General features: G+C 64.1%; 49 protein-coding genes and 1 riboswitch (2 of these 50 only partly in view). Of the genes, 19 read left to right on the top strand and 30 right to left on the bottom strand.

The features are described 5' to 3' along the window. The 5 genes in view from AC0L2L_RS09235 to AC0L2L_RS09215 are tightly spaced (at most 60 nt apart) and all read left to right on the top strand, a layout consistent with a single transcriptional unit that may run on beyond the window. A protein-coding gene (locus AC0L2L_RS09235; protein ID WP_473577706.1) for a CobW family GTP-binding protein crosses the window boundary here: on the top strand, positions 1-603 show its 3' portion. The gene continues 483 nt to the left of window position 1, outside the view; only the last 603 of its 1,086 coding nucleotides appear in the window; the start codon falls outside the window, past its left edge; it ends in the stop codon at positions 601-603. Positions 604-637: 34 nt separating this feature from the next. Then, positions 638-1,822: an ABC transporter substrate-binding protein gene (locus tag AC0L2L_RS09230; RefSeq protein ID WP_473577705.1), complete on the top strand. Its 1,185-nt coding sequence runs from the start codon at positions 638-640 to the stop codon at positions 1,820-1,822. 60 nt (positions 1,823-1,882) lie between these two features. Further along, positions 1,883-2,752: a branched-chain amino acid ABC transporter permease gene (locus tag AC0L2L_RS09225; protein WP_473577704.1), complete on the top strand. Its 870-nt coding sequence runs from the start codon at positions 1,883-1,885 to the stop codon at positions 2,750-2,752. Then, on the top strand, positions 2,739-4,457 hold the full coding sequence (locus AC0L2L_RS09220) for a branched-chain amino acid ABC transporter ATP-binding protein/permease (RefSeq protein ID WP_473577703.1): 1,719 nt from the start codon (positions 2,739-2,741) through the stop codon (positions 4,455-4,457). Before AC0L2L_RS09225 ends, AC0L2L_RS09220 begins: the two co-directional genes overlap by 14 nt. Continuing rightward, positions 4,454-5,167, top strand: coding sequence for an ABC transporter ATP-binding protein (locus AC0L2L_RS09215; RefSeq protein WP_473577701.1), 714 nt, complete (start codon positions 4,454-4,456; stop codon positions 5,165-5,167). Before AC0L2L_RS09220 ends, AC0L2L_RS09215 begins: the two co-directional genes overlap by 4 nt. A gap of 5 nt (positions 5,168-5,172) precedes the next feature. Here AC0L2L_RS09215 and AC0L2L_RS09210 read toward each other — a convergent pair whose 3' ends face one another. From AC0L2L_RS09210 to mtnK, 6 genes are all read right to left on the bottom strand, one after another. After that, complete coding sequence (locus tag AC0L2L_RS09210; protein WP_473577700.1) at positions 5,173-5,874, bottom strand: MgtC/SapB family protein; 702 nt, start codon at positions 5,872-5,874, stop codon at positions 5,173-5,175. Between the two features lie 237 nt (positions 5,875-6,111). Then, positions 6,112-6,270, bottom strand: coding sequence for a peptide ABC transporter permease (locus AC0L2L_RS09205; RefSeq protein WP_473577698.1), 159 nt, complete (start codon positions 6,268-6,270; stop codon positions 6,112-6,114). A gap of 135 nt (positions 6,271-6,405) precedes the next feature. Then, a complete protein-coding gene (gene fba / locus AC0L2L_RS09200) occupies positions 6,406-7,470 on the bottom strand; it encodes a class II fructose-bisphosphate aldolase (protein ID WP_473577696.1) in 1,065 nt (354 codons plus the stop codon). Between the two features lie 187 nt (positions 7,471-7,657). Beyond that, positions 7,658-8,125, bottom strand: coding sequence for a 6,7-dimethyl-8-ribityllumazine synthase (locus AC0L2L_RS09195; RefSeq protein WP_473577694.1), 468 nt, complete (start codon positions 8,123-8,125; stop codon positions 7,658-7,660). A 77-nt stretch (positions 8,126-8,202) separates the two neighbouring features. After that, positions 8,203-8,347: riboswitch (FMN riboswitch) on the bottom strand. Positions 8,348-8,426: 79 nt separating this feature from the next. Beyond that, the gene (gene mtnA, locus AC0L2L_RS09190) at positions 8,427-9,521 is read right to left on the bottom strand and encodes an S-methyl-5-thioribose-1-phosphate isomerase (protein ID WP_473577692.1); all 1,095 of its coding nucleotides are present in this window, start codon (positions 9,519-9,521) and stop codon (positions 8,427-8,429) included. Beyond that, positions 9,518-10,786: an S-methyl-5-thioribose kinase gene (mtnK, locus tag AC0L2L_RS09185; RefSeq protein ID WP_473577691.1), complete on the bottom strand. Its 1,269-nt coding sequence runs from the start codon at positions 10,784-10,786 to the stop codon at positions 9,518-9,520. The genes mtnA and mtnK overlap by 4 nt, the downstream gene beginning before the upstream one ends. Positions 10,787-10,922: 136 nt before the next feature. Between mtnK and AC0L2L_RS09180 the strand changes: the two genes are divergently transcribed. The 3 genes from AC0L2L_RS09180 to AC0L2L_RS09170 all read left to right on the top strand — a co-directional run bounded on the left by AC0L2L_RS09180 (position 10,923) and on the right by AC0L2L_RS09170 (position 14,691). After that, positions 10,923-12,434 carry a sugar ABC transporter ATP-binding protein gene (locus tag AC0L2L_RS09180; protein ID WP_473577690.1) on the top strand — a complete coding sequence of 504 codons (1,512 nt, stop codon included), beginning with the start codon at positions 10,923-10,925 and terminating at the stop codon, positions 12,432-12,434. A 172-nt stretch (positions 12,435-12,606) separates the two neighbouring features. After that, complete coding sequence (locus tag AC0L2L_RS09175; protein WP_473577689.1) at positions 12,607-13,599, top strand: ABC transporter permease; 993 nt, start codon at positions 12,607-12,609, stop codon at positions 13,597-13,599. 39 nt (positions 13,600-13,638) lie between these two features. Beyond that, positions 13,639-14,691, top strand: a complete 1,053-nt coding sequence (locus AC0L2L_RS09170; protein WP_027164497.1) for a substrate-binding domain-containing protein — start codon at positions 13,639-13,641, stop codon at positions 14,689-14,691. Between the two features lie 135 nt (positions 14,692-14,826). On the opposite strand, the gene AC0L2L_RS09165 is transcribed toward AC0L2L_RS09170, so the two are convergent. Next, positions 14,827-15,066: a DUF1127 domain-containing protein gene (locus tag AC0L2L_RS09165; protein ID WP_473577687.1), complete on the bottom strand. Its 240-nt coding sequence runs from the start codon at positions 15,064-15,066 to the stop codon at positions 14,827-14,829. Between the two features lie 125 nt (positions 15,067-15,191). Here AC0L2L_RS09165 and AC0L2L_RS09160 point away from each other — a divergent pair, with 125 nt between their 5' ends. Then, positions 15,192-16,706, top strand: a complete 1,515-nt coding sequence (locus tag AC0L2L_RS09160) for a winged helix-turn-helix domain-containing tetratricopeptide repeat protein (RefSeq protein ID WP_473577686.1) — start codon at positions 15,192-15,194, stop codon at positions 16,704-16,706. Between the two features lie 13 nt (positions 16,707-16,719). Here AC0L2L_RS09160 and AC0L2L_RS09155 read toward each other — a convergent pair whose 3' ends face one another. From AC0L2L_RS09155 to AC0L2L_RS09145, 3 genes are all read right to left on the bottom strand, one after another. Beyond that, positions 16,720-17,784 (bottom strand): D-alanine--D-alanine ligase family protein, encoded by a 1,065-nt coding sequence (locus AC0L2L_RS09155; RefSeq protein WP_473577684.1) that lies wholly within the window; start codon positions 17,782-17,784, stop codon positions 16,720-16,722. Positions 17,785-18,005: 221 nt separating this feature from the next. After that, positions 18,006-20,060, bottom strand: a complete 2,055-nt coding sequence (locus tag AC0L2L_RS09150) for a bifunctional aldolase/short-chain dehydrogenase (RefSeq protein ID WP_473577683.1) — start codon at positions 20,058-20,060, stop codon at positions 18,006-18,008. A gap of 85 nt (positions 20,061-20,145) precedes the next feature. Beyond that, a complete protein-coding gene (locus AC0L2L_RS09145) occupies positions 20,146-21,114 on the bottom strand; it encodes a sugar-binding transcriptional regulator (RefSeq protein ID WP_473577682.1) in 969 nt (322 codons plus the stop codon). Between the two features lie 204 nt (positions 21,115-21,318). Here AC0L2L_RS09145 and AC0L2L_RS09140 point away from each other — a divergent pair, with 204 nt between their 5' ends. The 5 genes from AC0L2L_RS09140 to AC0L2L_RS09120 all read left to right on the top strand — a co-directional run bounded on the left by AC0L2L_RS09140 (position 21,319) and on the right by AC0L2L_RS09120 (position 30,241). Further along, entirely contained in the window at positions 21,319-22,959 is a 1,641-nt protein-coding gene (locus AC0L2L_RS09140; RefSeq protein WP_473577680.1) for an acyl-CoA synthetase, read from the top strand. Positions 22,960-23,406: 447 nt separating this feature from the next. Beyond that, on the top strand, positions 23,407-24,012 hold the full coding sequence (locus AC0L2L_RS09135) for a TetR/AcrR family transcriptional regulator (RefSeq protein WP_473577678.1): 606 nt from the start codon (positions 23,407-23,409) through the stop codon (positions 24,010-24,012). Between the two features lie 84 nt (positions 24,013-24,096). Then, positions 24,097-25,233, top strand: a complete 1,137-nt coding sequence (locus tag AC0L2L_RS09130; protein WP_473577978.1) for an efflux RND transporter periplasmic adaptor subunit — start codon at positions 24,097-24,099, stop codon at positions 25,231-25,233. A 311-nt stretch (positions 25,234-25,544) separates the two neighbouring features. After that, positions 25,545-28,697, top strand: a complete 3,153-nt coding sequence (locus AC0L2L_RS09125; protein WP_473577677.1) for an efflux RND transporter permease subunit — start codon at positions 25,545-25,547, stop codon at positions 28,695-28,697. A 194-nt stretch (positions 28,698-28,891) separates the two neighbouring features. Next, positions 28,892-30,241, top strand: coding sequence for an LLM class flavin-dependent oxidoreductase (locus AC0L2L_RS09120; RefSeq protein WP_473577675.1), 1,350 nt, complete (start codon positions 28,892-28,894; stop codon positions 30,239-30,241). A 77-nt stretch (positions 30,242-30,318) separates the two neighbouring features. Here the strand turns inward: AC0L2L_RS09120 and AC0L2L_RS09115 are convergent, their stop codons facing one another. The 16 genes from AC0L2L_RS09115 to AC0L2L_RS09040 form a co-directional block, all read right to left on the bottom strand. Continuing rightward, entirely contained in the window at positions 30,319-32,028 is a 1,710-nt protein-coding gene (locus AC0L2L_RS09115; protein ID WP_473577674.1) for an APC family permease, read from the bottom strand. 249 nt (positions 32,029-32,277) lie between these two features. Next, positions 32,278-34,635: a DUF1989 domain-containing protein gene (locus AC0L2L_RS09110; protein WP_473577672.1), complete on the bottom strand. Its 2,358-nt coding sequence runs from the start codon at positions 34,633-34,635 to the stop codon at positions 32,278-32,280. 138 nt (positions 34,636-34,773) lie between these two features. Beyond that, a complete protein-coding gene (locus AC0L2L_RS09105) occupies positions 34,774-35,397 on the bottom strand; it encodes a sarcosine oxidase subunit gamma (protein ID WP_473577670.1) in 624 nt (207 codons plus the stop codon). Beyond that, a complete protein-coding gene (locus tag AC0L2L_RS09100; protein WP_473577669.1) occupies positions 35,390-38,371 on the bottom strand; it encodes a sarcosine oxidase subunit alpha in 2,982 nt (993 codons plus the stop codon). Before AC0L2L_RS09100 ends, AC0L2L_RS09105 begins: the two co-directional genes overlap by 8 nt. Next, entirely contained in the window at positions 38,371-38,646 is a 276-nt protein-coding gene (locus tag AC0L2L_RS09095; protein ID WP_027164512.1) for a sarcosine oxidase subunit delta, read from the bottom strand. The genes AC0L2L_RS09100 and AC0L2L_RS09095 overlap by 1 nt, the downstream gene beginning before the upstream one ends. A 16-nt stretch (positions 38,647-38,662) precedes the next feature. After that, a complete protein-coding gene (locus tag AC0L2L_RS09090) occupies positions 38,663-39,916 on the bottom strand; it encodes a sarcosine oxidase subunit beta family protein (RefSeq protein WP_473577667.1) in 1,254 nt (417 codons plus the stop codon). A 35-nt stretch (positions 39,917-39,951) separates the two neighbouring features. Next, positions 39,952-41,259 carry a type III glutamate--ammonia ligase gene (glnT, locus tag AC0L2L_RS09085; protein ID WP_473577665.1) on the bottom strand — a complete coding sequence of 436 codons (1,308 nt, stop codon included), beginning with the start codon at positions 41,257-41,259 and terminating at the stop codon, positions 39,952-39,954. Between the two features lie 34 nt (positions 41,260-41,293). Further along, positions 41,294-42,622 carry an FMN-binding glutamate synthase family protein gene (locus AC0L2L_RS09080; RefSeq protein WP_027164515.1) on the bottom strand — a complete coding sequence of 443 codons (1,329 nt, stop codon included), beginning with the start codon at positions 42,620-42,622 and terminating at the stop codon, positions 41,294-41,296. A gap of 6 nt (positions 42,623-42,628) precedes the next feature. Beyond that, entirely contained in the window at positions 42,629-43,360 is a 732-nt protein-coding gene (locus AC0L2L_RS09075; protein ID WP_027164516.1) for a GltB/FmdC/FwdC-like GXGXG domain-containing protein, read from the bottom strand. A 4-nt stretch (positions 43,361-43,364) separates the two neighbouring features. Beyond that, on the bottom strand, positions 43,365-44,261 hold the full coding sequence (locus AC0L2L_RS09070; protein ID WP_473577662.1) for a class II glutamine amidotransferase: 897 nt from the start codon (positions 44,259-44,261) through the stop codon (positions 43,365-43,367). An 85-nt stretch (positions 44,262-44,346) separates the two neighbouring features. Then, positions 44,347-44,676 carry a hypothetical protein gene (locus AC0L2L_RS09065; RefSeq protein WP_473577661.1) on the bottom strand — a complete coding sequence of 110 codons (330 nt, stop codon included), beginning with the start codon at positions 44,674-44,676 and terminating at the stop codon, positions 44,347-44,349. Continuing rightward, complete coding sequence (locus AC0L2L_RS09060; RefSeq protein ID WP_473577660.1) at positions 44,673-45,362, bottom strand: hypothetical protein; 690 nt, start codon at positions 45,360-45,362, stop codon at positions 44,673-44,675. Before AC0L2L_RS09060 ends, AC0L2L_RS09065 begins: the two co-directional genes overlap by 4 nt. Before the next feature lie 46 nt (positions 45,363-45,408). Further along, positions 45,409-46,776: an APC family permease gene (locus tag AC0L2L_RS09055; protein ID WP_473577659.1), complete on the bottom strand. Its 1,368-nt coding sequence runs from the start codon at positions 46,774-46,776 to the stop codon at positions 45,409-45,411. 12 nt (positions 46,777-46,788) lie between these two features. Further along, complete coding sequence (locus tag AC0L2L_RS09050; protein WP_473577657.1) at positions 46,789-46,950, bottom strand: hypothetical protein; 162 nt, start codon at positions 46,948-46,950, stop codon at positions 46,789-46,791. A gap of 25 nt (positions 46,951-46,975) precedes the next feature. Beyond that, a complete protein-coding gene (locus AC0L2L_RS09045; protein WP_027164522.1) occupies positions 46,976-47,353 on the bottom strand; it encodes a hypothetical protein in 378 nt (125 codons plus the stop codon). A gap of 11 nt (positions 47,354-47,364) precedes the next feature. After that, positions 47,365-47,652, bottom strand: coding sequence for a hypothetical protein (locus tag AC0L2L_RS09040; RefSeq protein ID WP_027164523.1), 288 nt, complete (start codon positions 47,650-47,652; stop codon positions 47,365-47,367). A 296-nt stretch (positions 47,653-47,948) separates the two neighbouring features. On the opposite strand from AC0L2L_RS09040, the gene AC0L2L_RS09035 reads away from it, so the two are divergent. The 4 genes from AC0L2L_RS09035 to AC0L2L_RS09020 all read left to right on the top strand — a co-directional run bounded on the left by AC0L2L_RS09035 (position 47,949) and on the right by AC0L2L_RS09020 (position 51,837). After that, positions 47,949-49,082 (top strand): aminomethyl transferase family protein, encoded by a 1,134-nt coding sequence (locus AC0L2L_RS09035; protein WP_473577655.1) that lies wholly within the window; start codon positions 47,949-47,951, stop codon positions 49,080-49,082. Between the two features lie 146 nt (positions 49,083-49,228). Continuing rightward, on the top strand, positions 49,229-49,825 hold the full coding sequence (locus AC0L2L_RS09030; RefSeq protein WP_473577653.1) for a dimethylamine monooxygenase subunit DmmA family protein: 597 nt from the start codon (positions 49,229-49,231) through the stop codon (positions 49,823-49,825). After that, positions 49,822-50,787: a PDR/VanB family oxidoreductase gene (locus AC0L2L_RS09025; protein ID WP_473577652.1), complete on the top strand. Its 966-nt coding sequence runs from the start codon at positions 49,822-49,824 to the stop codon at positions 50,785-50,787. Before AC0L2L_RS09030 ends, AC0L2L_RS09025 begins: the two co-directional genes overlap by 4 nt. Positions 50,788-50,796: 9 nt before the next feature. Next, on the top strand, positions 50,797-51,837 hold the full coding sequence (locus tag AC0L2L_RS09020) for a heme-dependent oxidative N-demethylase family protein (protein WP_140785345.1): 1,041 nt from the start codon (positions 50,797-50,799) through the stop codon (positions 51,835-51,837). Positions 51,838-51,976: 139 nt separating this feature from the next. Here the strand turns inward: AC0L2L_RS09020 and AC0L2L_RS09015 are convergent, their stop codons facing one another. After that, entirely contained in the window at positions 51,977-52,699 is a 723-nt protein-coding gene (locus tag AC0L2L_RS09015; RefSeq protein ID WP_473577650.1) for a helix-turn-helix domain-containing protein, read from the bottom strand. 261 nt (positions 52,700-52,960) lie between these two features. On the opposite strand from AC0L2L_RS09015, the gene AC0L2L_RS09010 reads away from it, so the two are divergent. Continuing rightward, positions 52,961-54,319 carry an NAD(P)-binding domain-containing protein gene (locus tag AC0L2L_RS09010; RefSeq protein WP_473577648.1) on the top strand — a complete coding sequence of 453 codons (1,359 nt, stop codon included), beginning with the start codon at positions 52,961-52,963 and terminating at the stop codon, positions 54,317-54,319. Between the two features lie 83 nt (positions 54,320-54,402). Here the strand turns inward: AC0L2L_RS09010 and AC0L2L_RS09005 are convergent, their stop codons facing one another. The 3 genes from AC0L2L_RS09005 to AC0L2L_RS08995 all read right to left on the bottom strand — a co-directional run. Then, positions 54,403-55,167, bottom strand: a complete 765-nt coding sequence (locus tag AC0L2L_RS09005; RefSeq protein WP_473577646.1) for an SDR family oxidoreductase — start codon at positions 55,165-55,167, stop codon at positions 54,403-54,405. 91 nt (positions 55,168-55,258) lie between these two features. Beyond that, on the bottom strand, positions 55,259-56,098 hold the full coding sequence (locus AC0L2L_RS09000) for a DUF427 domain-containing protein (RefSeq protein WP_051333834.1): 840 nt from the start codon (positions 56,096-56,098) through the stop codon (positions 55,259-55,261). A 164-nt stretch (positions 56,099-56,262) separates the two neighbouring features. After that, a protein-coding gene (locus AC0L2L_RS08995; RefSeq protein WP_473577644.1) for an ABC transporter substrate-binding protein crosses the window boundary here: on the bottom strand, positions 56,263-57,501 show its 3' portion. 420 nt of this gene lie beyond the right edge of the window; the window shows 1,239 of its 1,659 coding nt (coding positions 421-1,659); its start codon lies off the right edge, out of view; the stop codon is at positions 56,263-56,265.

The following is a 57,501-nucleotide window of genomic DNA, read 5'->3' as shown; positions in this document are numbered from 1 at the left end:
GACCGCCTGCTGATCACCAAGACCGACCTGGTGTCAGGCAACGCGTTGAACGAGCTGCGGCACAGGCTTGAGCATCTCGCGCCGGCGGTCGAGCAGACCGTTGCCCGCAACGGCGAACTGGACCTTGAGTTGTTGGCGAACCCGCGCGCCGATGCCGCGTCGGACGTTGTCCATGTAGCCGCCCGGCTCGAAGCGGCCGCTGATCATGGGCATGATTGCGGGCCGGACTGCCATCATCACGATCACGATGCGCATCGCCATCACGGCATCCACTCCTTCAGTTTCGTTATCGACGAGCCCGTCGAGTGGGGAGCCTTCGCCCGCTGGCTCGACTATGTCGCGGCGCTGAAAGGCGAGGACCTGCTGCGCTTCAAGGCCATCGTGCATACAACGGACGATCCCGAGCGCCCGCTCGTCCTGCACGGCGTGCAGCACGTCTTTCATCCGCCGGCGCGGCTCGACCGCTGGCCGTCGGCGGACCGCCGCACCCGGTTGGTGTTCATCGTCCGCAACATCGAGCGCGAGACCATCGCCCGCACGCTGGTGAAGTTCGCCGCAATCGACGCCGCCAGCATCGCTTCGCCGGCGCTCGCCGCTGCCTGAAACCGAAACGCGTGACAAAAATGGGAGAATGAACATGCATTGGAAATCGAGACTGCTCGCGGCGGCATTTGCCGGCGTCGGGCTTGCCGCCATGGCCGGCACGGCTTCCGCCGCCGGCCCGACCTGCAAGGACGGCGCGATCAAAGTCGGCGCCGTGTCGACCATCACCGGCCCGGCCGATTTCTCCGAAGTGCCGAAGGCAACGCAGGCCGCCTTCGATGCGGTGAACGCCGCCGGCGGCATCAACGGCTGCAAGATCGACTACACCATCGCCGACGACAAGGCCGATCCGGCGGTCGCGGCACAAGCCGCGCGCGACCTGATCGACAACAAGGAGGCGGTAGCGCTGGTTGGCTCGGCCAGCCTGCTCGACTGCGCCGTCAACTCGGCCACCTACAGCCGCAAGAAGATCCTGTCCGTCCAGGGTCTCGGCGTCGACGCCGCCTGCTTCTCCTCGCCCAACGTCGCGCCCGTCAATGTCGGCCCCTACACGCTCTCGACGGCCATGGCCTACTACGCCACCAATGAGCTGAAGACGAAGAAGCTCTGCGCCTTCTTCATCATCATCGGCGGCACGCAGGAGGCCTACAAGAAGGCGATCGGGAACTGGGAGAAGATCAGCGGTCAGAAGATCCACTTGATCGACCTGACGCTGCCCTTCCAGGGTGACCTCACGCCCTATGTCATCAAGGCGCGCGACGCCGGCTGCGACGCGGTGCTGACCAACCAGGTCGAGCCCCAGGTGGTGCAGCTGATCAAGACGGTCGATGCGCAGAAGATCACCGGCATAAACTGGCTGTTCCTGGCGCCCGGCTACACCGAGCAGGTCGCCAAGGCGCTGGCCGACACCAAGCAGCCGATCTATGTCGGCACCGAGTGGGAGCCCTACACCGAGAAGAACTCGGTCGCCAACGCGCAGTGGATTGCCGACATGCAGAAGGCGAACCGGCCGCTCACCGCCTTCTCGCAGGGCGGCTACCTCGCCGCGGAGTTGTTCCTCAAGGTGGTCGCCTCGATAGACGGCGAGGTCACGCGCGAAAGCGTGGCCAAGGCGCTGCACGATATGCAGCCCCTCACCAACCCGCTGGCCGGCTCGCCTTACGTGTTCGGCAAGGCCAAGACGCATTCGCCGATGCAGGCCACCAAGGTGATGAAGCTCGAAAACGGCGCCTGGAAGGTCGAGACGCCGGACTGGGTGATGCTGCCGCAGGCGAAGTGACGGTCGCTTAAACCGGGCGGCGCGGCTGCTGCCGCGCTGTCCTCCGGACAGGGATATCTGATGAACGCGTTGCTCACATCCGCAGTGGCGGGATTGACGGCCGGAGGCACCTATGCCCTTCTCGGCGTCTGCGCCGTCTTCACCTATCGGCTCGTCGCGGTGGTGAACTTCACCGGAGCCGCGATTGGCACCGCCGGAACCTTCGTGCTGATCGCGCTGTTCGAGGTTGGCTTTCCCATCTGGCCGTCGGTGCTGGCGGGGATCGCGGCGGGCACGCTGACCGGCGTCGCAGTCGGCTACATCATGACCAGATGGTTCGGCGAGGCGGGCGCCTCGACCAAGGCGGCGGTGACGGTGGCGCTGCTCGTCGGCCTGATGGCCGTCGGACTGCGCCTCACCGGCGGCCAGCATCCGCACAACATGCCGGATCTCTTTCCGGGCTCCGCCTTCCGCCTCGCCGGCGTCGAGGTGACGATCGCCTCGGTGCTCACCATCGGCCTGGCGGTGCTGTTCACCATCCTGTCCGACCTCTTCCTCAATCGCACCAAGGTCGGCCTCAATCTGCGCGCATTGGCCGACAGGCCGATGGCGGCCGAGTTGCTCGGCGTGCGCGTGCAGCTTCTGTCGTTGCTCGTGTGGGGCATGACAGGCGCCTTCACCACCTTCGCGCTGATGATCATCGCGCCGCAGCGCTCGCCGAATTTCATGACGCTCAGCCTGCTGGTGGTGCCGGCGCTCGCGGCAGCGCTGGTCGGTGTCTTCCGCAGCTTCTGGTGGACGCTCGCCGGCGGCATTGCGCTCGGCATCGTCGAGGGTCTGGCGAGCTCCATCGACAGCATCAGCCAGTATCGCAGCGCCATCCCGTTCCTGGTGGTGCTCGCCGTCCTCTTATGGTCGCAGCGGGAGGCCCGTTGGGATGAAGCGCGCTAGCTTGAGAGCCTCGTTGATCGTCATCGTCGTGTCGCTCGTCGCCGGCGGCGTCGCTTATACCGATCTGCTGCCCTCCTATTGGGTGTTCCTGGCGACCTCGGTGCTGATCACCGGCGTTGCCTTGCAGAGCCTAGGCCTCGTCGCCGGCCGCACCGGCATGATCGCGCTGTGCCAGATGTCGTTCGCCGGCGTTGGCGCCTGGACCGTCGGCTATCTCAACCTCGCCGAAGCGCCGGGCGGCCTACCGCTTTGGATCCTGCTCGGCGGCCTGGCGGCGGTGCCGTTCGGCATTGCCATCGGCCTGCCGGCGTTGAGATTGCGCGGCATCAACCTTGCCATCGTCACGCTTTCCTTCGCCACCGCTTTCGACACCATCCTGGCCACGATGACCTATCCCGGCCAGACCGATTTCCTGCAGGTGCCGAGGCCGGAGCTGTTCGACAGCGACGAGGGTTATTTCGTCTTCGTATTGTTGTTCTATGTGGCTATTGCCGTGGCGCTCGAATTCATCAGCCGCTCGCGGCTCGGCGCATCCTGGCTGGCCGTGCGTCACTCCGAGCGCGCCGCCGCCGCGCATGGCGTCAGCATCGCCACCGCCAAGCTCTCGGCCTTCGCGCTCAGCGCCTTCGTCGCCGGCATTTCCGGCGGCTTGCTCGCCGGCTATCTCGGCACGCTGGTCGCCGAGAATTTCAGCATGATGCAGTCGCTCTCGCTCTATGCGGTGTCGGTGATGACCGGCGCGCACTTCGCCGAGGGCGCGATCATCGGCGGCCTGCTCGTCGTCATGTTCCCGGAGATTTTGCGCCGGCTGGATTGGCCGCAGGACATCGGCAACGTGCTCTTCGCCATCGGCGCCACCCAGGCGCTGTCGACCGGCGAGACCATGAGCCAAACCTTTCGCCGCCAGTTCCGCAAGCTGCTGCCGGCGCCCGCGCCGAAAGCGGGTGCGGCGTCTGTCTCTGAATTGCCGGCAGCAATCGAGCGCGCGGCCGGGCCGGCGCTCGCCATAGAGGGTTTGACTGTGCGCTACGGCAGCGTCGTTGCGCTGAACAACGTCAGCCTGAGCGTTGCCGCCGGCACCGTTGCCGGGCTGATCGGTCCGAACGGCGCCGGCAAATCGACCTTCATCGATGCCGTCGCCGGCTTCCTGTCGTCCTATCAGGGCAGTGTCCGGCTGGGTGACACGCCGCTCGAAGGCGTGTCGGCGCATCAGCGCGCCCGCGCGGGCGTGCGCCGCACCTGGCAGACCAACCGCATCGCGCCGGAGCTGACCGTCGGCGGCTATCTGGCGCTCGCGGCTAAGGGCCTGTCGGCAGGCGAGACCAAGGCGGTGCTCGATTGGCTGGACTGTCCGCACCCCGATACGCTGGTGGCTTCGGTCGATGCCGGCACCAGGCGGTTGCTCGATGTCGCGGGTGTCGCCGCCGCCCGACCCGCGGTGGTGCTGCTCGACGAGCCTGCCGCCGGCCAGTCGCATGAGGAGACGCTGCGCCTTGGCCAGCGCATCGCCGAGATCCCGAAACTGTTCGGCTCCGCGGTGCTGCTCGTCGAGCACGACATGGACCTGGTGCGGGCGGTCTGCTCGGAGGTCACCGTGCTCGATTTCGGCCAGGTCATCGCCTCCGGTCCGCCGGCCAGGGTGCTCAGCGAGCGCGCGGTGAAGAAAGCCTATCTCGGCATCGAGGAAGAGAGCGTGGCGGCATGAGCAGGCTCGTCGTTTCCAACCTGTCGATCAATCGTGCCGAACTGCCTGTCGTCACCTCGGTCGATCTCGTCGCCGAGAGCGGCGCAATCAGCGTTGTGCTCGGCGCCAATGGCGCCGGCAAGACGACGCTGCTCGAAGGCCTGTCGGGCATCATCCCGGTCGCCGGCGGCGCCATCGCCATCGACGGCCGCGAGCTGCAGAGGGCTCGGCCGGGCGCCCGCTCGCGCGAAGGCCTCGCCCATGTCGAGCAGGGCCGCACGGTCTTTCGCCAGCTGACGACGGAAGAGAACCTCCGCGTCAGCCTGCATGCCGGCGCCGATATCGCGGAAGCCTATGCGTTGTTTCCCGAGCTGGTGCAGCGCCGCGCCGTGAAGGCGAGCCTGCTGTCCGGCGGCGAGCAGCAGATGCTGGTGATCGCGCGGGCGCTGCTTACCCGGCCGAAGGTGCTGCTGATCGACGAGATGTCGGCCGGTCTCGCCCCGGTCATCGTCACGCGCCTGATGGCGGCCGTGCGCAAGCTCGCGGACGACGGTTTGGCGGTCGTGCTGGTCGAGCAGTTCGCGGCACTTGCGCTGTCGATCGGCAACCGCGCCTATGTCATGCGCCGCGGCCGGCTCGTCTATGACGGCGACTGCGCGAAGCTGCGGCAATCGCCGGACGAGCTGCATCGGCTTTATCTCGGCGGAGCGGAGTTGGCCGGCACGTCTTGATCAGCTCAGGACGGCTTTTCACCGATCACTTCGAACCGCTCGACTTCGCAATGCTCGCCGACCAGCGCCAGCACGTCGGTTGAAGGCGCATTCGCGTCCGGCTGCTTCCATTGGACCATGAAGGAAAACACAAAGCGATCGCGGTCGGTGTCGTGTTCCATGCCGACGAAGCGCGAAATATAGCCGAGTGGGCGCACCATGGCCTGGAGGTCGGGCGGCGAAGCCTTCGGCCATGCGACCGAAAGGATCGCCGTGTGGTCGCGCGGGATCTTGAGGTCGACCCATTTCAGCGCCTGCAGTGTCACCAGGGTCAGCACTGTCGCGATGGCGCCTAGACCGAACTGGCCGCCGCCGAAGGCCAGCCCGATCATCGTCATGATCCACATCGTGGCGGCGGTGGTCACCCCGGTGACAAGATCACCGCGTCGCAGGATCGCGCCGCCGCCGATGAAGCCGACGCCGGTGAGCACGCCGAGCGGAAACCGCATCACATCCATACGCACGAACGAATCCGGTCCCTTGCCAGAGATGTCGAGCAGCATGTTGGCCTGAACCATGGCCACACAGGCCGCCAAACCGACCAGTATGGTCGTCCGCAGCCCGGCCGAATGGCCGCGCGCCTCGCGGTTCAAGCCGATAACGAAACCCGCCAGCAGCGTCAGCAGCAGCCGCGCGACGAAATCCGGCCAGGTCGGATGAAGCGGCATGTCACAGCAGAACGGCTCGAACATCGGTTATTAGCGCGGAACGGAAAGCCGCGCCTCGATTGCGTCTGAGACGTTCAACTGGCCGGGCTAAGGATAGTTCCTTAGCTCCCCAATGCATGTCGCCCAGAAGTGTGCAGCGGTTCTGGGACAACGACATGCATCAAAACAATGACCTAAAGCGCGTCGCCTGAATTCGTTTCGACGCGACGCGCTTTAGCCATCCGCAGCGGATAGTCATCAATGGGCGGCGAGGCTGACCAGCAGCGAAAGCACCACGATGCCCACCAACCCCGCGATGAAGATGATGCGCTGCGCGCGCGTATGCAGGATGATCTCGCCCTGACGGGCATGCTGACCGGAAAAGACCGGCCCTTCGCTGTCGCGATCCTTGCTCATGATTTGCTCCTTCCCTTTGAACGGGCCCGGAAGGTCTCTGAGCAAGAACCAATTTGTCGGCGTGAGGTTCCGCCGCGTTTTGGTGGCACGGGTAGCCCACGACCGGTTTTCGTGCCGGTCGCGGGAGGTATGGCCTCAGCCGAATTTCGGGTCGAGACTGCCCGATTTGTAACGCTTGGCCATATCCGCCAAGGGAATCGGCTTGATCTTCGGCGCGTTGCCCGCGGTGCCGAACTGCTCGAAGCGCTCCTTGCAGAGCTTCCTCATCGCCGCCATGGCCGGCGTCAGATATTTGCGCGGATCGAACTCCGACGGGTTCTCGGTCAGCACCTTGCGGATGGCGCCGGTCAGCGCCATGCGGTTGTCGGTGTCGATGTTTATCTTGCGCACGCCATGCTTGATGCCGCGCTGGATCTCCTCCACCGGCACGCCCCAGGTCGGCTTCATCTGGCCGCCATATTTGTTGATGATCTCCTGCAACTCCTCCGGCACCGAGGACGAGCCGTGCATGACCAGATGCATGTTGGGCAGGCGGCGGTGGATCTCCTCGATCACGTTCATCGCCAGCACCGCGCCGTCGGGTTTGCGCGAGAATTTGTAGGCGCCATGGCTGGTGCCCATGGCGACCGCCAGCGCATCGACATGGGTGTCCTTGACGAACTCGACCGCCTGCACCGGATCGGTCAGCAACTGGTCGTGGCTGATCGCGCCTTCGACGCCGTGGCCGTCTTCCTGCTCGCCGCCGCCGCTTTCCAGCGAGCCGAGCACGCCGATCTCGCCTTCCACCGAAACGCCGCCCCAATGCGCCATGTCGACGACGCGGCGCGTGATGCCGGAATTATAGGCATAGTCGGCCGGCGACTTGCCGTCCTCCTTCAGCGAGCCGTCCATCATCACCGAGGTGAAGCCGTATTGGATCGCGGTGACGCAGGTCGCTTCATTGTTGCCGTGGTCGAGATGCATGCAGACCGGGATGTCGGGATGGATCTCGACCAGCGCGTCGATCAGCTTGGCCAGCACCACGTCATTGGCGTAAGCACGCGCCCCGCGGCTGGCCTGCAGGATGACCGGCGACTTGGTCTCCTCGGCCGCCTCCATGATGGCGAGGCCCTGTTCCATGTTGTTCATGTTGAAGGCAGGTACGCCATAGCCGTGTTCGGCGGCATGGTCGAGCAATTGTCTCAGTGTGATGCGAGCCAACGAATAGTCTCCCGTATCTGGTTCGAACCCGTGTTTGAAAAGGCCGCCCGGGCGTCGGGCGGCCCCGTTGCTTCTGGCCGGAATTCCGCCCGACCGCAACCACTTGCGGCCCCGGCTATTGCAATTCTCGTTGCAGCCCTGAAATCCAAATCGGTTTAGTTACGGCATGCCACCTTGCGGAGGGGTTTCAGGCCGCGATCTGTTCGCGCGCGGCCAGGATCTGCACGCAGGCCGTCGCCGCTTCCTTGCCCTTCACCTGGAAGTGCTCGTGGAAGAAGCGGTGATGCTCGGCGCTCTCGTGGTAGTTGTGCGGTGTCAGCACCGCCGACAGTACCGGCACGCCGGTCGCAAGCTGCACATTCATCATCCCGTCGATGACGGCGCTTGCCACGAAGTCATGCCGGTAGATGCCGCCATTGACGACGAAAGCGGCGCCGAGGATCGCCGAATAGCGCCCGGTCTCGGCGAGTGTCTTGGCGTGCAGCGGGATTTCATAGGCTCCTGGCACGTCGAAGACCTCGACGGCAAAGCCGCCAATCGCGGCAAGCTCCGCCTCGAACGCCGCCACGCACTGGTCGACGATGTCGGCATGCCAGCGCGCGCGAATGACGGCGACACGGTGAGTTTCATAGTCTTTTGGGGAATGCTGATTCATGGGTCCTTCCTTCCGTTTCGAACCAGAATCAGGACGCACGGCGCAAAACCCGGTCCGCATGCGCGGACCGTCCTTGCGTACGTTCTCTTCCATCCGGACTGTAACCGTCGGCCCCGGAATTGCACCGGATCTGCTGGCCCTCCCGTTGCCAGGAGGCGCTCGCGGGCTTGGGCCGAAACCCTTACCGCCGGTGGGGACTTTCACCCCGCCCTGAGAACATTAACGGTGGTTTTATGGAAGGGCGAAGCGGCGCTGTCAATTGACGACTATCCAGTCTCCCCACAAGGGGGAGATCAGCCAATTACCCACGCTCCGGGAACATCGCCTTCAGCCCCTCGCGCGAGGCCTTGGCCACGCCGCGCTCGGTGATCAGCCCCGTGACCAGCCGCGCCGGCGTTACGTCAAACGCCGGGTTGGCCGCCGGTGTCGCGTCGGGCGACACGCGCACCTGGGTGATCTTGCCGTCTGCCGTCTTGCCCCACACCAGCGAGACCTCGTCGCTCGAGCGCTGCTCGATCGGGATTTCGGCGAGCCCGTCGCAGACCGTCCAGTCGATGGTGGGCGAGGGGAGCGCGACATAGAAGGGCACGTCATTGTCGGCGGCGGCTAAAGCCTTGAGATAGGTGCCGATCTTGTTGCAGACGTCGCCATTGGCAGTGGTGCGGTCGGTGCCGACGATCACCATGTCGATGTCGCCACGCTGCATTAGATGGCCGCCGGCATTGTCGACGATCAGCGTGTGCGGCACGCCGTGCCCGGCCATTTCCCAGGCGGTCAGCTGGGCGCCCTGGTTGCGCGGCCGCGTCTCGTCGACATAGACGTGGACGGGAATGCCGGCCTCGGTGGCGAGATAGATCGGCGCGGTGGCGGTGCCGTAGTCGACCGTCGCCAACCAGCCGGCATTGCAATGGGTGAGGATGTTAACGGTCTCGCCCGGCTGCTTGCGCGCAGCGATCTCCTTGATGATGGCAAGCCCGTTCTCGCCGATGGCGCGGTTCAACCCGACATCCTCGTCGGCGATTTCGGCGGCGCGCCGGTAAGCGGCTTCCGCGCGCTCGCCCGGCGCAAGCGGCTTGAGAAAACGCCGCATCTCGTCCAGCGCCCAGCGCAGATTGATCGCCGTCGGCCGTGTCTTGTGCAGCGTCTCCCACACCGCGTCGAGCGCTTCGTCCGACGCGTCCTCCCTCATCTGGATGGCGACGCCGTAGGCGGCGGTGACGCCGATCAGCGGCGCGCCGCGCACCCACATGTCGCGGATCGCGGTGGCGATGCCGGCGACGGTTCCGATTGTCTCGACGCGAAATTCATGCGGCAGCCAGCGCTGGTCGATGATCTCGACCGACCGCTTGTCGTCGCTGAGCCAGATGGTGCGGTAATGGCGTTCGCCGACGTTCAAAGGCTCTTCTCCTGTTCGATCAGCGCGGCGAGGGTGTTGACCTCGTCGATGCTGTGGATCTGGCGCCGGTTGACGGCGATGTGGCGGCCGAAGCGCAAAGCCTTGGCCTCACATCTGGCGCGCAGGTCTTGATCGGCAATGGTCTCGAAATCGGCATTGTGGGCGAGGCCGAGGATGCGCCGGTGCACCTCGATGCCCGCGAAGCCGAGCAGGTCGGTCCAGATACCGGAAAGCATGTGGTCGAGCGCCTGTTCGGCACCGAGCAGGTCGCCCTGATCCTCGAACAAGCTCCTCTGGTAAAGCATGCCGCTGCGCTCGGCGCGCCACAGGTGCGAGAACTCGGCACGGAACACGGCCCAGGTCTCGACCGTGACACCGAGCAGATAGGCGCGCATCGAGTCGCGGCTGCGTTTCTCCTCATGGCCGCCCTGCGAGAAGAAGGCCATCCAGAAATTGGCGAGCAGCATGCCGACATCGAAGGCGATCGGGCCGTAGAAGGCGAACTCCGGATCGATCATCCGGGTCTCTGTGTCGGTGACCATGATCGAACCGGAATGCAGGTCGCCATGCAGCAGCGTCTCGGCATTGGCGGCGAAGAGATGTTTCAGCCGCTGCGCCTCGACCTTGAGGTCGCGGTCGGCGCGCAGTTCGGCCACCAGGGCGTCGAGCTGCGGGCTGGTGTGCCGGTTCATTTTCGCGTCGAAATAGGGATCGGAGAACACCAGGTTCTCGGTGATGTCGCAGAGCTCGACATTGTCGGCGAACAGCGCGAGATCGGCCTTGCGCTCTTTCGTCACCATCGACAGGTCCGAGCCGCGGAACAGCGTACGCGCCATGAACAGGCCGATGTCGCGCGCGATGTTCGGCAGTTCGCGGCCGTCGATCAGCGCGCGCCGCAGGATGATGTGCGGCGGCGCCAGATACTCCATCACGATCAGCGCCTGCGTCTCGTCGAAGTGGTAGATTTCCGGCACCGAACCCGGCGCGCGCGCCTGTTGCCTGGTCAGCGCGTGATACTCGAAGAAAGAGCGCTTCAGCGGCAGCGGCCAGCTGTCGCCGACCAGCCGCACATAGGGCAGCGCCTGTTTCACCACCGCCCCTCCCTTGTCGCCCTCGACGATGAAGACGAGGTTGAGATTGCCGTCGCCGACCTCGCGTACCTTCCAGCGGCCGGCGTCCTTGCCGATGCGCTCGGTCAGCGCCGTGGTCTCGCCAAGGCGCTTCGCCAGCGTCTCCACCGACAATGCTTCGAACTTCCCGGTCATTCTCTCCCTCCTGCGCGTGGTTTCCGACGATAGCGGAGCCGCGGCGGTGGGGCCAAGCTAGGAAGCGCTCTGGCAAATGTCAATCGTGTTGACAATTGCCGAGTGAGCCCATAGCGTCACGGTCAGGGAGGAACGAATGGGCGCAGATGCCGTGTTCCGTGTGGAGGGCCTGAGGAAATCCTTTGGCCAGAACGAGGTGCTTGGCGGCATCTCGCTAGACCTCTTTGCCGGCGAGGTCACCGTGCTGATGGGCGCCAACGGCGCCGGCAAGTCCACCCTGGTCAAGATCGTCAGCGGCGTCTATTCGCACGGCGGCGGCACGATGCAACTCGCCGGCAAGGCCTTCGACCCGCAGACCCCCGCCGAAGCCATCCGCGCCGGCGTCGTCACGGTGCATCAGAACATCAATGACGGCGTGGTGGCCGATCTCGATGTCGCCACCAATTTGACGCTCGACCGGTTGAGCGGCAAGGGCGCGTCGTTGCTGTTCAAGCCGCGCAACGTCCGCGCTGAGGCCAAAGCCGTCGCCGACCGCATGGGCCTTGCCATCGACCTCAAGGCGCGCGTCGCCGATCTCGCGCTGGCCGACCGCCAGATGGTGGCGATTGCCCGCGCCTTGGCACACCAACCCAAGGTCTTGATACTCGATGAGCCGACCTCCTCGCTGTCGAGCGCAGAGGCCGACCGGCTGTTCGCGCTGATCGATAGGCTGCGCGTGCAGGGGGTCGCCGTCCTCTATATCTCGCATCGCATGTCCGACATCAGGCGGCTCGCAGACCGCATCGTCTCGATGCGCGACGGCGTCGTCTCCGGCGTCTTCGACCGCAAGCCGCTCGACTATGAAGGCGCCGTCAACGCCATGCTCGGCCGCAAGATCCACCTTGACCGGGTGGTCGCCAGAGGCTCGGCCCGAGACGTCTTCACCGCAGACGGCCTGCGGATCGCGCCAGGCGTGAAGCCGATCTCGATGACGCTGGGCACCGGCGAGGTGGTGGCGATCACCGGCCTGGTCGGCGTCGGCAAGACGGCTTTGGCAGAAACGCTGTTCGGCGTGCGCCGGCCGCTTGCCGGCACCATGCATATGGACGGCAAGCCCTATGCGCCGCGATCGGCGCGCGAGGCCATTGCCGCCGGCGTCTTCCTCGTCGCCAAGGATCGCGCCGCCAGCGGCATTGTCGGCGGCTTCAACATCGAACGCAACATCAGCCTGCCGTTCCTGAAACGCATGTCGGGCCTCGGCGTGATGAAGAAGCGCGCCGAGCGCGCTGTCGCACGTCGCCAGATCGATGAACTCGGCATCGTCTGCCGCTCGGAGAAGGACGAGCTGTCGGCGCTTTCCGGCGGCAACCAGCAGAAGGTAATGGTGGCGCGCTGGATGTCGCAGGCCTCGCGGCTCTTCATCCTCGATGAGCCGTTCCAGGGCGTCGACATATCCGCGCGGCGCGACATCGCAGCCAAGCTGAGAGCCAGCGCCGACGGCCGCGCGACGCTGATCTTCGTCACCGAGATCGACGAGGCGCTGGAGACCGCCGACCGCATCCTGGTGATGTCTGAACACACGATCGTCGGCGAGCATAGGAACGCCGATATCGACCTCGACCGGCTACTCGCCGAAGTGGCCGGCGGACCGCTTCACAGCGCGGCATGAGGTCTAATGCATGTCACCCAAAAGTGCACAGCGGTTTTGGGAAAACGACATGCATCAATACAGGGACTTAAAGCGCGTCGCGCGAATCCGTTTCGGCGCGACGCGCTTTAAGATTTGCATGGAGTGGAGTTGGAATGAGCTTTTGTCGGACAGCCGAGCGGCGGGGCGCTGAATGATGCGCGACTATGCCATCCGCTACGGCTTCATCGTCCTGCTGGTCGGGCTGATCGCCTATTTCGCGATCGCCGCGGACGGGTTCGTTTCGCCGCAAAGTGCCGTCTTCATCTTCCAGTCGGTGGCCATCACTGGCGTGCTGGCGCTGGGCGTCACCGCGACTCTGGTCGTCGGCGGTTTCGACCTCTCGATCGGCTCGGTCGCCACCAGCGCCATGATGGCGGCCTCCTATGCCATGGTGGTGCTGGAGCAGAATGCGATCGTCGCCGTCATCGCCTGCCTCGTCATCGGCGTCATCGTCGGCCTGATCAATGGCTGGCTGATCGTCTATATGCGCGTGCCCGACCTGCTCGCCACGCTCGGCATGATGTTCCTGCTGCTTGGGTTGCAACGCATTCCGACTGAAGGGCGCTCGATCGCGACCGGCATGACCATGCCCGACGGTTCGGTCGCCAACGGCAAGTTCTCGGAGGCGTTCCTGGCGCTCGGCCGTCACCGTATCGACTTCTTCATCCCGAACCTGATCCCGGTCTCGGTCGTCGTGCTCATCGTGCTCGCGGTGCTGATCTGGTTCTTCCTCGAATACACCCGCTTCGGCCGCATGATGTATGCCGTCGGCTCCAACGAGAGGGCCGCCGAACTCGCCGGAGCGCCTGTCAAGGCATACAAAATCTGGGCCTATGTCATTTCGGGAGTTTTTGCCTCGATCGGCGGGATTTTGCTCGCTGCCCGGCTTGGACGCGGCGACATCGCCTCGGGTAATAATCTGCTGCTCGACGCTGTCGCCGCGGCGCTTATCGGCTACGCGGTGCTCGGCGCCGCCAAGCCCAACGCCTTCGGCACGGCCGTCGGCGCGGTGTTCGTCGGCGTCCTGCTGCAAGGCCTGACGATGATGAACGCCCCTTACTACACGCAGGATTTCGTCAAGGGCGCGGTGCTTGTCGTCGCCCTTGTCTTCACCTTCGCCCTTTCCGGCAGGGGCAAGAGTTAGTTTCGACCGGGGCATTGAGACAAAACGGAGGAAAACAAAGTGAGCATCACAAGAAGACTTTTGGGGAAGGCAGCATTCGGCCTCGCCGGCGCGGCGCTGCTGATGCAGGGGACGGCATTGGCGGCGGACCGTCCGGCGCCATTCGACAAGCCGGGCGTCAAGATCGCGCTGGTGCGCTATCTGTCGACCGGTGACTTCTTCCAGGCCTACCTCTCCGGCGTCGAGGCGCAGGCCAAGGCGCTCGGCGTCGACCTGCGCGTGCTCGACAGCCGCCAGGACGCGGCGCTCCAGGCCGACATGGTCGACCAGGCGATCGCGCTTGGCGTGCAGGGCATCATCATCCAGCACGGCCTGACCGAATCGATGAAGGATGCCGCCCAGCGCGCGGTCGACGCCGGCATCAAGGTCGTCGCCTTCGACGTCAATGTCGAGAACCCGAAGATCCCGCAGGTCGAGCAGTCCGACCGGGACCTGGCAAAGCTCGCGCTGGAGCAGGCGGTGAAGGACAATGGCGAGAGCTGGAAGGCCGGCTATGTCTATGTCGCCGGCATCGCCCCACTCGACCGCCGCAACGAGACCTGGGTGGATGTGAAGAAGAAATATTCGGGCATCAGCGAGGTCGCCATGTTCGGTACGCTCGACAACCCGATCGCCAACTCGGTCGCCAACCAGGCGCGCTCGGTGCTGCAGGCGCATCCCGACATCAAGGTGATGTTCGCGCCCTATGACGAGTTCGCCAAGGGCGTGAAGATCGCCGTCGACGAGGCGGGGCTCAACAAGGGCATCAAGATCTACTCGGCCGACATCTCGACCTCGGACATCGCCGCGATGCGCGAGCCGGACAGCGCCTGGGCGGCGACGGCTGCCACCAACCCGGCCGTGGTCGGCCAGGTCTCGGTGCGCGCGCTGGCGCAACTGCTTGCCGGCGAGGATCCCGGCCACAACGTCATCGTGCCGCCGACGCTGATCACCCAGAAGGAGCTTGTCGACAAGGACATCAAGAACATGGAAGACCTGTCGGCCAAGTTGCCGCAGTTCGCCCATGCCGATGTCGCGATGCCGGCCTGGATGCCGAACCCGAACGCCAAGTAGGGTTCAGCAGAGCAATTCCAGGAAAAGTGTGAAACGGTTTTCCGTCCGGAATTGCGTCAAGTTAAAGAGCAATCGCAAAAGAAAGAGCGGCTCGAGGGCCGCTCTTTTCGTCTTGGACTCTTCCATTTCTGCGACTTAGCGCTGCCAGAAGGGCAGTTTCGCGATCTCTGACTCCACTTGGCTTCTGGTCAGCCCGATATCCTCGATCAGATGCGGATTGTCCGTCGCCATGCGCTTGAGCTCGAAACGAAAGTAGGCCCGCTCGCGGCGCGCCGCAATGAAGCTGCGCAAGGCCGCCAGGCTGTAGCGCCGATGCCTTGGATGCATCGCCGGTGCCGCTGCCAGACACGTAGAGGGCGCAAAGGTATCGTTCATGGCAACCTCCATCGAATGAGGGTTCCTGAACCCTCGGCCTGATTGAGATTGCAGTCTGCCGCAGGCGGCCGGCGGCGTAATTAAGCCCTGCCAAATAGTTCTCAAAACTTCCAAATCGGCTATAGATGCGCCGCATGCAGGGATCGCGCTTTGCCTTTGGACCGTTCGTGCTTGATCCAGGCGCGGGAACGCTGCTTCGGGGCGATGTCCCCGTCGCCGCCGGTCATCGTGGGCTGAAACTGCTTGAGGCCCTCGTCGCGCGTCCAGGCGAAATCCTGGCCAAGGCAGAGTTGATGGACGCCGCCTGGCCGGGCACTGCCGTCGAGGAAGGCAATCTCACGGTCCAGATCGCGCAGCTCAGGAAGCTGCTCGGGCCGGCGACCGGTGGCGGCGAGTGGATCGCCACCGTGCCGCGCGTCGGCTACCGCTTCACCGGTACCGTCGAAGAGGCCGGCGCCACTCGGAAACCCTTGCCGCTGCCTGACAAGCCGTCGATCGCCGTCCTGCCTTTCGTCAATCTGAGCAACGATCCCGAGCAGGACTCCTTCGTCGATGGCCTGACCGAAGACCTGATTACCGATCTCTCGCGGATACCGGGCCTCTTCGTCATCGCGCGCAACTCGGTGTTTGCATACAAGGGCAAGGCCATGGACGTGCGCGCCATCGCAGGCGAACTCGGCGTCCGCTACCTCTTGGAGGGCAGCGCAAGACGGGCCGCGGGACGCGTGCGCATCAACGCCCAGCTGATCGACGCGCTGAGCGGCGAGCATCTGTGGGCCGAGCGTTTCGATCGCGGCCTGGAAGACATTTTCGCCGTTCAGGACGAGGCGACGGCCAAGATCGTCGAGGCATTGCTCGGCCGGCTGCGCGCGCCGCCGGCGCGCAATCGGCCGAAGAACCTCGAGGCCTACGATCTGTGCGTGCGGGCGCGAAAACTGTTCGACGAGTCCCCGCAGATGGCGCGCGAAGCGCATCTCATGCTCACGCGCGCGATCTCGCTCGATCCGGACTACGCCGAGGCCTATCGCTGGCTTGCGATGAATCACTGGATGGGCTGGGTGCATTGGGGCGAGCCGTTCGAGCCTGCCCGCAGCACGTCACTGGAACTGGCGCGCAAGGCTGTGGCGATCGATCCCCACGATGCCGGTTGCCGCTGGGTTCTGGCGAACCTTCTTGCCTATGAACGCGATTTCGAGCAGTCCGATGCGGAATTCGCCAAGGCGATCGAGCTCGATCCGAACGAGGCCGATATCTGGGCGACATTGTCCGACATCGAGGTGCTAGCGGGAAAGATCGAGCAAGGCCTGGAACACATCCGCAAGGGGTTCCGGCTGAACCCGTTTCCGCCGAGCTGGTATTACCTGACGCTCGGCCAGGCGCAGTACGCCGCCGGTGACTACGAGGCGGCCGTCGAGACGCTGGGCCGCGACGAGACCTATCGCACCAGCTCGCGCCGCTTCCTGGCGGCAAGCCTGGCGCAGCTCGGCCGCCTCGACGAGGCGCGCACCGAAGTCGCCCTGTTCCTCGTCGGCAATCCGCATTTCTCCACGCAGCGCTGGGTCGAGACGGAACCGTTCCGCGACGATGCGACTCTTCTGCATTTCGTCGACGGCTTCCGCAAAGCGGGCCTGCCGGAGTGAAGTCGGCGTAGCCTCACCGGCCGGAGCGTGCCAACCCATGCGCCACCAGGCGGTCGATGACCTCCGGGTAGCTGACGCCGCTAGCCGCCATCGCCTTGGCGTACATGCTGATATTGGTGAAGCCGGGGATGGTGTTGAGCTCGTTGATCAAGAACGTCATGTCCGGCATCAGGAAGAAATCGACGCGGGCCATGGCGTCGCAACCGAGCGCTCTGAACGCCCTTGCCGCCGTGTCGCGCATGGCAGCCTCGACCTCCGGCGGCAGGTCCGCCGGCACGACCAGGGTTGCGCCGTCCGCGTCGATGTATTTGGCGTTGTAGTTGTAGAAACCGTGGCTTTCCGCCGGCACGATCTCGCCGGGCCGCGAGACGAAAAGTTCGCCCGCGGGGCTCTCCAGCACGCTGTATTCGATCTCGCGGCCGCGAACGAATTCTTCCGCGAGGAGCTTGCGGTCATGCTGGAAGGCCTCCGCCAAGGCCCGATCGAATTCCTGGCTGGCATTGACCTTCGCAACGCCGACCGACGAGCCCTGCCGCGCCGGCTTGATGAACAGTGGCAGGCCGAGTTGCTCTTCCAGTTCGGCAAGCGAAGGCGCCGCATCTTCATCGATGGTCACCGAGCATGCGACGGGCAGTCCGGCCGCCTTCAGCAGCCGCTTGGCGATGTCCTTGTCAAGGGCCGTGACCGAGCCGAGGATGCCGCAGCCGGCAAGCGGCACGCGCGCCACTTCGGCCAATCCCTGCACCGCGCCGTCCTCGCCGTGCAGGCCGTGCAGCACCGGAAATAGGATATCGATGGCGGGGAGGTCGTGGGGCGCGCCGCTGGCAGGGATCGCGAGCATTCGTCCGAGCCCGCCGGGCACCAGGCAGAGCTCTGTGCCGGTTGACGGTGTCGTCAGCGCACCGTTCTCGAAGCGGCTCAGCAGCCATTGCCCTTCGCGGGTGACGAAGATCGGCACGGCGTCGTATTTCGCCGGATCCAGCGCCTGCATGACATTGGCCGCTGAAAGCAGCGACACCTCATGCTCGGCGGAACGCCCGCCGAAGAGTACGCCGATACGAAGTCTTTTTACGGGCATCGACAACTCCACCAATGATCGGGGTCGGAGCTCGCATTCGAAACACCAGGCATCTCCCTCAACCGTCGGAGTAGTAAGCGAAGGATTGGAGTGGACTTTGACCGGTTGCAGCAGTTTTTCAGCAGAAGCGCGAAACGCGCGCCGTTCTGAGAGGCGTCAACGCGAGGAGATCGAGCGGTTCGTCGTTTTCGTAAAACGATGAACCGCTCCAACAGTACTCGTCAGCGCAGCGCCGCCGCGATGTTGCCGCCGTCAACCGTCGTCACGTCGGCGGTGGTGCGTTCGGCCAGCGCCTGGTGCAGGAAGGCCTGCGCGACGTCGTCGGCCGTCACTTCCTGCCCGAGCAAATTGCCGGACATATATTCTTTTTCCGACACGCCGCGCGCCCCGGAACGGCTGGCGATCATGGCGTCGGTCAGAAGCCCGGAGCGGATGCGGTCGGCGTTCACCGCATTGGAGCGGATGCCAAAGGCGCCGTAGTCCAGCGCATACTGCCGCGACAGGAACAGCGTCGCCGCCTTGGGAATGCCGTAGGCGCCGAATTTCGGGCCGGGATTGATCGCCTGCTTTGAGGTATTGAAGAGCAGCACGCCGCCGGTGCCCTGTTCCAGCATGATGCGCACCGCATTCTGCGCCGCCGACTGGTGGGCGAAGAAGTTGAGCTCAAAACTCTTGCGCAGCGTGGTGTCGTCGAGTTCGCCGATGCGGCCTTCCCAGGCGGCGCCAGCATTGGAGACCAGGATATCGACGCCGCCATAGACGGCGACCGCCCTGTCGAAGGCGGCCCGCATCTCGGCCGGATTGGTGATGTCGGCGCCGATGCCGATCGAGTTGTTGCCGGCCGTCTTCGCCGCTTCGGCGGCCTTGGCGGGGTCGAGGTCGACGATGACGGCATGCGCGCCGTTGGCGGCAAACAGCTTGGCCGTCGCGGCCCCGATGGCGCCGGCGCCGCCAGTAACCAGCATCACCTGGCCCGTCAGTGGCTTCGGCTTGTTGGAGGCGAGCTTTGCCTGCTCGAGAGACCAGTATTCGAGTGGGAAGAGATCGGCCTTGGAGAGCGGATGGAAATTGCCGATCGCTTCCGCGCCGCGCACCGCCTCGATCCACATCTCGCCGACATCGGAGGCGATTTTCGCGTCCTTCAGCGTGCGGCCATGGCCGAACATGCCGAGACCCGGCACCAGCGTCAGGCGCGGCATCGGATCGAGCATGGTGCGCTTGACGTCGTCGAGCGCGTCATTGGTCTCGAAATAGGCCGTGTAGTCCTTGACGAAAGCCTCGACATGGCTGCGGACGACGGCCTTGTAGTCGCCGAGCTTGTCGGCGTCGGGCGCCGGCACGGCCATCGGTCCGGTCTTGATGCGGATCGACAGATCCGGGGTCGACACGCCGCGGCCGGCATAGTCGGCGATCTTCGCCGAATTGATGAAATCGAGGATCGCATCCGAGGTGCGGAAGTCGCTGATCATGCGGTCGAAGCGGCCTTCGCCGCGCGCCACGGCCACGGCGCCGCGCAGCGTCGGCGCGATTTCGCCCGGCTTGGCAAGCCTTGCGGGTAGCGCAGCCTTGGCCGCCTGCGGCTTGCCGTTCTTGGCGATATAGTCCTCGGCGACATTCACGTAGCGGATCATGCGGTCATAGGCCTGCCTGGCATCCTCGCCGAAGGTGAAGATGCCGTGCTTGTCGAGGATCAGGCCCTCGACGCTCGGGTCGGCGTCGAAAACTTCCGCCGCGACCTTGGCGAGGTCGAAGCCCGGCTTGATGTAGGGCACGTAGCCCATTTTGTCGCCGAACACGGTCTTGATCAGCGGTTTGCTGTCTTCCTGATCGACGATGGCAAGGATCGCCGTCGAATGCGTGTGGTCGACGAAACGGTGCGGCAGGAAGGCATGCAGCAGCGTCTCGACCGACGGATTGGGGGAGGCGGGATCGATCAGGTTGGAGCGCTGCAGCGCCACCATGTCCTCGTCGGAGAGCTTGTCCAGTCCGCGCGCCTTGATGAGCGCGCCCATCTTCACTGCCGGCAGGCCTTGCGGCTCGATAACGGCCATGTCCCAGCCGCTGCCCTTGACGCAGAGCACGTCCCATTCGTCGCCGACGAGGTCGGTGGCCTTGGTCTTGCAGGAAGTGTTGCCGCCGCCATGCAGCACCAGCCGCGGCTCGCCGCCGAGCAGACGAGTCGTGTAGACGCGCAGCGCAAGGTCGCGGCCGACACCCTTCTTGGCGTAGTCGGCAACCATCTTTTCCGCGTCGGCGTCGTTCCAAAGGTTCTTCATGTCGTTGCGTCCAATTCCGTCTTTTTGCTGCTCATGAACAGAAAGCCGCGACGTCTTGATGACAGAGGCGGCGAGGGGTGGGTTTCTAGGATGCTTTTTTGCCGGTCACCGCTGCCGCGTGCTGGAGGAGGCGCTCGGCCATATGCGCGCCGATCACCAGATGCGTGCAGAGCCCGCCGGCGATTGCCGAAAGCAGCGGCCCGAACTTCGTATCTTCCTGCACCACCATCAGCCGCTTCTCGATCGCGCGCAGCGAGGCGAGCTCGGCGGAGATGACGCGCCGGTTGTAGCTGCAGTCGAGCACCTCGCCGCTGGCGTCGATGATCTGCCCGGCGATCACGCCGGCAGCGCCTTGGCTACGCAGCGCTTCCATCTCGGCAGCCGTCAGTGCGCCGCATTTCACCAGATGGCTGTCGGCATCGACCGCGCCGACGGAATAGAGCGCGAAATCGCAGTCGCCGACCCCGGCCAGCTGGTCGCGGATCACCGGCTCGGCGCGCAGGCCTTGCGCCAGCGCTTCGGTCGACAGCACCAGCGGCGCATAGAAATTGAGGCCCTTGGCGTTCAGCCGCCGCGCGATTTCCATCGTGCACTGGTCGGGCCGGTAGGAATAGGGCGCGCCGAGATTGCCGCAGAGCTGCACCACGGTGACGTCCTGCAGGTCGGCATAGGACATGATGTCGGCGATGGTGTAGACGGTGCGGCCCCAGGCGACGCCGATGCGGTCGCCTTTTTTGACAAGCTCGAGAAAGACGCTTGCCGCCAGCACCGCAATGTCGGTCGAAGGGTCCGCGAGATAGGCGTTCTCCGGCGCGATCCAGACGGCGTCGAGCTTGAAGGCGTCTTCCACCCTGCGCGCCATGATGTCGTCGGTGAAAAGCTGTGTCGAGGTCGAGATGTTGACGATGCCGGTCTCGCGCGCCTTGCGCAGATACATGGCGACCGATGCCCGCGAAATGTTGAGCCGGCTCGCCACTTCGTCCTGGCGAAGGCCATGGGCATAATAAAGCCAGGCGGCCTTGTGGATGAGCTGTTCTGCCGGTCTGATCGCCATGCCGCCTCCTCGGCTGACATTAGTCACGGCTCTCGACAAAAGTCAAATTTGGATATGTGGCCTTCGATCGTCTCGCAACACGGCTCAATCCGGATCGCCATTCCACCAAGCCGGCGCAGCATAGCATTTTCAGCCATGCGAGGGGGATAGCGTGACGGCATGCTCAGGGTTAGAAGGTTCGAAAAGGACTTTGGGGAGAGCGGGATGGCCAATCCCTACGAACAGGACCTCGACAGGAACGCCGCCAATCACCAGCCGCTGACGCCGCTGACTTATCTCGAGCGCGCGGCCAAGACCTATCCCGATCATGTCGCCATCATCCATGGCAGCCAGCGCATCACCTACCGTGATTTCTGGCGCCGCTCGCTGAGGCTCGCTTCGGCTCTTTCGAAGCGCGGCATCGGCAAGGGCGATACGGTGACGGTCATGCTGTCCAACACGCCGCCGATGCTGGAAGCCCATTTCGGCGTGCCGATGACCAAGGCGGTGCTGCATTCGCTGAACACCCGCCTCGACGCCGCCGTCATCGCTTTCCAGCTCGACCATGCCGACACCAAGGTGCTGATTGTCGACCGCGAGTTCTCGGGTGTCGTCAAGGAAGCGCTGGCATTGGCCAAGGCCAAGCCTTTGGTGATCGACTATGACGATCCGGACTACGCCGCCGATGCCCCCTATCCGAAGGGCGATCGCATAGGCACGCTCGACTATGAGGATTTTCTCGCCGGCGGTGACGAGGCTTTCGCCTGGTCGATGCCCGATGACGAATGGGACGCCATCTCGCTCAACTACACCTCGGGCACGACAGGCAATCCTAAGGGCGTCGTCTACCATCATCGCGGCGCGGCGCTGATGGCCTACACCAATACCATCCATGCCGGCATGGCCAAGCACGCGGTCTATTTGTGGTCGTTACCCATGTTCCACTGCAACGGCTGGTGCTTCCCCTGGACTTTAGCCGTGCAGGCCGGCACCCATGTCTGCCTGCGCTGGGTGCGGGCGAAGCCGATGTATGACGCGATTGCCGACCACGGCGTCACCCATCTCTGCGGCGCGCCGGTCGTCATGTCGGTGCTGATCAACGCCAGGGACGAGGACAAGCGCGAGTTCCCGCAGACCGTAACCTTCAACACCGCCGCCGCGCCGCCGCCGGAGTCCGTGTTGTCCGGCATGGCCGACGCCGGCTTTGCCGTCACGCATCTCTACGGCCTGACCGAAACCTACGGCCCGGCCGTCGTCAACGAATGGCACAATGAGTGGGACGCGTTGGACAAAGGGCCAAGGACGGCGAGGAAGGCGCGCCAGGGCGTGCGCTATGCCTCGCTTGAGGGGCTGACGGTGATGAACCCGCAAACGATGGCGGAGACACCGGCCGATGGCGAGACCATCGGCGAGGTCATGTTCCGCGGCAACATCGTCATGAAGGGCTATCTGAAGAACAGGAAAGCGACCGACGAAGCCTTCGCCGGCGGCTGGTTCCATTCCGGCGATCTTGGCGTCATGCATCCCGACGGCTACATCCAACTCAAGGACCGTTCCAAGGACATCATCATCTCGGGCGGCGAGAACATCTCGTCCATCGAGGTTGAGGAAGCGCTCTACAAGCATCCGTCGGTCGCCTCCTGCGGTGTCGTGGCGCGCGCGGACGAGAAGTGGGGCGAGGTGCCTGTTGCCTATGTCGAGCTGAAGCCGGGCAAGACGGCGACTGAGGCCGAGATCATCGAGCATTGTCGGGGGCTGCTGGCACGCTTCAAGGTGCCGAAGGCGGTGGTGTTTGCGGAAATCCCGAAGACCTCGACAGGCAAGATCCAGAAGTTCAGGTTGAGGGAGATGGCGAAGGGGCCGTAGTCGCTCCCTTCGAACATGGCCATGACGTCGACAGTTTGCGCCAGCATCCGCGAGGTCGTCATCCTAGGGTGGAGCAGTCGCGAAGCGACGTCGCGAAAACCCTGGGATCCATGCCATTACCTTGCGGCCGCGCTCCAGCGGTTGCGAATAGCTTGCGGCGGATGTCTGCTGTAATATCGGCGTAACTTCTTGATCCGCCTTCGTTTTTCGGCGAGCGTCACGGAATGGATCCTCGGGTCTGCGCGCGTCGCTTCGCCCCTTGCTTCGCCCCAGGATGACGACTGCGCAGGCGCCAATGGCTAGTCGCTAACGTCTGTTGCGACCCTTGCGACTGTCACCATCTGTCACCATTTTGTACGCGTACGTCGATTTCGCGTTGACTCCTCCCTCCTTTCGCTTTACGAGTGACGAAAATCGAAATTCGTCATTTGTAAAAACGAAAGCGCCATGTCAGAAGCCGCCCACATCGTGGCAGACCCCGCCAGACAGGAGAATGTGACCCGCATTCTCGACTGCGCCGAGCGCCTGTTCCGCCATTACGGTTACGGCAAGACCAACGTTGCCGACATCGCCCGCGAGCTCGGCATGTCGCCGGCCAACATCTACCGGTTCTTTGCCTCCAAGGTCGAAATCCACCAGGCCGTCTGCGGACGCATGCTCGGCGCCAGCTACAAGATGGCCTATGAGATCATGCACCTGCCGGTCAGCGCCGAGGAACGGCTGCGCCGCTACATCCATGCCCAGTACAAGATGACGCTGGAGGTCATGCTCGACCAGGAGAAGGTGCATGAGATGGTCATCGTCGCGCTGGAGCGCGACTGGGGCGTCATCGACAAGCATGTCAACAGCATCCACGACCTCTTCGCCGAGGTGATCCGAGAGGGCATCGAGGCCGGCGAGTTCAGGCAGCAGGATCCGGAGACGGCCTCGCGCTGCTTCGGTGCCGCCACCGTCATTCTCTGCCATCCGCAAATGGTGGCGCAGTGCCTCGCCAAGACCAATCGGGCGATGCCCGACGAGCTTATCGACTACGCTATCAGAGCCTTGAAATAGAAGCTGTCCGCCGGGTGCCGGCCGACAAATCATCTCCAGTTCGGGAGTGCTAAGGTGTCTTTGTCCAGTTCCATCCTCCGCAAGCTGCCGGCCGCCGGCCTCCCGGTCGTCGGCATTGTCGTCGCGACGCTCGGCCTCGCCGGCTGCAGCCAGGAGAAAGCCGAGGTCGTCCAGGAAGTCGCCCGGCCGGTGAAGGTGGTCGAGATCGGTGAGGCGCAGACGTCTCGCCAGCTCGATTATTCCGGCTCGGTGCGCGCCCGCACTGAGATGAACCTTGGCTTCCGCATCGCCGGCAAGGTCACCGAGCGTCTGGTCGACATCGGCCAGCATGTGAATGCAGGCGACGTGCTCGCCCGTGTCGATCCTATCGACTACGAACTGTCGGTGAAGAGCGCGCAGGCGAGCCTTGACGCCGCCGAACGCCAGGTCGAAACCGTCGATCTCGCCAAGAAGCGCGCCGAGCAGCTCTATGCCAAGAACTTCGCGCCGAAGTCCCAGCTCGATCAGGCGACGCTGACCTACGACCAGGCGGTCGCGACCCGCGATGCGGCCCGTTCGACGCTGGCCCAGGCGCAGAACCAGGTCCAATATACCGACCTCAAGGCCAGTCAGGCCGGCATCGTCACCACCGTTTCCGCCGATGTCGGACAGGTGGTCGGCGCCGGCACACCCGTCATGACCGTCGCCGTCGACGGCGAAAAGGAAGTGTCGATCGCGGTGCCGGAGATGGACGTCGCCGGCTTCCGCCCGGGCAAGGAAGTCAAGGCGAGCTTCTGGTCGGACGACGGGCTGACGCTTGACGGCAAGGTCCGCGAAGTCGCCGGCAGCGCCGACCCGCAGTCGCGCACCTTCGCGGTCCGGGTGTCGCTGCCCAACGACCCCCGCGTTCTGCTCGGCATGACCGCCAATGTCGAGGCGACCGTCGACAACAAGGCGCAACTTGTGTCGATCCCGCTGACCGCGATGGCGCAGAAGGACGGCAAGCAGATCGTCTGGACCGTCGATCGCGCCTCCGACACGGTGCATCCGCGCCCGATCAAGGTCGCCAACTTCACCGCCGACGGCGTAACCGTGGCCGACGGCCTGAAACAGGGCGATATCGTGATCGCGGCCGGCACCCAGTTCATGACCGAAAACCTGAAGGTCAAGCTTTCCGGCGACGCCGCTCAGCAATCCGCCTCGGCGGAGGATAACGCCGCCACCACGAGCAGCCTGCACTGATGCCTGCCGCCCAAAAATGCGAAGCGGTTTTGGGAAAACGACATGTATCGAACCAAGCCTGAAGTCAGGCGCGACAGACGCCTTTCCCGCTCTCGCTGCATGCGCCGCGAGCCGGGGAGGGCCTGAGTTTCCGGGCGGCGGACGCCCGATCGTGAGATGCCGGCATGTTGGCTCCCCCCGCAGCAGTGCCGCGTCCCCCGCGATTTGCGAGTCTCTCTCCGCTTGAGGGGTCTCGCCGCCCGGAAGCCCACCGAACTTAAAAGCAGCATGCCAGGCGTGCTTTGCCCGATCAATTGGACTGGACTTGTGCCATGACCACCACCGACATCAGCACTGAAAAGCGGCCCTTCAATCTTTCGCGCTGGGCGATCGGACATCCGAGCATCGCGCGGTTCCTGTTCGGCCTGATCATCCTGGCCGGCGCGCTAGGCCTGATGCGCATGGGCCAGAAGGAAGACCCCGATTTCACCTTCCGCGTCATGGTGGTGCAGGCGACCTGGCCTGGCGCCTCGATCCAGGACATGGAAGACCAGGTCGTCAACAAGATCGAGCGCAAGCTGCAGGAAACGCCGCATCTCGATTTCGTCCGCTCCTACACTCGCGCCGGCAGCGCCATCATCACCTTGCAGGTCAAGGGCGACACCAATACCGAGGAGGTGAAGGACGCCTTCTACCAGGTGCGCAAGAAGGTCGGCGACATCGCCAATGAATTGCCGCAAGGCCTGCTCGGTCCGTATTTCAACGACGAGTTCGGCGACACCTTCATCACGCTACATTCGATCAGCGGCGACGGCTTCACCTATCCGGAGCTGAAGAAGTTCGCCATCCAGGCGCGCGACATGCTGTTGACGACGCCGGGCGTCGAGAAGGCCGTCATCATCGGCGACCAGCCGGAGAAGATCTATATCGACGTCTCGTCCAAGGCGCTCGCCGAACGCGGCCTGACCATTGTCGACCTGCAGAACGCCGTGAAAGGGCAGAACGCCGTCGATCCGGCGGGCTCGGTCGATACCGGCCTGCGCTCGGTGCGCATCTCGGTCGAGGGCGACGTCACCAAGGCCGCCGACATCCGTGAACTGAGGCTGCGCTCCGGCAATCAGGTGACGCGCCTCGGCGACATCGCCACCGTCTCTTCCGGCCTCGAGGATCCCTACGAGCGCAAATATCGCTTCAACGGCCACGAGAGCGTCCAGGTCGGCGTCGTCATGGCCAAGGGCTTCAACGTCAGGGACGTCGGCAAGGATGTCCAGGCGACCTACCAGCGCTTCGAGGCAGGGCTGCCCTATGGCGTCGCTGTCGACCAGGTTTCCGACCAGCCGCAGGTCGTCAAGGACGCGGTGAGCGAGTTCATGGAGGCGCTCGGCGAAGCGCTGCTGATCGTGCTTGCCGTCTCGCTCCTGTCGATCGGCTGGCGCTCAGGCCTGGTGATCGCCATCGCCATCCCGCTGGTTTTAGCCGCCACCTTCGCCATCATGTACGAGATCGGCATCGATCTGCAGCGCATCTCGCTCGGCGCGTTGATCATCGCGCTTGGCCTGTTGGTCGACGACGCCATGATCGTCGTCGAGATGATGGAGCGAAAGCTCGAGGAAGGGCTGGTCAAGATCGAGGCGGCGAGCTTCGCCTATAGCTCGACCGCCTTCCCGATGCTCACCGGCACGCTGATCACCACCGCGGGTTTCATCCCGGTCGGCTTCGCCGCCTCGACCGCGGGCGAGTATGTGCGCACGCTGTTCTACGTCGTCGGCATCGCGCTGATCGTCTCGTGGTTCGTCGCGGTCTATTTCACGCCGTGGCTCGGCCACATGATCCTGAAGCAGCGCAAGCACGCCGGCACCCACCACGATGTCTTCGACACCGGCTTCTATCGCCGTCTGCGCGCGACGGTCACTTGGGCCGTGCGCCACCGCATCATCGTGCTCGTGGCGACGCTCATGACCTTCGCCACCAGCCTCTGGGCATTCCAGTTCATCCCGCAGAACTTCTTCCCGCAATCCTCGCGTCCGGAAATCCTGGTCGATCTCTGGCTGCCGGAAGGCACCTCGATCAAGGAGGTCGAAAGCCAGGCCAAGGCGCTGGAAGCCAAGATGATGGACGATCCCGACAAGCGCTTCATCGCCACCTATATCGGCGAAGGCGCGCCGCGCTTCTTCCTGCCGCTCGACCAGCAGCTCCGCAACCCGAACTTCGCCCAGCTCCTGGTGATGGCCAAGGACGAGCCGGCGCGCGAGCGGCTGATCGTCAAGATGCGCAAGATCCTGGCGCAGGATTTCCCCTCGATCCGCGGCAAGGTCGACCGCCTGTTCCTCGGCCCGCCCACAGGCTGGCCGGTGCAGATGCGCGTCATGGGTCCTGACCGCCAGGAGGTGCGCCGCATCGCCGACGAGGTGAAGGCGAAGTTCCAGGCCAACCCGCTGCTCGGCGCCATCCATGACGACTGGCTGGAACCTGTGCCGGCGATGAAGCTGGTGATCGATCAGGATCGTGCCCGGGCGCTCGGCGTCACCTCGCAGCGCATCCGCCAGATGCTGCAGGCCACCATGTCCGGCGCGCCGCTCGACGACTTCCGCGACGGCGAGGAGACGGTCTCGATCGTCGCCCGCGAGCCGGAGGCGACCCGTCATCTGCTCTCCTCGGTGGACTCCGTCTACATCCCGACCGACTTCGGCGGCTCGGTGCCGCTGTCGCAGGTGGCCAAGGTGGTGCCTGTGATGGAGCAGGGCGTCGAATGGCGGCGCGACCGCCTGCCGACGATCAGCGTGCGCGCCACGCTGCCGGACGGCGTGCAGTCGAACGACGTCGTCACCAAGATGTACAACGACATGAAGAGCCTGCGTGACGGTCTCGCCCCCGGCTACCAGATCGAGATCCAGGGTGGCGCGGAGGACTCGGCGGAAAGCCAGGCCTCGATCGCCGCCAAGGCGCCGATCATGCTCGCCATCATCGTCGTGCTTCTGATGGTTCAGCTGCAGCATTTCGGCAAGTCGATGCTGGTGCTGGCCACCGGTCCGCTCGGCATCATCGGTGCCGCGGCCGCACTGTTGATCAGCGGCGCGCCGTTCGGCTTCGTCGCCATCCTCGGCGTCATCGCGCTGCTCGGTATCATCATGCGCAACTCGATCATCCTGGTCGACCAGATCGATCAGGATATCGCCAGGGGCATGGACCGATCGGAGGCGATCATCGGCGCTGCCGTGCGCCGCTTCCGGCCGATCATGCTGACGGCGATGACGGCGGTTCTGGCGCTGATCCCGATCTCGCGCGCCGTCTTCTGGGGGCCGCTGGCCTACGCCATGATGGGCGGCATCCTGGTCGCCACCGTGCTCACCATCCTGGTGCTGCCGGCCGGCTACGCGCTGTTCTTCGGCCACGAACCCAAGAAGGCGAAGACCGACGAGCAGGCGCCCGAGCCGGAGAAGGTCGAAGGCATCGAACGGCCGCAACTGGCGTTGGCCGCGGAATAAGAGGTGGCAACCTCGGATCATCCGCCATCGGTGAAGGCCGGTGGCGGATGATCCACATCACAGGCGACCGCGTCGGGCGAAAATGCTCCGCGGCAAGGCTTCCGCAAAACAGAATTCCTTTCCAGCAGCGCAATGCGGGCCGATCCTGCGCCGATATCGGAGCGGCAACGCTCGTCATCGCTGGATCATTGCCCATGTCAGAACAAAAGCAACTGCGCCTCGGCGCCTTCATGCGCCCCGTCAGTCTTCACACCGGCGCCTGGCGCTATCCGGGCGCTTATCCCGACGCCAACTTCAACTTCGCGCATCTGAAGCGTTTCGCGCAGACGCTGGAGGCGGCGAAGTTCGACGCCTTCTTCATGGCCGACCATCTGGCCGTGCTCAACATGCCGATCGAGGCGCTGCGGCGCAGCCACACGGTGACGTCCTTCGAGCCGTTCACGCTGCTGTCGGCGCTTGCCGCCGTCACCGATCATATCGGCCTGGTCGCCACCGCATCGACCACCTTCGACGCGCCCTATCACATCGCCCGCCGTTTCGCTTCGCTGGACCATATCAGCGGCGGCCGCGCCGGCTGGAACATCGTCACGACCTCCAATCCCGACGCCGCGCAGAATTTCGGCCTCGACGAGCATGTCGAGCATGACGAGCGCTACCACAGGGCGCGCGAATTCTACGATGTCGTCACCGGGCTGTGGGACAGCTTCGCCGACGACGCCTTCATTCGTGACGCGGAAAGCGGGCTCTACTTCGACCCTGCCAAACTGCATGTGCTCAACCATAAGAGCGAGCACCTATCGGTGCGCGGGCCTCTTAACATCGCCCGGCCCATCCAGGGCTGGCCGGTCATCGTCCAGGCCGGCGCCTCGGAAGCGGGGCGGCAATTGGCGGCTGAGACTGCCGAGGTGATTTTCGCCGCTCATGGCGATCTCGCGGCCGGCCAGCGCTTCTTTGCCGACGTCAAAGGCCGGGCGCAAAAACTTGGCCGCGCGCGCGACGACATCAAGATCCTGCCCGGCGCCTTCGTCATCGTCGGCGACAGTGTCGAGGAAGCGCGGGCCAAGCGGGCGAAGCTCGACAGCCTGGTCTATTACGAGAGCGGCATCGCCTCGTTATCGATCGCGCTCGGCCACGACGCGTCGAGTTTCGATCCGGACGGTCCGTTGCCGGACATTCCGGAAACCAACGCCAGCAAAAGCAGCCGCGAGCGAGTCATTGAACTGGCGCGGACGGAGAGCCTCACCGTCCGCCAGCTCGCCCAGCGGCTCGGCGGCTACTCGGGCCTCGCTTTCGTCGGCACGGCCAAGACCATCGCGGACGAGATGGAGGAATGGCTCCTTGCCGAAGGCTCCGATGGCTTCAACATCATGTTTCCCTACCTTCCGGCTGGCCTCGACGATTTCGTCGAGAAGGTTGTACCGGAGCTGCAGCGCCGAGGCATCTTCAGGCGGCAATATGAAGGATCGACGCTGCGCGAGAATCTCGGCCTGAAACGGCCGCCCAACCGGTTCTTCGAACAAGCGGCGGTCCGCAAGGCAGGTTGATGCCGGGATCAGGAAGATCGGCAAAAAAAGAGAGACGGGTGCGCCGAGGCGCGCCCGTCTTCTTTCAGGCCGTCGTGTCAGATGACGAACACCCAATTGGCGATCAGCATCACCACCACGCCGGCGATCAGCGTCAGGTAGGGCAGCATGCCTGCCTTCTTGACCGAAAGGTCGGCTCCCGCCATGCCAAGGTCCGCCAACATGTGTTCGGGGAATTTGCCGCCGTCCTGGATGTAATGACGGAACCAGAACACCGGGATGATCAGCGCCGCGGTGATCAGGCCGGCCCATAGCGCCATCGGGTTCCACACCTTGGCGCCGGCACCCATGAAGATCGCATTGACATAGGCGAAGATCGCCCCAACCCCCAGGAGCCACGAGGGCGCCTTCCAGGGTCGGACGATTTGGCCGTTGTCGATGCGGTGGATCCACCCGGCGTTGAGGTTGAGGAAGTTGAAGATGATGTAGCCGCAGTTCGACACGGCAAGGATGAAGAAGAAGCTCGTCGCGTCGGCCGAGGCAATGGCCAGCACGATCAGGTTGAAGACGAGGTCTGTCCACATGGCGCGGGTCGGCGCCCCGTGTTCGTTGACATGGCTGAGATAGCGCGGCAGCCAGCCGTCGACCGAACCCTGGTAGAGCGTGCGCGAGGAGCCGGCCATCGCCGTCATGATGCAGAGCACCAGCGCCAGGATCATCAGCATCACCAGCAGGCTGTGGATCATACTGCCGCCGCCGACCATGCCGGCCAGCGCGTCGGCGACGCCCGAGCCGTCGACGATCGGCGTCGCCAGCATGCCGTTCAGGCCAAGCACGCCCTGGAAGGTGAAGGGCACCAGGATGAAGAGCAGCATGCAGAGCAGGCCAGAGTAGAAGATGGCCTTGAAGGTGTCGGTGCCGGGGTTCTTGAACTCGGACGTATAGCAGACCGCGGTCTCGAAGCCGTAGGTCGACCAGGCCGCGATGAACATGCCGCCGAGCGCCAGTGTCCAGCCGGCGATGTTCCAGGAGCCAGGGTCGGGTGCGTAGGCGGCGGCCAGCGGCACCAGCGGCGAGAAATTCGCCCAGTCGATCTGGCCGGTGAAGATCGGCACGACGCCGACGATCAGCATCGGGATGATGACCAAAAGGCCGATATATTTCTGCACATTGGCCGTGCCGAGGATGCCGCGATGCTGGATCGAGAAGATGATCAGCATCAGCACCGCGCCGATGAAGAAGGTGGCGTTGAAGGTGAAGGACACCGGGCCCAGCGTATGGCCCCACAGCGACCAGGTGCGTATGGCGGGCGTCGCGGCCGCGGTCACCGCGGCGATGGCATCGGCCGGAGCAGTTCCGACATGCGCCGCGATGTAGGCGACCACTTCCGGCGAAGTCTCGCCGAAGATCGGCACCGGCGCCAACGCATTGAGGATATAGGCGGCTGCGATCGAACAGCCGAGTGACAGCACCGGCGACCAGGCGAACCAGTTGCACCACACCGACAGCGGCGCGATGAACTTCGAGTAGCGCAGCCAGGCCGTGGCACCGTAGATCGAGGCGCCGCCGGACTTGTTCGGGAACAGTCCAGCGATCTCGGCATAGGTGAAGGACTGCAGGAAACCCATGATCATGGACACAGTCCAGATCAGGAAGGCGAGTTTCCCGGTCGTGCCGGCAATGCCGCCGATCGAGAACAGGACCAGTGCTGGAACGCCGCTTGCCACCCAGAAGGCGCCACGCCAGTCGATATGCCTGAGCAGCTTGCTTTCGGCAGGCTGCTCCAGGGCAGTGCTTATCGTGCTCATATCTTGTGTCTTCCCCTTTTTCTATTCCCCGCCGGCGACGCTTCGGCTCTCGCGAAGCTTGCTCCCCGGCAAATCACCATCCGGCTGTCGTGTTTCCACTCAGTCGTATTTTTTTCTTAAGAGTGAAGATTGATCCGACGCGCTTTCGCGTCAAGCGTTTTGTGGATGTCGTGCACATCAGGTTTGCGAAACATCGATTCACCCGCCGCCGGCGGGCGGCGGCGGGGGCAGATCTGCGCTGGGAGGCGATCAGGAACGCGGCTTGGTCTTCTGCGGATCGTAATGGGCGAAGGCCACGACGCGCGCCGGCAGCCGCTTGGCATGGCCGTCGAGTTTGCCGATCTCGACCTCCGTTCCGATCTCGGCATGGGTGATGTCGAGCCTGGCCAGCGCGATGGTCTTGCCGAGCAGCGGCGAGCGCATGCCGGAGGTGACGACGCCGATCTGGGCGCGGCCGACATGGACGCAGTCGCCATGGCCGACGGCGACATTGGCATCGATGTCGAGCCCGACAAGCTTGTGCTGCGGATGCTCCTTGCGCCGGATCAGCGCCGCGCGGCCGATGAAGTCGTCGGCCTTGGTCTTGAGCGGCACGGTAAAGCCGATGCCGGCCTCGAACGGATCGGTCTGGTCGGAGAACTCGTAACCGGCGAAGATCAGCCCCGCCTCGATGCGCACCATGTCGAGCCCCTGCAGGCCCATCGGCTTCAGCCCATGCGGTTGGCCGGCTTCCCAGATCGCGTCGAACACCTTTTCGGCGTCGCGCGGATGGCACCAGACCTCATAACCGAGTTCGCCGGTATAGCCGGTGCGCGAGACGACGACCGGAACGCCGATGCGGGCGACGGCGAAGCGGAACCATTCGAGTTCGCCGATCGAGGGTTGCACTGGCGAGGTCCAGACGACCTCCTTGAGGATGTCGCGGCTCTTCGGCCCTTGCACGGCGATGTTGTGCATCTGGTCGGTGGAGGAGCGCACCAGCACGTTGAGGCCAAGCTTCGTGGCGGTCTCGCGCAGCCATTCGCCGGAAGGATCGTCGCCGCCGACCCAGCGGAAATTGTCCTTGCCGAGCCGCAGAAGCGTGCCGTCGTCGATCATGCCGCCATGCTCGTAGCACATCGCCGAATAGACGACCTGGCCGACGCCGAGCTTCTTGACGTCGCGCGTCAGCGTGTATTGCAACAGCGCTTCGGCATCCGGTCCGGTGACTTCGAACTTGCGCAGCGGCGAAAGGTCCATGATCACCGCCGCCTGCCGGCAGGCCCAGTATTCGGCGATCGGCCCTTCCTTGGCGAAGGAATTGGCGAGCCAGTAGCCCCGGTATTCGACGAAGTCGCGCGTGTGCTTGGCAAAGCTCGAATGAAAGGCTGTCTCGCGGGTCATTTTCGGTTCCGAGTCGGGCTTCGTGCGTCTGGCGATCGCTCGCGAGAATTTGTGCTGGCCGGAATAGCTGCGCACATGGATGTCTGTCAGGTTCCAGCCATTGGCGGGCGTGGTGTCGTCCGGGCAGGCCGAGGACACGCAGACGATGTCGGTCAGGGCCCTCAAGAGCACATAGTCGCCCGGACGCGACCAGGGCTCGTCCGACACCATCAGGCCATGCGCGTCGATTGCCGTGTTGAAGAAGAAGTTGATCGCCATCCAGCCGGCGCGGGGCGTGACACCCTTGTCGGCGAGCGCCTTGTTGAAATTCTCCGAGCAGTTGACGTGGCCGGGATAGCCGATGTCGTCGTAATATTTGGCGGCGCAGGCGAGCGCGAACGCATCGTGCCGGCCGCATGTGTCCTGCACCACCTCGACCAGCGGCTCCATGTCCTGGTCGTAGTATTTCGAGTGCAGGCCGGGCATCGGATAGCTCGATCCCATCAGCGTGCGGGTCGTCGTCACATCGAGCGGCAGATCGCGTCCCTTGTCCAGCTTGCGCGCCGAAAAGCACTGGAAGTCCGTGCATTGCCGGCCATCGACGTCGATGATCTGCAGATAGTCGCCAGCCTTGACGAAATAGGATTCCGCCGTCGCCGAATGCACCCTGAGATCGAGCACCGGATCGGCGAGCGGATCGGCAAGCTGCGATCTCGTCTTCAGCCGGATCGTGGCGCGGCGCACCATCACGGTGAGCGGTGTCGCGGTGTTGTGGCCGTCGACCAGCATCGGCCCGCCCGGGGCAGCGATCAGCAGCGCGCCGTCGCGCTGTACCGAAAAGCTCTGCTCGGTCCCGGCCGGCGTGGCACCGCCGAAGACGCGTACGGCCATCGGCTGGTCGAGCTGTACCTGGCGGCGTTGCAGGCTGAGGCGCAGCGCGGAGAGGCTGTCGTCGCCTTCGGCCAGCAGCGCCTTGATGCCGGCCGCGTTGCTGTTGGACCGTTCGCCGAAAATGCCGGGATCGGTGGCGCCGGATTTGTCCCAGGCCAGCAGCTCGCATGGCTGACCGCCCTCGACATTGGTCACGCTGACGCTGTCGCCGGCCTCGACGTCGATCAGCACCGCGCCATTGCCATGCACGGTACAGCGTTCCACGCCCGGCGGCAGGCTGATCTGGCCGGGTCTCAGGATCAGGCTCGGACGCGGCGGTCCGGACAGGACGGCAGGGTAGGGCGACTGGCTCATCTCAAACCCTCCTCCGAGCGAGAAACAAGTTTGCCTGTGTGTGAAAATATTTTAGCAGCAAGAATAGCAGCGCGATGGCGTTTGGCAAGCACTGGCTCCCCCTTCTCCCCCTGTGGGAGAAGGGAAGGGCGCGTACCGCTACGCCAGGTCCTCGGAATGGCTGATTGTCACGCCATGCTCCGCGGCTGAGTCGAGAATCGTGTGCCACAGGCTCTCGGCGAAGGTCGCGAACACCAGGAGATTGAACACTGCCTGTCCGCTGCGATCATTACCCCGCCACAGCGTGACACTCGTGTGGTCCATCGACGTGGCCGCAGCAGCGCCTACACCGAACACATCGGGATGAAGATCGATCGAGGAGACCTTGGCGAGCATCGCGCGCGCCTTCTCTCCGGAGACGCTGATCAGCACCCGCGCATGCGACTGATCGGAAAGCGAAGCCGATCCGGCAAAGACAGGCGCCAGCGCGTCAATCCTGTGCTTGCCACCTTTCGGCAGGACAAAAAACTGGTCCGGTCCGGACCAGATCAGCGTGGCGTCGGACGTGCCGACCGCCTTGGGCGTTTCCGGTGCGGCGGCGCCGAAGCGTGCCTTCGCGGCCTTCGCCATCTCACCGGCCTTGCCGCGCCGCGCCATCACCTGGACGAGGTCGAAATTGCGGATCTCGGCCAGCGACACGCCGGCATCGCCTCGCGCGCCGTAAGCGCCGGCGACCAGCGCGCGGTCCAGCGGGCTGCGGACGTCCCAGGAAAAATCAGCCACGCTGGCGTCCTCCATCCGGATCGTAGAAGACGGAATTGCAGAGCTCGACATCGTAGTCCTCGCCGCGCAGCGGGTCATGAGCGTGCACGATCTCGCCGATGCGCTCGCGACCGCGCTCGACGAGGCCGAGCCCGATCCACTGGTCGAGCACCGGCGAGAAGCACACCGAGGTGACATAGCCCTGGTCGTTGTCGGGGCCGGGCGTCTCGCCCTTCGGAACGATGTGCGCGCCGGAGCGCAGGCGCCGCGCCTTGTCGGTCGGCTTGATGCCGACGACCACCTGCCGGTTCGGCGCCACCAGCGCCTCGCGGCCGGCCATGACGCGGCCGATGAAATCCTTCTTGGTCGACATCATCTTGCCGAGGCCGAGATCGGCCGCGGTGGTCGTGCCGTTGAGCTCCGGCCCGGCGACATGGCCCTTTTCGATGCGCATCACGCCGAGCGCCTCGGTGCCGTAGGGCGTCACGCCGAATGGGGCGCCAGCGATCATCAGATTGCGCGCCATCGCCTCGCCGTAGCGCGCTGGCACCGAAATCTCGAACGCCATCTCGCCGGAAAACGAGATGCGGAACAGCCTGGCCTTCAGGCCGCCGCGCAGCTTGACCTCGCGCGCGCCCATGAACGGGAAACCTTCGTTCGACAGGTCCTCGGACTCATCAACGATCTGTTTGAGCAGTTCCCGCGCACTCGGCCCGGCGATGGAGAATTGCGCCCACTGGTCGGAGACCGAGGTCAGCTGCACATCGAGTTCGGGGAACAGCACCTGCCGGCAGAATTCGAGATGCTGCATCACCAGTCCGGCTTTCGCCGTGGTGGTGGTGAGGAAGTAGTGGTCCTCGGCCAGACGCGAGGTCGTGCCGTCGTCATAGACGATGCCGTCCTCGCGCAGCATCAGCCCGTAGCGCGCCTTGCCGACGGCGAGGCTGGAGAAGGCATTGATGTAGACGCGGTCGAGGAAGGCGCCGGCGTCGGGGCCGTGCACGTCGATTTTGCCGAGCGTCGAGACATCGCAGAAGCCGACGCCGCCGCGCACTGCCTTGACCTCGCGGGTGACTGATTCCAGCCAGTCCTTCTCGCCAGCGCGCGGGTACCACTGGGCGCGCTTCCACAAGCCGGTGTCGACGAAGATCGCGCCCTGTTCGGCCGCCCAGTGATGCGATGGCGTCAATCGCGTCGCGTGGAAATTCTCGTCGCGGTGGTGGCCGGCGAAGGCGCCGATGGCGACAGGCACATAAGGTGGCCGGTAGATGGTCGTGCCCGTCTCGGGAATGGACTTGCCGCTCACCGCAGCCATGATGGCGAGGCCGGCGACATTGGATGTCTTGCCTTGGTCGGTCGCCATGCCGAGCGTCGTGTAGCGCTTCAGGTGCTCGACCGATTGAAAGCCCTCGCGCTGCGCCAGTTCGACGTCGGATGCGGTGACGTCATGCTGCTGGTCGACGAAGGCCTTGCCCTTGCCCGTGACATGCCAGAGCGGCGTCAGCGAAAAGGCCTCGTCGTCGGCGACCGGCATCGAGCCTGTGCCGCCGCTGCGCCCGGCATCCAGTGCGGCCGCGGCCCCGGCCTCAAACCCTTCGCGCAGGCAGGCACCGAGACCGAAGGCGCCATTGGCCGCGCCCGCGGCGACCATGCCGGGCGGCGCGCCGTCCGGCACGAAGGCGGCGATGTCGTCGCGCCATTTCGGCCGGCCGCGATGGTAGGAGGTGAGGCCGACCGCCGGGTTCCAGCCGCCCGAGACCGCAAGCCCATCGGCCTCGACCTCGGCGCGCGCGCCGCCGGTCAGCGAGACGGAAATCTTGCGCACGCCGTTCTTGCCGCCGTCGACGCCGTTGACGGAGCCATGCAGCACCGGGAAGCCGCCTTTGCTGGCAAGCGAGCGATGGGCTGGCGAAACGTCCGGCCGTGCATCGATCACCGCTGCAACCTGCAATCCAGCGGCGATCGCCGTTTCGGCTGTCCGCCAGCCGTCCTCATTGTTGGTGAAGAGCGCGATGCGCCTGGACGGCGTGGCGGCGTAGCGGTTGATGTAGCTGCGCATGGCCGACGCCATCATCACGCCCGGCGTGTCGTTGCCGGCAAAGACGATGGGGCGTTCGATCGAACCGGCCGCGACGACGCAGCGCTTGGCGACGATGCGCCACAGCCGCTGGCGCACCTGATGCTCCGGCGGCACCGGCAGATGGTCGTTGACGCGTTCGATCGCGCCATAGGTACCGCCGTCATAGACGCCGAACAGCGTCGTGCGGGTCATGATGCGCACATCCGGCATCGCCGTCAGTTCGGCAACCGCGCGCGCGACCCATTCGGCGGCCGGCAATCCGTCGATCGTGCCGCCATCGGCAAGCAAGCGTCCGCCGAGGACAAAATCCTCTTCGCAGAGGATGACGCGGGCGCCGCTGCGGCCGGCCGCAAGGGCAGCGGCCAGGCCAGCCGGACCCGAGCCCGCGATCACCACGTCGCAATGCGCCCAGGCCTTGTCATAATGATCGGGATCGGGAAGGCCAGCCGCGCGGCCGAGGCCTGCGGCGCGCCGGATCGCCGGCTCGTAGATCGCTTCCCAGAACTTCGCCGGCCACATGAAGGTTTTGTAGTAGAAGCCGGCGACGAAGATCGGCGCGAACAGCTGGTTGACCGCCATCACGTCGAAATTGAGCGACGGCCAGCGGTTCTGGCTGGCGGCTTCCAGGCCCTCATAGAGCTCGACCGTCGTAGCCTTGGTGTTCGGCTCGCGCCTGGCGCCGCTGCGCAGCTCGACCAGGGCGTTCGGCTCTTCCGAGCCGGCCGTCAGGATGCCGCGCGGACGGTGATACTTGAACGAGCGGCCGACGAGCTTGACGCCGTTGGCGACCAGCGCGGAAGCCAGCGTGTCGCCCTTGAGGCCGAAGAAGGTCTTGCCGTCGAAGCGGAAGCTGATCTCTTCCGACCGGTCGACGAGACCGCCATTGTTCAGCCGGTTTGCCTGATTGCCGCGCATCACGCACCAACCTTGGCGGCGCCGGCACCCGCCGCCGGCTCGACAGCCGAAATCTCATGCGTCAGCGTGTTGCGTGTGACCTTCAGCCAGGCCCGGCAGCCGCCGCCATGGTACCAGTGCTCGCTCATCACGCCGGCGATATTGTCGCGAAGATAGACGTAATCGTAGACGGCGTCCTCGCCGGCATCGGCCGCGGGGCGTTGCGGCTTGGCATCGCCGAGATAGGTGAACTCGCCGAGTTCGCGTTCGCCGCAAAAGGGACAGACTATGCGCATCTTGTTGCGGCCGCTTTCAATGCAGGTTCGGTTGGGCGCCCTGGCCCTTCTCGTCGATCATGGCGCCGCGCTGGAAGCGGTCGAGGCGGAACAGCGCCGCCTCCTTGTGCGACTCGTCGCGGGCCAGCAGATGGGCGAAGACCAAGCCCGAGCCCGGCGTCGCCTTGAAGCCGCCATAGCACCAGCCGGCGTTGATATAGAGGCCGTCGACCGGGCTCTTGTCGATAATCGGCGTGCCGTCCATCGACATGTCCATGATGCCGCCCCACTGGCGCAGGAGCCGCACGCGGCCGATCATCGGGATCAGCGCCATGCCGCCTTCGCAGACATCCTCCACGACCGGCAAATTGCCGCGCTGGGCATAGGAATTGTAGCCGTCGATGTCGCCGCCGAAGACCAACCCGCCCTTGTCGGACTGGCTGACATAGAAGTGTCCGGCGCCGAAGGTCATGACATTGGGCAACAGCGGCTTGATTGCCTCCGAGACGAAGGCCTGCAGCACATGGCTTTCGATCGGCAGACGCAAGCCCGCCATCGCGGCGACGCGTGACGAGGAGCCCGCCACCGCCATGCCGACCTTGCCGGCGCCGATCCTGCCGCGCGAGGTCTCGACGCCGGTCACCTTGCCGTTGGCGTCGCGGGTAAAGCCGGTGACCTCGCAGTTCTGGATGACGTCGACGCCGAGTTCGCTCGCCGCATGCGCATAGCCCCAGACGACCGCATCGTGTCGGGCCGTGCCGCCGCGCCGCTGCAGGAGTCCGCCCTGCACCGGGAAACGCGCATGGTCGAAGTTCAGGAACGGCATCATCTTCTTCAGCGCCGCCTGGTCGAGCAGCTCGGCATCGATGCCGTTGATGCGCATGGTGTTGCCGCGCCGCGCATAGGCATCGCGCTGCGCGTCGGAATGATAGAGATTGATGACGCCGCGCTGGCTGACCATCGCGTTGTAATTCAAGTCCTGTTCCATCCGCTCCCAAAGCTTCATCGACAATTCGTAGAAGCCGGTGTTGCCGGGCAGGCCGTAATTGGAGCGGATGATGGTTGTGTTTCGGCCGGCATTGCCGGAGCCGATCCAGCCTTTTTCCAGCACCGCGACATTGCGGATGCCGAATTCACTGGCCAGGAACCAGGCCGTCGCCAGCCCGTGGCCGCCGCCGCCGATGATCACCACATCGTAGCGGTCCTTGGGCGCGGCGTCGCGCCAGGTCGGCTTCCAATTCTTGTGGCCGGAAAGGGCGGCGCGGGCGAGCGAGAATATCGAATATTTCATCAGTTCATTCCGAGGTCGCTCGCACCGCCGAGGGTCTAGATATCCAGCGTGTGGTCGCGCTCCCATTGCGTGAAGTGCGAAGCATAGGAATTCCATTCCTGTTGCTTCAGCTTTAGATATGCCGACGAAAATTCCTCACCCAGCGCCGCCTTGAGCGATTTGTCCTGGTCGAACTCGCGCAGCGCGTCGAGCAGGTTGAGCGGCAGTTTCGGTGCGTCGGTGACGGTATGGCCGAACTGGTACATGTCGATGTCGTAGCGCTTGCCGGGATCGGCCTTCGAGCGGATGCCGTCGAGGCCGGCGGCGATGATGACGGCCTGCAGCAGATACGGGTTGGCGGCGCCGTCGGGAAGGCGCAGTTCGAAGCGGCCGGGTCCCGGTACGCGCACCATGTGTGTGCGGTTGTTGCCGGTCCAGGTCACCGTGTTCGGCGCCCAGGTGGCGCCCGAAATGGTGCGCGGGGCGTTGATGCGCTTGTAGGAATTCACCGTCGGATTGGTGATCGCGGCAAGCGCCGAGGCATGTTTCATGATGCCGCCGAGGAAGTTCTTGCCCTTGGCCGAGAGGCCGAGCTCCATCGCGTTGTCGGCAAAGACATTGGTCTTGCCGGTCTCATCCCACACCGAGATGTGGGCATGGCAGCCATTGCCGGTCAGGCCCTGGAACGGCTTCGGCATGAAAGTCGCGCGGAGACCATGCTTTTCCGCGATCGACTTGACCATGAACTTGAAGAACGAGTGCTTGTCGGCGGTCGCCAGCGCGTGGTCGAAGGACCAGTTCATCTCGAACTGGCCGTTGGCGTCCTCATGGTCGTTCTGGTACGGGCCCCAGCCCAGAGCCAGCATATGGTCGCAGATCTCGGCGATGACATCGTATCGGCGCATCACCGCCTGCTGGTCGTAGCAGGGCTTCGAGGCGGTGTCGTATTGGTCGGAGATCGCGCTGCCGTCCGGCGAGATCAGGAAGAACTCGGCCTCGACGCCGGTCTTGACATGCATGCCGTCGCGGGCGGCCTCGGTGATCAGCCGCTTCAGCGTGTTGCGCGGCGCCTGGTCGACTTCCTTGTCGTCCATGATGCAGTTGGCGGCGACCCAGGCGACGTCCTTCTTCCACGGCAACTGGATCACCGATGCCGGATCCGGTACCGCCAGCATGTCCGGATGCGCCGGCGTCAGGTCGAGCCATGTCGCGAAACCGGCAAAGCCCGCGCCGTCCTTTTGCATATCGGCGATCGCCTGCGCCGGTACCAGCTTGGCGCGTTGGCCGCTGAACAGGTCGGTGTAGGAGATCATGAAATATTTGACGCCGTTCTCCTTGGCGAATGCGGCGAGATCGTTCCCCATTATAATTCCTCGCAGTGGTGTTTTTGCTGATGTCCTAGAAGCCGTTCTTCCCGGGTATCCAGTTGGTGCCGGCTAAAGGCACGCCTGCCATGGCGGCGGCCTCGATCGAGAGCGCGACGAGATCCTCAGGCTCGAGATTGTGCAGGCTGTTCTTGCCGCACGCGCGGGCAATCGTCTGCGCTTCTAGAGTCATCACCTTGAGGTAGTTGGCGAGCCGCCGTCCGGCCGCGACCGGGTCGACCCGCTTCATCAACTCAGGGTCCTGCGTGGTGATGCCGGCCGGGTCGCGGCCCTCGTGCCAGTCGTCATAGGCGCCGGCGGTGGTGCCGAGCGCGTTGTAGTCCGCCTCCCAGCGCGGGTCGTTGTCGCCGAGCGCGACGAGCGCTGCCGTGCCGATCGAGACAGCGTCGACGCCGAGCGCCAGCGCCTTGGCGACATCGGCGCCGTTGCGGATGCCGCCGGAGACGATGAGCTGCACCTTGCGGTGCATGCCGAGGTCCTGCAGCGCCTGCACCGCCGGCCTGATGCAGGCAAGCGTCGGCTGGCCGACATTCTCGATGAACACTTCCTGGGTCGCCGCCGTGCCGCCCTGCATGCCGTCGACCACGACGACGTCGGCGCCGGCCTTCACCGCGAGCGCCGTGTCGTAATAGGGCCGTGCCCCACCGACCTTGACGTAGATCGGCTTTTCCCAGTCGGTGATCTCGCGCAGTTCGAGGATCTTGATCTCGAGATCGTCCGGCCCGGTCCAGTCGGGATGGCGCGAGGCCGAGCGCTGGTCGATGCCTTTGGGCAGCGTGCGCATCTCGGCGACGCGGTCGGAAATCTTCTGGCCAAGCAGCATGCCGCCGCCACCAGGCTTGGCGCCCTGGCCGACGACAACTTCGATGGCGTCGGCGCGGCGCAGGTCGCGCGGGTTCATGCCGTAGCGCGATGGCAGGTACTGATAGACCAGCGTCTTGGAATGGCCGCGCTCTTCCTCGGTCATGCCGCCGTCGCCGGTCGTCGTCGAGGTGCCGGAAAGCGTGGCGCCGCGCCCCAAGGCTTCCTTGGCCGGGCCGGAGAGCGAGCCAAAGCTCATGCCGGCAATCGTAATCGGGATCTTCAGCTCGATCGGCTTCTTGGCATGGCGCGAGCCCAGTACCACCGAGGTGTCGCAGCGCTCGCGATAGCCTTCGAGCGGATAGCGCGAGATCGAGGCGCCGAGGAACAAAAGATCGTCGAAATGCGGCAGCTTGCGCTTGGCGCCGGCGCCACGGATATCATAGATGCCGGTCGCCGCCGCGCGGCGGATTTCGGAAAGCGTGTAGTCGTCGAAGGTCGCGGACTTGCGCGGCGTCGTCGGCGGGTTGCGGTAGGTCATCTTGCCTCAATACGCGTCGGCGTTGTCGATATTGAAATTGTAGAGTTTTCGAGCCGAGCCGTAGCGCTTGAACTCCGATGCCTTGACGCCGGTGACGCCGGCCTTGTCGAGCAGGCCCTGCAGCAACTCGATATGCTCGGGCCGCATCTCCTTGGCGATGCAGTCGGCGCCGAGGCTTTCCACCTTGCCGCGCACGAACAGCCGCGCCTCATAAATGGAATCGCCCAGCGCGTCGCCGGCGTCGCCCAGCACCACGAGATTGCCGGACTGCGCCATAAAGGCCGACATGTGGCCGATATTGCCGTGCACGACGATGTCGATGCCTTTCATCGAGATGCCGCAGCGCGACGAGGCGTTGCCCTCGATGACCAGCAGCCCGCCACGGCCGGTGGCGCCGGCATACTGGCTGGCGTCGCCCTTGATGACGATCGAGCCCGACATCATGTTCTCGCCGACGCCGGGGCCGGCCGAGCCGTGCACGGTAATCGCGGCGCCGTCATTCATGCCGGCGCAGTAATAGCCGACGCTGCCGCGCACATCGATGGTGACCGGCTGGTCGACGCCGACGGCGACGGAATGGCTGCCCCTTGGGTGAAGCACTTCCCAGGCCGTCTCGTTCGAGCCGGGCGTGAGCTTGTGCAGCGCCTGGTTCAATTCGCGCAGTGAGTGTTCGGAGAGGTCGAAGACCCTCGCGTGGCCTTGCTCGCGCTCGGCCTTCGACATTGTGGTTGCCGGCATCAGCTCAATGCTCCCAGAAATAGACGGTTGCGGGCTCCGGTTCCCAGACCCGCGCGTTGTCGATGCCGGGCAGCTTGGTGAGCGCGCGATATTCCGAGCCGAAGGCGACATACTGGTCGGTCTCGGCCATCACGGCGGGCTTGCAGGCAATCGGATCGCGAACCACGCCGAAGCCGTTCTTGGTGCCGACGACGAAGGTGAAGAAGCCGTCGAGATCGGAGAGCGTGCCTTCCAGCGCCTCGCCGAGATTCTTGCCGTGCGCCATCCGGTTGGAAAGATAGGCGGCCGCCACCTCGGTGTCGTTCTCGGTCTCGAAGGTCATGCCGTCGCGGATCAGTTCGCGCCGAACATTGTTGTGGTTGGACAGCGAGCCATTGTGCACGAGGCACTGGTCGGCACCGGTCGAGAAGGGATGCGCGCCCATCGTGGTCACCGCCGATTCCGTCGCCATGCGGGTGTGGCCGATGCCGTGCGTGCCCGTCATCGCGCGCACCTCGAAGCGATCGACGACGGCTTCCGGCAGGCCGACTTCCTTGTAGATTTCCACAGCCTCGCCCGCGCCCATGATGCGGACGTCCGGCCGCAATGTCTGCAGCGCCTCGCGCGCGGCATCGACCTTGTCAGGCGCGGTCCGGATCACGGCATGGGTGGACTTCGCGGCAAGACTGACCGGCGCGCCGATCACCTTGGCGAGTTCGGCGTCGAGGCCGCCGAAATCGCGCTCCGGCCTGGCCGACTGAATGGTGATCTTGGCTTCATTCTTGGAAGGGGCGCCATAGATGGCGATGCCGGCGCTGTCAGGTCCGCGGTCGCTGAGCGACACCAGCATCTCCGACAGCATCGCGCCGAGCTTCGGCTCCAGCGCCTTGTCCTTCAAGAAAAGTCCGACGATTCCGCACATACCCGCCTCCAACGTTTTTTGGCTCTCAGATGATGTACCCAATGAGTTTGCCGAATTCAATGGTATGAAAGAAATTTTCCTGTCGTTATATATTCGAAGGCGCATCGCGTTGGCCACTATCGCCGTCGGGGCGCCCCTTGTGAACCCAGACCGCATGACGGACGCGCGCGATCTTGTAGGCGTCGAGGATCGAGAAGGCATAGATCAGGAAAGCGCCGGCATGGCGGCCGATGAAGCTGGCGTCGGCCGGCGCCAGCTTGGTCGTTATCCAACCAAGGATCACCATGAAGAACAGGAACTGCAGCCCGCGTACCGGCATGCCGAGCATGACATGGCCGCTTGCCGGCAAAACGATCGCCGCGCCGAGCACGAGATACGGATTTGCGGGAGCAGGCATGTCGGTCCTGTCGGTCATGCGGCCTGCCGTTCGCGCTGGTTGATCGCATCGCGGAGCCCGCACGTCACCGCGAGCAGCCTTTCGATCAAGGCGGCGTCGATGCCGGCATCGCCGAACGCGGCCTGGCGGAACACGCCGTAGCGTGCGCGCTCGGCCTCGGCCAGCAGCCAGACGATACGCACGCCCTTCGGCGTGATCAGCAATTCCTTGGCGCGGCCTTCGGCAAAAATGTCGGTATGCGCGGCGATCAGGTCCTGCGGAAAGGCGACGCCCTTGCGGTCGGTCTTGAGCACCGCATCAGCGGGAAAGCCGAGCACCTTAGGCAGCGTGTGCGCAAGGTGGTCGAAGTTGGAAAATGTCGTCGCCGAATTCGGCCGCATCATCATGTCGAAAATACCCGGCACCGCGACCGGCTCGGTGATCGAAACGGCGAGCCAGCGCGTCGGCAGCTTCCGCGTCGCCAGCGTGTCGACGATGGTGCGCAGCTGAACGCGCTGACCGTTCCAGGAGCCGGCCCAGGTGACGACACCGGCCGTGCCGTCGGAAATGTCGGTGGCATCTGGAATGACGCTGCGAACGCTCGCCGTGTCGGCGGCCAAAGCTGCCTTTGCCCTGTTGCGGCCGGCGCGCGCGAGCCAAGCGACATGGGCGACGACGCTCAATGCGATCGCCCCGGTAAGCAACACTGACGTCAGCTCGGACATTTCGGTACGCCATGGCCCGCCACGAATAGGCGGGCCGTTACTCTACTCAATAACCCTGCGGCTTCGGCCACGGCATGGAGAACTGGTCGCCGCGCCGCACGAACTTGTAGCGGTAGAAGTGGAACCATAGAGAAATCAGGAAATAGAAGACGGTCATCGCGATCAGCTGCGAGCCGAAGCCGAGGAAGATGGCAAAGAAAGTCACCATGCACAGGCAGAACAGGACGATCGCCGGCAGCGGATGGAAGGGGTGCGTGTAACCGCGGCGGATCGTGCCCAACGGCCACTTCCTGCGGAACATCATGATGTTGATGCTCATGAAGGTGTATTGCAGCACGCCCGACAGGATCGAGAAGGTAATCGCCTGGTTGAGGTCCGCGATGAAGGCGAAGGCCAGCGCGATCGGCAGCAGGAACAGGATCGAGCGATAAGGCGTGCGGTACTTCGGGTGCACCGCCGAGAACCAGCTCGGCAGATAGCGGTCGCGGCCGAGCGAGAACCAGGCGCGCGCCGCATCGTTGATGCAGCCATTGGCTGAGGCAAGCGCTGCCAGCAGCGTCGCGATGAACAACAGGTTTTCCAAGAGCGGGCTGCCGGTCAATTTGCCGGCGTCCCACAGCGGATAATAGGTGATGCCAAGATATTCCCAGGGCATCAGCGAGGCGCAGACATACCAGGTCATCGCCGCGGCGATCAGCAGCGTGATCATGCCGGCCATGGTGCCGTAGGGCAGGGAGCGTGCCGGCGAGCGCACTTCCTCGGCCGCCTGGGTCGTGCCCTCGATGCCGAGATAATACCAGATGCCGAACTGGAAGGCGGCGATCACACCGATCCAGCCATAGGGCAGCGCATTGCCGGGGGTCACCAGCTCGTTGAGCTTCAGCACCGCGCCTTGCGTCCACGGGCTGACGGAAAAGAACAGGATCACGATCGAGACATAGGCGATCGCGGTGATGTTGAGCCAGGCGAGCACGACGATGGTGGCGGCGATGAAGGAATTGTGCGTCAGTCCCTCGACGCCGGCCTTGGCGACGATCGTGTCGCCCAACAGGATCGCGTCCGAGACTTCGAGCATGGTGTAGGCAAACACCAGGAACAGCGCGACGTTGAAGGCCATCAGCGGCCCGACGATATGCTTGGCCTGCGCGTACTGGCCGCCGGCGGCGGCGACGGTGGACGTCACCTCCGAATCGATCATGGCGACCGAGGTGTAGAGCAGCCCGACGATCCAGCAGACGATCAGCGCTGCCAGCGCGCCGCCTTTGTCGGCCGAGAAATTCCAGCCGGTGAACTCGCCGACCAGCACGATGCCGACGCCGAGCGCCCAGACATGGGCGGGGCCGAGCACCCGAAGCAGCGAAACCCTGTCGCCGTGGATCGTCGTCGTTTGTCCCGTATCAACCGCAGCCGTCATGTCAGTCCCCACTCAGATCCGGTGCTTTTCGGAAACGGCTTCAAGCTCGCCTTCGCGAGACGAGGTCAGCACGTCCTCGGAATAGGTCGTGTCGACCTTGAACCAGTCGTAGAGCATCCACAGCGCCAGTACGACCGAGATGCCCCAGCAAACGTAAGACAGTCCCACCCACATGGTTTTTTCCCCTGTCGTCGAAGGTCTATTTGTCGTCAAACTTCTCGTTGATGACCTCGCGATATTCGCGATCGGAGGCACGAAACAGGAAGACGAAATAAGCGATCAGCACGACCGCCATGATGATCAGCGTCGGCCAGTCGATGATGTAATGGAAGCGGTTCTGGATGATGTCGTGCGCGGTCTCAGGCGTGTAGCCGAGCTTCTCCCAGATCGAGGCCATGGTCGCGTTCTGGCCGAGCGCGTCCCAGGTCTTGGCGTCGAGCGGGTCGATTGACTTCGCCGCCCCGGCGAAGCCGAGCTTCAGCGGCAGCCAAAGCGCCACGAAAATAGCGACCACCACGACCGCGATGTCGAAGACCTGTCCGGCCTTGCTCTGCTCCGGCGGGATATAGCGGGCCATGGTTTCTCCCTTCAGGATTGACGGTTGCGGGCGGCGTCGGCGTTCTTGATGTCGAGCCCGTAGATGAAATCCTTGTCTTCCTTGTAGTGGTTGATCATGGCCAGGATCGCCGCGGTGTTGAAGATCAGCACGGCTGCGGCTGCGACCGCCACCACGATCTTGATCCCGCTGTCGGGAATGTATGGCCATGTCATCAGGAGGACGAAGAGGATCGTCGCCCACAGGCAGACGATCAGGAGCACGGATCCGCGCACGTCGGAACGGTACAGCGCTTCGATGCGCTGCTGCAGGTCGGACATCGGTTTTCCCCTTCTGGCGACGTCCGGCCTCGAAAGCGGCCGGGCGTCCCACTCTTTCAACAGAGTGAAATTTTTTTCATAAATTCCGTCCGATCTCCGGAATTGTCAAGTCGGATTTACGCACCGTGAACCGTTTGTTTCAGGTCAAGAAATTTGCCTGACAATGAAATTATTTGCTTCAAGGGGATTGCGGGGCCTCGCCGTTTGCGGTCAATATTCGACCAAGCTCCTCCGCCAAGCAGGAGCAGGGAACAGCAACGACCTAAAGCGACTTAAATCGCACGGAGGACGATCGGATGACGGCATCCTGGAGATTCTCGACCCTGGCGGATCGCCATCGCGCGCTCGGCTCGAAACTCGAGGACTGGAGCGGTATGGGCACCGCCTGGACCTACGACAAGGACGCCGACGAGGAATATATCGCGATCCGCACCAAGGCCGGCCTGATGGACGTGTCCGGCCTGAAGAAGGTCCACATCACCGGGCCGCACGCCTCGCATCTCATCGACCTCGCCACCACGCGCGATGTGGAAAAAATCTATCCCGGCAAATCGGCCTATGCCTGCATGCTGAACGAGGCCGGAAAGTTTACCGACGACTGCATCCTCTACCGCACCGGTCCGAACTCGTGGATGGTCGTGCACGGCTCCGGCACCGGCCACGAGGAGCTGCAGCGTGCTTCGGTTGGGCGTGACGTGTCGCTGCGCTTCGACGACAATCTGCACGACCTTTCGCTGCAGGGTCCGACGGCGGTCGACTATCTGGCCAAGCACGTGCCGGGCATCCGCGACCTCAACTACTTCCATCACATGCAGACGCAGCTCTTCGGCTTCCCGGTGATGATCTCGCGCACCGGCTACACCGGCGAGCGCGGCTACGAGATCTTCTGCCGCGGCCAGGATGCCGGCACGATCTGGGACCGGATCCTCGACGAGGGCAAGAGCGCCGGCATCATCCCGTGCCGCTTCACCACGCTCGACATGCTGCGCGTCGAGAGCTACCTGCTCTTCTACCCCTACGACAATTCGCAGAAATATCCGTTCGAGAACGAAGGCCCCGGCGATACGCTGTGGGAGCTCGGCCTCGATTTCACCGTCAGCCCGGGCAAGACCGGTTTTCGCGGCGCCGAGGAGCATTACCGGCTGAAGGGCAAGGAACGCTTCAAGATCTATGGCGTGCTGCTCGACGGCAAGGAGCCGGCGGACGAAGGCGCGCCGGTCTATCGCGACGGCAGACAAGTCGGCGTGGTGACCTGCGCCATGTATTCGCCGCTGGTCGAGAAATCGATGGGCATCGCCCGGCTCGACGTCGATTGCGCCGTCAAGGACACCAAGCTCGATATCCGCAACAAGAGCGGTTCCATCAAGGCGACGGCGCAGCCCTTGCCGTTCGACGATCCGAAGAAAACCAAGCGCACCGCTAAGGGTTGAGGCATCATCAACAACCGGGAGGAGTTTCGAGGGCACTAGAGCATGATCCCGAAAAGTGGGAACCGGTTTTCGGAAAAGATCATGCTCCAACAAGGAGTTAGATCACCATGGCGTTTCAACGAAACGCCATGGTGATCTAAGGAAGAATGGCAGCCAAGACGATCATCAGCCGGCCTATCTACGGGACCCTGTCTCCGCGGCCCGGCAAGCATCATCTCTTCATCGCCGATGCCGAAGGCGCGCTCGCGATAACGGACATGGCCGGCAAGGCTCCGTCCGGCTTTTTCGATGGCGCGGAAATCGTCTTCATTCCAGGCCCCGAGGGCAAGCACATCGCGGCCCTCGAAGCGCTGAAGCCGAGGCAGCTCCATGTCGCGCCGTCCTTCGCCAGCCTGCTGCCGCGGCTGAAGCAGACGTTGACCAACGCCCATATGGGCCTGCGCGTCTATCTTGCCGGCACCGAGGGCCTGATCGGCCGGGCCATGCAGGTAGCGCTCGAAGCCGGCATCGATCACACCTCCATCGAGACCGACCATCGCGGCTCGCTGGCGCGGCGCATGCACTGCGTGCACTGCAAGGGCATCACCGAGAACGTGACGACGCAGCCCGCCACTTGTTCGCATTGCGGCCTGCTGCTCCTGGTGCGCGATCACTATTCGCGCCGGTTGGCCGCCTTCCAGGGCGTGTGCATCAACGCCGAGGATCGCTCCGAGATTCCTCCGATCGAGGAGGCCTTCCCATGAGCACCGGCACCACCAAGCTCGACGTCGTCGTCAGCGACGTCGTTCTCGTCAACGATCTCGTCACCCGCTTCCATTTCCGCCGCCGCGACGGCGAGCTGTTGCCGACCTTTTCGGGCGGCGCGCATGTCGTGGTCGAGATGCAAGACGGCGACCGCACCAGGCTCAATCCCTATTCGCTGATGGGCTCGCCGCTCGACACGCGCGAATACACGATATCGGTGCGTCGCGACGATGTCGGCCGCGGCGGCTCGCTGTTCATGCACCGGCAGGTCAAGCCTGGCCTGGAGATGGTGATCAGCTATCCGGTCAACCTGTTCTCGCTCGATCTCAGGGCAAAAAAACACCTGATGCTGGCCGGCGGCATCGGCATCACGCCGTTCATGGCGCAGACCGCGCAACTGGCAGGCGCCGGCGGCAATTTCGAATTGCACTACACCTGCCGCACGGCTTCGCTGGGCACCTATGCCGATGTGCTGCGGGAGCGCTACGGTAACCGGGTCAGGCTCTACCACGACGACCGCGAGGAGCGCATCGATCTCGAGCGGCTGTTGTCCTCGCAGCCGCTCGGCACGCATCTCTACGTCTGCGGCCCGGCCGGCATGATCAACTGGGTGCGTGGTCGCGCGGCGTCACTCGGCTGGCCGCCCGAAACCGTGCATTTCGAGCATTTCGCGGCGCCCCAGCCGGGCGCGCCCTTCGATGTGACCTTGGCCGTCAGCGGCAAGACGATCCATGTCGGCGAACAGCAGAGCCTGCTCGAAGCCATCGAGGCCGCCGGCGTCGACCCGCCCTATCTGTGCCGCGGCGGCGTCTGCGGTCAGTGCGAGACCAATGTGATCTCGTATGACGGCAAGTTCATCCACAACGATCACTGGCTGAGCGAGAAAGATCACCGTTCCGGCTGTAAGATCATGCCTTGCGTCTCGCGCTTCGAGGGCAAGTCGCTGGTCCTGGAAAGATAGGAGGCGAGCATGGGCATCACCTTTCGCAAGGAAACGTTTCGCGACGACTTCACCTTCAAGAACAGCCCGGAGCACATCAGGCGCTTTCCGTTCCCGTTCAACGAAGACGCCTACATGTACGCGGTCAACATCGAGCCGCATGTCGTCGGGCCGAAGGGCAGCGTGCTGGAAAACCTGATCGACGTGGACGAGCACTATGTCGCCGAGATGCAGGATCGCGCGCTGGTCTTGGCCGAGGATCCGCTGCGCTGCCAGTCGCTGCCGCACATGACCTTGGCCGGCTGGGACCTGCTCGAGCTTCTGATGGAGCAGCAGGCGCTCGGCTATCCCGAGCATTTCACGCTTGAGCGCAACGGCGACCGCTGGCGCTGGATCAACCGGCCGCTCGGCATTGACGACACCTTCACCTTCGGCGACACCTCGACGCTGCCTTACGGCCCGATGGAATACATCACCCGGCAGAGCCAGGGCGATTTCTGCATCCTCGACCAGCGCGACGGCAATCTGTGGATGGATGCCGGCATGGTCACCACCCAGGCCGACTGGTCGCTCGATTTCGATATCGGCATGAATTTCTTCGAATGGCACGCGCCGGTGCCGCTGGCGCATGAGAAGGGGATTTTCACGCGCGCGCTGAAATTCCTCACCAACATCCAGCAGGGCAAGCCGGCAAGGCGTCTCAACTGGACGATGACCATCAATCCACGCCTCGACACCAGCCCTGAGAATTATCACAAATGGGGTCCCGACCGCGCCACAGTCACGCCGGAGAATGTCGGCGACAAGGTGCATCTGCGCGTCGAATTGCAAAGCTTCTGGCGGCTGCCGCGCTCCAACGGCATCGTCTTCCCGATCCGCTGCTACCTGATCAAGATGGACGAACTGGTCACGCAGCCGAAATGGGCGCGCCGCCTGCACCGCGTCATCCGCGACCTGCCGGAAGAGCTTGCCACCTACAAAGGCTTGACCCGCTATCGCCCGACGCTGGTCGAGTGGCTGTCCAAGCTGGATGACGGCAGCCCGACTTCACCCGGTTTCGGGCCGGACTGAGGTGTATTGAAATTCAGGTCAGGCCGAGTCGAAAATGGTGGCTTCCGAGAACCGGAGCGGAGCGTACTTAAGTACGTGAGCACCGGAAGCGCAGGAAGCCGGCATTTGCAGGCCGGCCTCACCTGAATGTCAGTACACCTCAACCCGCGCTGTTTTGCGGATAGCAGATAATCGACAAATAGCGCATCGGCAGCTTTGTCAGCTCTTCCGGCCCATGCGGCGCATCGGCGTCGAAGAACAGGCTGTCGCCCGGCTTCATCGGATAGAGATTGTTGCCGTGGCGATAAACGACCTCGCCTTCGAGCATGTAGAGGAACTCCATGCCCGCATGCTGGAAGGTCGGGAACACGTCGGAATTCTCGGTCAGCGTGATGAGATAGGGCTCGACGACGACGCCGCTGGTGTTGGCGCCGATATGGCCGAGCAGATTGTATTGATGCCCGGCGCGCGTGCCGCGCCGTTCGACATCGACGCCTTCGCCGGCCTTGACGAAGACGGCGCTATGCTCTTCCTCGAAACGCCGGAAGAAGGCGGTCACCGGAACCCCAAGCGCCCGCGACAGCGCCTGCAGCGTCGTCAGCGATGGAGAGGTGATGCCGTTCTCGATCTTCGACAGCATGCCCAGCGAAATGTCCGTGGCGGCGGCGAGATCGGCAACCGTGATGCCGAGCTTCTTGCGGAACGCCCGCACCTCATGCCCGATCGCCACTTCCAGAACTTTTTCGCGCGTGTCGCGGATGGCATGCGGGTCTTGCATCAGCGGCGTGCGGATCGTGCGCCCGTCCGCCGACACAGGCTTCGACGGCGCCTTGCTCTTGATCGCCGCATCGGTGGGCCTGGTACCAGAAGTCTTGTTCGCCATGTCGCCCCCGATTCACGCGGATTTATTTCACTCAAGGTGAACTTATTCGGTCGCGATACAGGAGCGCAACCGCCATCGCAAGCCATCGGATGTCGCAGGGCTCGCCGGCCTGAACGCAACCGCCACCGCCTTTGCGCACAAAAACCATTTCGCGCAAACGCCGTTGCCTCAGATGTTTGTTGACAGCACCGAGGACCTAATTACTGTCACTGTCAGTGAAATTTGTTTCGCTGGGGAAATCAAAAAAAGAGGAGGTCCACCATGAAATCCCGTGTCGCCGTCATCGGAGCCGGACCGTCTGGCCTGGCGCAGCTCAGGGCCTTCAAGTCGGCCGCCGACAAGGGCGCCGAGATCCCGGAAATCGTCTGCTTCGAAAAGCAGAGCGACTGGGGCGGCCTGTGGAACTACACCTGGCGCACCGGCCTCGACGAGCATGGCGATCCGGTGCACGGCTCGATGTACCGCTATCTTTGGTCGAACGGCCCGAAGGAATGTCTAGAATTCGCCGACTACACGTTCGAGGAGCATTTCGGCCGGCCGATCGCCTCCTATCCGCCGCGCGCCGTGCTGTGGGATTACATCAAGGGCCGCGTCGAGAAATCGGGCTTGCGCGAATGGGTGCGCTTCAACAGCCCGGTGCGCATGGTGACCTTTTCCGACGAGACGAAGAAATTCACCGTCACCGCGCATGACCGCACCAACGACGTGACCTACTCGGAAGAGTTCGACAATGTCGTGGTCGCGTCGGGGCATTTCTCGGTGCCCAACGTGCCGTTCTTCGAAGGCTTTGCCACCTTCAACGGCCGCATCCTGCACAGCCATGATTTCCGCGACGCCATGGAGTTCAAGGGCAAGGACATATTGATCATCGGCCGTTCCTATTCGGCCGAGGACATCGGTTCGCAATGCTACAAATACGGTGCGAAATCGATCACCTCCAGCTACCGCTCCAAGCCGATGGGCTTCAAATGGCCGGAGAACTGGAAGGAAGTGCCGCTCCTGCAGAAGGTCGCCGGCAAGACGGCGCATTTCAAGGACGGCACCACCAAGGACGTCGACGCCATCATCCTTTGCACCGGCTATCTGCATTCCTTCCCCTTCCTGACCGACGACCTCAAGCTCAAGACCGCCAACCGCATGTGGCCGCTCGATCTCTATGAAGGCGTCGTCTGGGAGAAGAATCCGAAGCTGTCCTATATCGGCATGCAGGACCAGTTCTACACCTTCAACATGTTCGACGCGCAGGCCTGGTACGCGCGCGACGTCATCATGGGCCGCATCAAGCTGCCTTCCGCCGAGGCGATGGCCGAGCATGGCGCCAAGTGGCGGGCGCGCGAGGAAACGCTGGAGGACGCCGAGCAGATGATCTGGTTCCAGGGCGACTACACCAAGGAGCTGATGGACCAGACCGACTATCCGGGCTTCGACGTCGAGGCGGTCAACCACACCTTCATGGAGTGGGAGCACCACAAGATGGAAAACATCATGACCTTCCGCGACAACGCCTATCGCTCGCTGATGACCGGCACCATGGCGCCGGTCCACCATACGCCCTGGCTGCAGGCGTTGGACGATTCGATGGAGAGCTATCTCGAGGTGAAAGGCGTGGCGGCCGAGTAGCGGCTCGGCTCACACGTCGCGTATGTCGTGAAACGGTCAACCGATCGGGCGTCCCACCGGACGCCCATCAGCGACGTTTCGTTCTACCAGCAGACGTAGCCGCCGTCGACGATCAGGTCGAGGCCGGTAACGAAGCTTGACGCACGGCTGGCCAGGAACACGGTCGGTCCGACCATTTCCTCCGGTGCCGCCATGCGACCCATCGGCGTGTCGCGTTTGAAGATTTTTACTTCCTCCGCCACCTCGGGCCGCTTGTTCATCGGCGTCAGCGTGTAGCCCGGGCTGACGACATTGACGCGCAGGCCGCGGTCCGCCCATTCCATGGCGAGGCTCTTCGACATGTGTATGACAGCGGCCTTGGAGGAGTTGTAATGCGCCTGCGTCAGTCCCCGGTTGACGATGCTGCCCGACATGGAAGCAATGTTGATTATGGACCCCATGCGTCGGGGAAGCATGGCGCGGGCTTCTGCCTGACAGGACAAGAATACGCCCGCGACATTGACGTCGTGCACCTTGCGCCATTTCTCCAGCGACATGGTCTCGGCCGCTTCCGAGCCGGCGATGCCGGCATTGTTGACGGCGACAGTCAGTGCGCCGAGTTCGGCTTCGACACGATCGATCGCCGTTGCGAGATCGCTTTCGGAAGTGACGGTGCCAATCACTACCAACGCTTTCCTGCCAAGGTCCGTGATCCTTTGAGCGGTTTCCTCAAGCCCGCCCTTGGACGCATGGCCGAAGCAAGCGACGTCGGCGCCAGCTTCAGCCAGGCCGATCGCGATTGCCCGACCGATACCGCTGCCGGCGCCGGTGACCAGCGCGACGTCGCCATCCAGGCTGAAAAGATCCATCGCTCGCCCTCCCTTGTTCCAGGCAGGGTATGCGCTGAACCGCGCCTCGATCAAGTCGTGCCGATGCCGGTGGGTTCGGCGTCGTGCAGGCTCAGAAATAGCCGTCCGACGCCGCCGTCGCTTCCTTCGGGATTTCCACCCCGTCGACCAGGATCTTGTCGACCAGCTCGTGATGGAAGCAGACCAGCCCCTTGATGCGCTCGGCCTCATGCACCGGCTCGGGATAGTACCAGACGAGGTTCTCGTGCCGCTTCTTGGGCGTCGTCACATGATAGTAGTTGGAGATGCCCTTGTAGGGGCAGCGCGAGATGTAGCGGCTGGGCGAAAACATATCGAGCCGCGTGTCCGAGATCGGCAGGTAGTGGCGCACCGGATGTCCCGTCTCGAACAGGAACACGCCGCGCCGTGAATCGGCCACCTGCTCGCCGTCGAGGATCACCTGGACCCGCCGCGACGAAGGCAGGCAGTCGACGCGGCGGAACGGGTCGCGGGCGTGGACGAAGATCTCCTCGTCCTCTTCGTACCAGTGGGTCATCTTCGGCCAATAGAAGGAGATGTAGTCCGCGATCGGCGGACAGCCCTTGACGGGATCGAGGTAGCGCCAGGCGCCGTCCTCGACCAGCGTGATGCCGGTGTTGAGCGAATAATGCGTCGCGACGCCCTTGAACGGGTCTTCCGTCACCGTCCTGCTTGGCAGCAGGAACTCCTCGCGTACGTCGCTCATCGGGAAGTAATAGACCGGCAGATGATCGCTCTCCTGGAACACCAGCGCCTTGGTGGTGTCGGCGACGATCATCGACCCCACCTGCACGCGCAGCCGCTTGGGCGAGGGCATGGTGAAGGCGACGTAGCCCGGTTCGAACTCATACTGCACGATATTGTCGAGCACCGGGAAATGCGGCCCGCGGCCACGCAGATGGGGCTTGCGCATGGTCGTCGTCCTCTTCTCGGCGTTTGCGGCTAGAGCATGATGCCGAAAAGTGTGAAGCGGTTTTCGGACGACATCATGTTCTATCTCTTTGATTTTAGAGCCGGACGATTTCAGGTCGGCCCGACCTGAAATCGTCCGGCTCGGGTTCTTTCGCGCAACCATGGTCATGAGGCCACCGATACGCGATCGAGCAGCAGGCCGGCGGCGATCGGCGGCAGGCCCGTCACGTTCTTGCGCACCGGCACCAGAAGGTCCGGGAAATAGCTGAAGATCACCGGTGTCTCGTCGAGCAGCAGCTTCTGGATGTCGGAAGCGGCCTTGCGCTGCGCGTCGAGGTCGAGCGCCTTGAGATAGCCGGTGACCAGCCCGTCATAGGTCGCGTTCTTGAAATGCGCCGCATTCCACGGACCGTCGCTGACCAGCGGACTTTTCAGGAACACGTTCGGTACGCTGCGATGCGCGTAGTCGGTGATGCCGAGCGGGCTGTCCAGCCAGTCCGACTGGCCGAACACCGCCTTGCCGTAATATTTGTCCTGGTCCTCGATGTTGAGCGAGATGCGGGCGTCGATCTCCTTGGCGAAGTTCTGGAACAGCTGCGCATAACCCGGAATGTCGGAATAGCGCAGCGTCGTCAGCGTCATGTCGAAGCCGTTGGCTAGGCCCGCTGCCTCCATCAACTGCTTGGCCTTGGCGATGTCCTGCGTGCGCTGCGCCACCGACTTGTCGGTGGCCGGGAAGGCCGGTGCGAACGGGCTGTCATTGCCGGTGGCCGCCATGCCGTGGCAGAGACCGTCGACCAGCTTGGAACGGTCGATGCAGAGCGCCAGCGCCTGGCGCACGCGCTTGTCGGTGAACGGCGCCATGTCGCAGCGCATGTGGAGCTGGCGATGCGCGGTCGAGGCGACGCGTAGCACCGTGATATCGGGGTTGCCCAGTACCACCTGGCTGACGTCGAGCGGGATGGCGTCGAGCACGTCCACCTCGCCCGCCTGCAGCGCCAGGATGCGCGGCTGCACATCGCCATAGAACTTGAATTCGAGCCGGTCGGGCAGCGCCTTCTCGCCCCAGTAGTCGGGGTTGCGCACGAAGCTCGCGCCGACCTTCGGCGTATAGCTTTCGAGCCTGAATGGACCGGTGCCTTCGAAAGTCTTCTCGTAGTCGCCCTTGTAGCTCGCTGGCAGGATGACGGCGTTGTAATTGTCGATCGACACCGAATAGGGGAAGCTGCCGTTCGGCGCATCGAGGTGGAATTCGACGGTGTGGTCGTCGACCTTGCGCGTGCCGCCCTTCGATAGCAGGCCCTTGAACACCGAGAGCGCGTTGGACGTGCCGCTCGGATCGGCAAGACGATCGAATGTCGCCACGACATCGTCGGCCTTGAAGTCCTCGCCGTTGTGGAATTT

The sequence above is a fragment of the Mesorhizobium sp. WSM4832 genome, from assembly GCF_055811115.1.
Note: the sequence above shows the minus strand (reverse complement) of the source record. Positions and strands in the feature narration are given on the sequence as shown.

Bases quoted from the DNA above. Each gene is read 5' to 3' on its own strand.
- AC0L2L_RS09230 (WP_473577705.1), top strand. From the start codon at position 638: ATGCATTGGAAATCGAGACTGCTCGCGGCGGCATTTGCCGGCGTCGGG.
- AC0L2L_RS09225 (WP_473577704.1), top strand. From the start codon at position 1,883: ATGAACGCGTTGCTCACATCCGCAGTGGCGGGATTGACGGCCGGAGGC.
- AC0L2L_RS09220 (WP_473577703.1), top strand. From the start codon at position 2,739: ATGAAGCGCGCTAGCTTGAGAGCCTCGTTGATCGTCATCGTCGTGTCG.
- AC0L2L_RS09215 (WP_473577701.1), top strand. From the start codon at position 4,454: ATGAGCAGGCTCGTCGTTTCCAACCTGTCGATCAATCGTGCCGAACTG.
- AC0L2L_RS09210 (WP_473577700.1), bottom strand. From the start codon at position 5,874: ATGCCGCTTCATCCGACCTGGCCGGATTTCGTCGCGCGGCTGCTGCTG.
- AC0L2L_RS09205 (WP_473577698.1), bottom strand. From the start codon at position 6,270: ATGAGCAAGGATCGCGACAGCGAAGGGCCGGTCTTTTCCGGTCAGCAT.
- AC0L2L_RS09195 (WP_473577694.1), bottom strand. From the start codon at position 8,125: ATGAATCAGCATTCCCCAAAAGACTATGAAACTCACCGTGTCGCCGTC.
- mtnK (WP_473577691.1), bottom strand. From the start codon at position 10,786: ATGACCGGGAAGTTCGAAGCATTGTCGGTGGAGACGCTGGCGAAGCGC.
- AC0L2L_RS09180 (WP_473577690.1), top strand. From the start codon at position 10,923: ATGGGCGCAGATGCCGTGTTCCGTGTGGAGGGCCTGAGGAAATCCTTT.
- AC0L2L_RS09175 (WP_473577689.1), top strand. From the start codon at position 12,607: ATGATGCGCGACTATGCCATCCGCTACGGCTTCATCGTCCTGCTGGTC.
- AC0L2L_RS09165 (WP_473577687.1), bottom strand. From the start codon at position 15,066: ATGAACGATACCTTTGCGCCCTCTACGTGTCTGGCAGCGGCACCGGCG.
- AC0L2L_RS09160 (WP_473577686.1), top strand. From the start codon at position 15,192: ATGCGCCGCATGCAGGGATCGCGCTTTGCCTTTGGACCGTTCGTGCTT.
- AC0L2L_RS09155 (WP_473577684.1), bottom strand. From the start codon at position 17,784: ATGCCCGTAAAAAGACTTCGTATCGGCGTACTCTTCGGCGGGCGTTCC.
- AC0L2L_RS09150 (WP_473577683.1), bottom strand. From the start codon at position 20,060: ATGAAGAACCTTTGGAACGACGCCGACGCGGAAAAGATGGTTGCCGAC.
- AC0L2L_RS09145 (WP_473577682.1), bottom strand. From the start codon at position 21,114: ATGGCGATCAGACCGGCAGAACAGCTCATCCACAAGGCCGCCTGGCTT.
- AC0L2L_RS09140 (WP_473577680.1), top strand. From the start codon at position 21,319: ATGGCCAATCCCTACGAACAGGACCTCGACAGGAACGCCGCCAATCAC.
- AC0L2L_RS09135 (WP_473577678.1), top strand. From the start codon at position 23,407: ATGTCAGAAGCCGCCCACATCGTGGCAGACCCCGCCAGACAGGAGAAT.
- AC0L2L_RS09125 (WP_473577677.1), top strand. From the start codon at position 25,545: ATGACCACCACCGACATCAGCACTGAAAAGCGGCCCTTCAATCTTTCG.
- AC0L2L_RS09120 (WP_473577675.1), top strand. From the start codon at position 28,892: ATGTCAGAACAAAAGCAACTGCGCCTCGGCGCCTTCATGCGCCCCGTC.
- AC0L2L_RS09115 (WP_473577674.1), bottom strand. From the start codon at position 32,028: ATGAGCACGATAAGCACTGCCCTGGAGCAGCCTGCCGAAAGCAAGCTG.
- AC0L2L_RS09110 (WP_473577672.1), bottom strand. From the start codon at position 34,635: ATGAGCCAGTCGCCCTACCCTGCCGTCCTGTCCGGACCGCCGCGTCCG.
- AC0L2L_RS09100 (WP_473577669.1), bottom strand. From the start codon at position 38,371: ATGCGCGGCAATCAGGCAAACCGGCTGAACAATGGCGGTCTCGTCGAC.
- AC0L2L_RS09095 (WP_027164512.1), bottom strand. From the start codon at position 38,646: ATGCGCATAGTCTGTCCCTTTTGCGGCGAACGCGAACTCGGCGAGTTC.
- AC0L2L_RS09090 (WP_473577667.1), bottom strand. From the start codon at position 39,916: ATGAAATATTCGATATTCTCGCTCGCCCGCGCCGCCCTTTCCGGCCAC.
- glnT (WP_473577665.1), bottom strand. From the start codon at position 41,259: ATGGGGAACGATCTCGCCGCATTCGCCAAGGAGAACGGCGTCAAATAT.
- AC0L2L_RS09080 (WP_027164515.1), bottom strand. From the start codon at position 42,622: ATGACCTACCGCAACCCGCCGACGACGCCGCGCAAGTCCGCGACCTTC.
- AC0L2L_RS09075 (WP_027164516.1), bottom strand. From the start codon at position 43,360: ATGCCGGCAACCACAATGTCGAAGGCCGAGCGCGAGCAAGGCCACGCG.
- AC0L2L_RS09070 (WP_473577662.1), bottom strand. From the start codon at position 44,261: ATGTGCGGAATCGTCGGACTTTTCTTGAAGGACAAGGCGCTGGAGCCG.
- AC0L2L_RS09065 (WP_473577661.1), bottom strand. From the start codon at position 44,676: ATGACCGACAGGACCGACATGCCTGCTCCCGCAAATCCGTATCTCGTG.
- AC0L2L_RS09060 (WP_473577660.1), bottom strand. From the start codon at position 45,362: ATGTCCGAGCTGACGTCAGTGTTGCTTACCGGGGCGATCGCATTGAGC.
- AC0L2L_RS09055 (WP_473577659.1), bottom strand. From the start codon at position 46,776: ATGACGGCTGCGGTTGATACGGGACAAACGACGACGATCCACGGCGAC.
- AC0L2L_RS09050 (WP_473577657.1), bottom strand. From the start codon at position 46,950: ATGTGGGTGGGACTGTCTTACGTTTGCTGGGGCATCTCGGTCGTACTG.
- AC0L2L_RS09045 (WP_027164522.1), bottom strand. From the start codon at position 47,353: ATGGCCCGCTATATCCCGCCGGAGCAGAGCAAGGCCGGACAGGTCTTC.
- AC0L2L_RS09040 (WP_027164523.1), bottom strand. From the start codon at position 47,652: ATGTCCGACCTGCAGCAGCGCATCGAAGCGCTGTACCGTTCCGACGTG.
- AC0L2L_RS09035 (WP_473577655.1), top strand. From the start codon at position 47,949: ATGACGGCATCCTGGAGATTCTCGACCCTGGCGGATCGCCATCGCGCG.
- AC0L2L_RS09030 (WP_473577653.1), top strand. From the start codon at position 49,229: ATGGCAGCCAAGACGATCATCAGCCGGCCTATCTACGGGACCCTGTCT.
- AC0L2L_RS09025 (WP_473577652.1), top strand. From the start codon at position 49,822: ATGAGCACCGGCACCACCAAGCTCGACGTCGTCGTCAGCGACGTCGTT.
- AC0L2L_RS09020 (WP_140785345.1), top strand. From the start codon at position 50,797: ATGGGCATCACCTTTCGCAAGGAAACGTTTCGCGACGACTTCACCTTC.
- AC0L2L_RS09015 (WP_473577650.1), bottom strand. From the start codon at position 52,699: ATGGCGAACAAGACTTCTGGTACCAGGCCCACCGATGCGGCGATCAAG.
- AC0L2L_RS09010 (WP_473577648.1), top strand. From the start codon at position 52,961: ATGAAATCCCGTGTCGCCGTCATCGGAGCCGGACCGTCTGGCCTGGCG.
- AC0L2L_RS09005 (WP_473577646.1), bottom strand. From the start codon at position 55,167: ATGGATCTTTTCAGCCTGGATGGCGACGTCGCGCTGGTCACCGGCGCC.
- AC0L2L_RS09000 (WP_051333834.1), bottom strand. From the start codon at position 56,098: ATGCGCAAGCCCCATCTGCGTGGCCGCGGGCCGCATTTCCCGGTGCTC.